The organism is Mycolicibacterium frederiksbergense, from assembly GCF_012223425.1.
Taxonomy (GTDB): Bacteria; Actinomycetota; Actinomycetes; order Mycobacteriales; family Mycobacteriaceae; genus Mycobacterium; species Mycobacterium frederiksbergense.
Map to the genome: position 1 here is coordinate 5481462 of NZ_CP038799.1, position 56797 is coordinate 5538258.

Consider the following 56797-nt stretch of genomic DNA (forward strand, 5'->3'; position numbering starts at 1 on the left):
CGCGGGAAATCCGCCGCATCGTCCAGCTGCGGCAACGCGGGCACCCGCGAGCGCGGATCGGTGGACCAGCGGGCCGCGGTGTCGGACGCGGGGGTGCTGACCTCGAGATCACCGGCCTCCCAGATGGCGTAGGAGGCGGGTGCGCCGGGCACCAGGGTGCCGGTGACGCCGTCACGCACGCCGCCGGCCCGCCAGGCGCCGCGGGTCGCCGCGGAGAACGCCGCCCGGGCCGACACACCGCTGCCCGGGGTGCGGTGCCGGATCGCCGCCCGCACGGTCGCCCACGGGTTGAGCCCGGTGACCGGACTGTCGGAGCCGAAGGCGAGGGGCACGCCTTGGGATGCTAACAGCGCAAACGGATTGAGCGTTGCCGCTCGGGAAACCCCGAGACGCTGGGCATACATCCCGTCCGGCCCACCCCAGTAGGCGTCGAAGTTGGGCTGCACGCTGCCGATCACGCCCCAGCTGCCCAGGCTGGTGGCCTGTTCGGCGGTCACCATCTCCAGATGCTCCAGGCGATGCCCGCAGCGCGCGACCGCGGGGCCGCCGAAGTGCTCGACGACGCGCCGCAACGCATCGGTGACGGCGGTGACGGCGGCATCACCGATGACGTGGAATCCCGCGGTGATCCCGGCCTCGGTGCAGGCGTGCAGATGCGCGGCGATCGCATCGGTGTCCAGGTAGGTGTTGCCGCAGGTGTGGGCGGCGTCGGAGTAGGGCTCGTGCAGCCAGGCGGTGTGTGACCCCAGCGCACCGTCGACGAACAGATCCCCCGCCAGGCCCGCGGCGCCGGTCGCGGCCATCAGGTCGCGGGCCTGGGCAGCGCTCTGGACGGCCTCGCCCCAGTAGCCGGTGACCTGCACGCCGTGCTCCAGTGCGTGCAGCGCATGCCAGTCGTCCAGGCCGCCGATATCGGGCCCGCCGCATTCGTGCACCGCGGCGATGCCGTGGCCCGCCGCCGCGTCCAGCGCGGCGAGTTGGGCTGCGCGTCGCTGATCCGGCGTCAGCAACTCGCGCGCGGCCGCGCGCGCCCGATGGTGCGCCTCGGCGGTCAGCGGTCGCTGCGGATCGAACCCGTCGGCGTCGGCGATACCGCCCGCGGCCGCCCGCAGCGCGCTCGACGCGGCGGCGGAGTGCACGTCGATCCGGCTCAGGTAGGCCGCTCTGGCGCCCAGCACCCCGTCCAGGTCGGCGGTGCTCGGCGGAGTCCGGTCCGGCCACGCCGACTCGTCCCAGCCCGACCCCCACACGATGCCGGTGGGATGACGTCGGGCATGCTCGGAGACCAGCGCCAGACAGTGCTCGCGGGAGGTCGCATCGCGCAGATCCAGGCCGGTGAGGCTGAGCCCGGTGGCGGTCAGATGCACGTGGCTGTCCACGAACGCCGGGGCCACGAACCCGCCGGCCAGATCGATGGTGTCGGCACCGGGGAACTCCGCACGGGCGGTGTCGTCGGCACCCAGCCACACCACCGCGCCGTCGGGGCCGTCGCTGAAGGCGATGGCCGTGGCGTCGGGGGCGGCCGGGCTGTGTACCCGTCCGTTGATCAGCAGAGTCGTCACGAAGGTGACAGGTTAATCGGGGGTGATGGTGCGGTGCTCCACTGAGGTCGGTTCGGTGGTGTGCTCGACATCGACCACGTCGATCACCTCACCCTCGACGTAGTCGGTCCGCGTGGGCCGCCGGTACCCGGGCTGACCGGCCGGGTAGGTCATCACCAGCGGGGTGGCCTTCGCGAGACTCCTGCCGATCACGGCCGTCGCGACGGGCCGGGCGATGCGCCGGGTGGGCGGCATCAGCAGCAGCGCGCCCAGCACCGAACTGGCCACGCCCGGGATGAAGACCAGCACGGCACCGAGCGCCACCAGGGCGCTGTCGGAGGCCAGCTCGTCGGAGGACGTACGCGAGTTCAGCGCCGACTGCAGGCGCGCCAGGTGCCGGGTGAGCTGTCGGCCCGCCAGCGCCAGACCGACCAGGAAGGTTCCCAGCACCGCCAGCACGGTCCAGCCGAACCCGATGGTCGAAACCAGGGCGACCAGCACCGCCAGCTCGACCAGCAGGTACACCAGGAACAACCGCTTAACCATGTGAGGACAACGCGCGAGGCACCGTTTGGGTTCCTACCGGTGCGACTCGACCGCTTCGATTTCTATCGCGGCGTGCACCTTGTCCACCCCGCCGCGGATCAGTGCCTGCGGTATCCACCACCAGGCGTGCCACCAGTAGCGCCGGGTCACCATGTCGAAGACTCGCCGGGTCTCGGATTTCGGCAGATTGCGGGCGACAGCTTCGACGGGCTCGCCCTTGACCTTTCCCAGCACACCGCACTTCTGGATGGTGACCCGCGGGGTGTTGTTGATCCGCTTGGTCTTCCAGGAACCGTCATCGGTGCTGATCAACAACTTGCCCTCGTGCGGCACGCCCCATACCGGGGTCGGCTTGGGCCGCCCGTCCTTGGTGAAGGTGGTCAGCAGCAGGTACTTCTCGCGATAGACATCATCGAACGTCGGTGACATGGCACCAGTTCACCACGTCAAATGACGATCTGCTCAGAAGACAACGGCCTCATTGTCGTGCTGGACGACGCGATCCTGGCAGTGCCACAGCACCGCCCGGGACAGCACCGCGCGTTCGACATCGGCGCCCAGGCGCACCAGGTCCTCGACGGTGTGGGTGTGGTCGATGCGGACCACGTCCTGTTCGATGATCGGGCCCTCGTCGAGGTTCTCGGTGACGTAGTGCGCCGTCGCCCCGACCAGCTTGACGCCACGCTCCCTGGCCCGCCGATAGGTGTTGGCACCGATGAAGGCGGGCAGGAACGAATGGTGGATGTTGATCAGCGGGGCGCCGACGGCGGCCAGGAAGTCGGGGGTGACGATCTGCATGTACCTGGCCAGCACCACCAGGTCGACGTTGCCGCGCAGCAGTTCGAGCTGGCGCGCCTCGGCTTCGGCGCGGGTCTCCCTGGTGGCCGGGATGTGCACGAAGGGAACGCCGAACGGGCGCACCTGATCTGCCAGATCCGGATGGTTGGCGATCACCATGACCACCGACATGTCCAGTTCGCCACGGCGGTTGCGCCACAGCAGATCCAGTAGGCAGTGATCGGCCCGCGACGCCAGGATCGCGACGCGCTTCGGCTTGGCGGCGTCGGTGAACCGGTAGTCGATCTCGAATTCCGGCGCGACGCGCGCGGCGAACTCCCGTTCCAGTTCGGTGCTCGCGGCCGCCAAGCCGGGCAGGTGAAAGACCGTGCGCTGCAGAAAGACTCCACCTTCGGGCTGGGTCGAGTGCTGGTCCAGGGAGATGATGTTGGCGCCGGCGGCGGTCAGGAACGTCGACACCGCGGCGACGATTCCGGAGCGGTCCGGGCAGCGCAGCAGCAAGCGTCCGATGTCCTGGTGGCGGCCCGCTGTCGGGGATCCCGCGGGATGGCTCATCTATGCGGCCGCACGCAGCTCCAGCGCAAGGTTGTTCTTCATGCCGCCGCGCAACTTCGAGAACAGATTGAAGACCTTGCCGATCAGTCCGTAGCGCTTGCCGATCCCGTCGTAGACCCGGGCGACCTCGGACTGCTCCAGGATGGCCGCCACGGCATCCACTGCCTCGCTCTTGGGGTTACCGCTGCGATCGCAGACGGCGACTGTGACGCGCGGGGTGTTGCGAATGCGCTTGACCTTCCAGGCTTTCGCCTGTGTGATGGCCAGCAGCCGGTCACCGTCGGGGACGGCCCAGATGGCGGTCGGCTTCGGCCGGCCGTCCTTGGTGAACGTGGTGAGCAGAACGTAGTCGGCCTTGGCGACGTCGGCGAAGGTGAGAGCCATGGCGCAATCCTATGTGCACCTCGCACGCGCCGGCAGCACGCGAGTCAGCCTTCCAGTTCCCCCTCGGTCTCCAGCATCACCTGCTTGAGGCCTTCGAGGGTGGCGGGGTCCGGTGCGGCCCACATTCCTCGCCCGGCCGCCTCCAGCAACCGCTCGGCCATCCCGTGCAGTGCCCAGGGGTTGGACTCGTTCATGAACTTGCGGTTCTCGTCGTCCAGCACGTAGCTCTGGCTGAGTTGCTCGTACATCCAGTCCGCCATCACATGTGCGGTCGCGTCGTAGCCGAACAGGTAGTCGACGGTGGCGGCCATCTCGAAGGCGCCCTTGTAGCCGTGCCTGCGCATGGCGTTGATCCAGCGCGGGTTGACCACGCGGGCGCGGAACACCCGGGTGGTCTCCTCGCTGAGGGTCCGGGTGCGCACCGCGTCGGGGCGGGTGTTGTCGCCGATGTAGGCGGCCGGGTCCTTGCCGGTGAGCGCGCGCACGGTGGCGATCATGCCGCCGTGGTACTGGAAATAGTCGTCGGAGTCGGCGATGTCGTGCTCGCGGGTGTCGGTGTTCTTCGCCGCCACGGCGATCCGCCGGTACGCCCGGTTCATCTCGTCGGTCGCCGGGGCACCGTCGAGGCCACGCCCGTAGGCGAAACCACCCCACGCGGTGTACACCTCGGCCAGGTCCTGATCGTCGCGCCAGTTGCGGCTGTCGATGAGCTGCAGCAGACCCGCACCGTAGGTTCCGGGCTTCGACCCGAAAATTCTTGTGGTGCTGCGGCGTTCGTCACCGTGCTCGGCCAGGTCGGCCAGCGAGTGGGCTCGCACGTAGTTGTCCTGCGGCCCTTCCTCCAGGCCGGCCACCAACGCGACGGCGTCGTCGAGCATGGTGACCACATGCGGGAAAGCGTCCCGGAAGAACCCGGAGATGCGGACCGTCACGTCGATGCGCGGCCGGCCCAGTTCTTCCAGCGATATTGCTTCCAGGTCCACCACCCGGCGCGACGCGTCATCCCAGATCGGCCGGACACCGAGCAGCGCCAGCACTTCGGCGATGTCGTCGCCGGAGGTGCGCATCGCCGAGGTCCCCCACACCGAGAGGCCGACCGACGGCGGCCAGATCCCGTGGTCTGCGCGGTACCGGGCCAGCAGCGAATCGGCCAGGCCGACACCGGTTTCCCAGGCCAGCCGGGACGGCACCGCCTTGGGATCCACGGAGTAGAAGTTGCGCCCGGTCGGCAGCACGTTGACCAGACCGCGTAACGGGGAACCGGACGGCCCCGCCGGGATGTAGTGACCGTCCACGGCCCGCAGCACCGCCTCGATCTCCCCGTCGGTGCCACGCAGCCTGGGCACCACCTCGGTGGCGGCGAAGCGCAGGATCTGCGCGATCACAGGGTCATCGGTGAGCCCGTCGACCGCCCCGGCATCCCAGCCGCTGTCCTGCAGGCCGGCCACCAGCTTGCGGGCGGCCGTCTCTGCGGCGTCGACGGCGGTGCGTTCGTCGGCGCCGTCCTCGGCGAGTCCGAGGGCCTGACGCAGGCCGGGCACGGTGTGCTCGCCGCCGAACAACTGGCGGGCGCGCAGGATGGCCAGCACCAGATCCAGTTCGGATTCCCCGACCGGCGCCTGTCCCAGGATGTGCAGGCCGTCGCGGATCTGTACGTCCTTGATCTCGCAGAGCCACCCGTCGACGTGCAGCAGCATGTCGTCGAAGGCGTCCTCGTCGGGGCGATCCTCCAGGCCGAGGTCGTGGTCCATCTTCGCCGCGCGCATCAACGTCCAGATCTGCTGACGGATGGCGGGCAGTTTCGACGGGTCGAGTGCCGAGAGATTCGAGTGCTCGTCGAGCAGCTGTTCGAGCCGGGCGATGTCACCGTAGGTCTCGGCGCGGGCCATCGGCGGGATGAGGTGGTCGACGAGTGTCGCGTGCGCGCGGCGTTTGGCCTGGGTGCCCTCGCCCGGGTCGTTGACGAGGAACGGGTAGATCAGCGGCAGGTCGCCCAGCGCCGCATCGGTCCCGCAGTCCGCGCTCATGCCCAGCGTCTTGCCCGGCAGCCATTCCAGGTTGCCGTGCTTTCCCAGATGGATGACGGCGTCGGCCTTGAATGCCCGCGAGTCACCGAACTGCCCGTCCAGCCAGCGGTAGGCGGCCAGATAGTGATGGCTCGGAGGCAGATCGGGGTCGTGGTAGATGGCCACCGGGTTCTCGCCGAACCCGCGCGGCGGCTGTACCAGGATCACCACGTTGCCGGACTTCATCCCGGCGATGACGATCTCGCCGTCGGGGTCGTGGCTGCGGTCGACGAACAGCTCACCCGGCGGCGGGCCCCAGTGCCGCACCACCGCGTCGGCCAGTTCGGTGGGCACCGTGGCGAACCAGCGCCGGTAGTCGGCGGCCGATACCCGGATCGGGTTGCGCGCCAGCGTTTCCTCGGTGAGCCAGTCGGGATCCTGGCCCCCGCGTTCGATCAGCGCATGGATGAGCGCGTCGCCGTCCTCGGCGTCGACACCGGGGACCTCGCCGATGTCGATACCGTGCTCGCGCATGGCCCGCAGCAGGGCCACCGCGGAGGCCGGGGTGTCCAGGCCGACGGCGTTGCCGATGCGCGCGTGTTTGGTCGGGTAGGCCGAGAACACCAGCGCGACCTGCTTGTCGGCGGCCGGGACGTGGCGCAGCCGGGCGTGCCGCACGGCCAGACCGGCCACCCGGGCGCAGCGTTCCGGGTCGGCGCTGTAGGTGATCAGCCCCTCGTCGTCGATCTCCTTGAACGAGAACGGGACGGTGATGATGCGGCCGTCGAACTCCGGCACCGCCACCTGGGTCGCGACATCCAGCGGGGACATGCCGTCGTCGTTCTGCGCCCAGGTGGCCCGGGAACTGGTCAGGCACAGCCCCTGCAGGATGGGGACATCCAGCGCGGCCAGATGCGCGACGTTCCAGCTGTCGTCGGTCCCGCCGGCGCCCACGGTCGCCGGGGTGGCGCCACCGGCGGCGAGCACCGTGGTGATCAACGCATCGGCGGTGCCCAGCAGCTCCAGCAGTTCGGGTTCGGCGGTCCGCAGCGAGGCGCAGTACACCGGCAGCGGCCGCCCACCGGCCGCTGCGATGGCGTCGCACAGCGCAGAGATGTAGCCGGTGTTGCCGGCCAGATGCTGGGCGCGGTAGTACAGCACCGCGACGGTCGGCCCGGTGACCTCGGTCTGCGGGTGTTCCAGCACGCCCCAGCCGGGAATGGAGACCGGCGGGTCGAAACCTTCGCCGGTCATGAGCAGGGTGTCGCTGAGGAAGGCGTGCAGGCCGCGCAGATTCTCGGTGCCGCCCTGCGCCAGATAGATGTGGGACTGCAGTGCCACGCCGGCCGGGACGGTCGAATGCCGCATCAGTTCGGCGTCGGGCGCCTGCTCCCCGGACAGCACCACGGTGGGCACGCCGAGGCCGACCAGTATGTCGATGCCGTCCTGCCAGGAGCGATACCCGCCGAGGATGCGGACGACGGCGATATCGACGCCGGCGACCAGCTCACCGAGCTCGCGGTCGAGTTCGTCCTGCAGCAGCCGGGCCGGATTGGCCCATCGATAGTCGGCACCGCTGGCGCGCGCGGTGATCAGGTCGGTATCGGACGTAGACAGCAGCAGCACGGTCGGCACCGCTCAATCCTGCCTCACCACGCGCGTCGCGTGGTCTGCCGGTCAGCGGTCGGAGCGGCTCCAGCGGCCGTACCAGGAGTCCTGGTACGGGACGGAGATGGCAGCGAACACCAGGGCCACGCCGGCGGCGATGGCGATGAGTGAGGCCATGTCATGGCCTCCTTCCTGAAGAGGTACCGGCGGTACCGGGTTGATGATCGAAACGTAGCCCCCGCAAGCGCCGGCAGCGGCATTCTGTGCCTGAGCAGACAGGCTCCCGAAAACTGTGACGTACGTCATAAAAGCCCGGGCCGAGCCGCCGCCAGCTGCGCGTTCTGGAGTTCGAATCCCGGCGGAGAACGCGTGGTGAGTACCGTGGTCACGTGAGCCGCGCCCGTGATCAGGACGCCTGCCCCGGCGCCCTGCAGTTCCACCAGGCGGCCGACGGCGCGCTGATGCGGGTGCGGCTGCCCGGTGGCGTCATCTCAGCCCGCGGTCTGGAGACCCTGGCCCACCTCGCCGCCGACCACGGCGGCGGGGCGCTGGAACTGACATCGCGCGGCAGCCTGCAGATCCGCGGCATCACCGATCCGGGACGGGTGGCCGACGGACTCACCGGCGCCGGCCTGCTGCCGTCGCCCACCCATGAACGGGTTCGCAACATCGTGTCCTCGCCGCTGTCGGGCCGCAGCGGCGGTCTGGCCGACGTGCGCGACTGGGTGGACGCCCTGGACCGGGCGCTGCAGCGCGACGAGGCGCTGGCCGCCCTGCCGGGCCGATTCTGGTTCTCCATCGACGACGGCCGCGGCGATGTCTCCGGGCTGCGCGCCGACGTCGGCGTACAGATCGGTGACACGGGTGTCGCCCTGCTGCTCGCCGGAACGGACACCGGCGTCCGGCTGTCCCCCAACGACGCGGTGAACACCATGGTCGAGATCGCCCGGCGATTCCAGGCCGTACGCGGGAAGCGTTGGCGTGTCACCGAACTCGACAACCCCAGCGAACTGATCGGCGATTTCGCCGTCACCGTGCCGGACCCGGCCGGCCGGTACCCGCACGACGCCGGCCGGCCTCCGGTGGGCTGGATAGCGCAGACGCGCGACCCGGTCCCGGACCGGGTGGCGCTCGGCGCGGCGGTACCGCTGGGCGTGCTACCGGCCCGCACGGCGGAGTTCCTCGCGGCCATCGAGTCGCCGATCGTGGTGACACCCTGGCGTTCGATCCTCGTCTGCGATCTCACCGAGGAGGTCGCCGACACCTCGCTGCGGGTGCTGGCCCCGCTGGGCCTCGTCTTCGACGAGAACTCCCCGTGGCTGACCGTGAGTGCCTGCACAGGAAGTCCGGGGTGTGACAAATCTCTCTCCGATGTGCGCGCCGACGCGCGGGCCGCACTGACCGAGGGCGCCGCGGGGGTCCATCGCCATTTTGTTGGCTGCACACGGGCGTGCGGCAGCCCGCTGGGTGCCGAGGTGCTGGTGGCCACCGGACACGGGTACCAGAGGCGTCACCCGTAGGGTGATCGGGTGCTCGAATACACCCGCGACGCTGCGGAAATATACCGGCAATCCTTCGCCACCATCCGGGATGAAGCGGACCTGACCCCCTTCCCCGATGACGTCTCACGCGTCGTGGTCCGGCTCATTCACACCTGCGGTCAGGTCGACGTCACCGGCCACGTCGCCTTCACCCCCGATGTGGTCGCCCGCACGCATGCGGCGCTGGCCGCGGGTGCACCGGTGCTCTGTGATTCGTCGATGGTCGCCGCCGGCATCACCCGCTCCCGACTGCCCGCCGACAACGAGGTCGTCTCGCTGGTCGCCGACCCGCGCGCCGCCGAGCTGGCGTCCACCTTGGGCAGCACTCGCTCCGCAGCAGGCGTCGACCTGTGGGCCGACCGGTTGGGTGGAGCCGTGCTCGCGATCGGCAATGCCCCCACCGCGCTGTTCCGGCTGCTGGAACTGCTCGACGAGGGCGCGCCGGTGCCCGCGGCGGTGCTGGGTGGACCCGTCGGCTTCGTGGGCTCCGCACAGTCCAAGGATGAACTGATCGCCCGGCCACGCGGCATGTCATACCTGGTGGTGAAGGGCAGGCGCGGGGGCAGCGCGATGGCCGCCGCCGCCGTGAATGCGATTGCGAGCGAACGCGAATGACTCTCACGACAAAAGGCACCCTCTACGGCGTCGGCCTCGGCCCCGGTGATCCCGAACTGGTGACGGTCAAGGCCGCCCGACTCATCGGCGAGGCCGATGTCGTCGCGTACCACAGCGCACGCCACGGCCGCAGTATCGCGCGCCGGATCGCCGCGCAATATCTGCGCGAAGGTCAGATCGAGGAGCATCTGGTGTATCCGGTCACCACCGAGACCACCGAGCATCCCGGTGGCTACGCCGGTGCGATGGAGGATTTCTATGCCGAATCCGCCGATCGCATCGCCGTACACCTGGAAGCCGGGCGCAATGTGGCGCTGCTGGCCGAGGGTGATCCGCTGTTCTACAGCTCCTACATGCACATGCACACCCGGCTGACCGCGCGGTTCGACGCCGTCATCGTGCCCGGTGTGACATCGGTGAGTGCCGCCTCGGCGGCCACCGGCACCCCGCTGGTGCAGGGCGACGAGGTCCTGACGATCCTGCCCGGCACGCTGCCCACCGCCGAGCTGACCCGCCGCCTCGCCGATACCGACGCCGCCGTCATCATGAAACTGGGTAAGTCGTATCCGGAGGTGCGGCAGGCACTTTCGGAGACCCATCGGCTGGACCGGGCGTTCTACGTGGAGCGGGCCAGCACCGATCAGCAGCGCGTACTCGCGGCAAGCGAGGTCGACGAAAGCTCGGTCCCCTACTTCTCCATCGTGATGGTGCCCGGGGAGGCGGCCGTGCCGCGCACCGGCGGCAGCGTCGCGGTGGTCGGGCTCGGCCCCGGTGACCTGGACTGGATCACCCCGCAGGCGCGTCGCGAACTGGCCGCCGCCACCGACCTGATCGGCTACTTCCCGTATCTCGACCGGGTCGGGGCCCGCGCCGGACAGACCCGGCATGCCAGTGACAACACCGATGAACCGGCGCGAGCCCGGCTGGCCTGCGAACTGGCCCGGCAGGGCCGCGCGGTGGTGGTGGTGTCCTCCGGTGACCCCGGCATATTCGCGATGGCCACGGCCGTCCTCGAGGAGGCCGTCGACTGGCCCGATGTCGAGGTCCGGGTGATTCCGGCGATGACCGCGGCGCAGGCGGTGGCCAGCCGGGTCGGCGCGCCACTGGGCCACGACTACGCCGTCATCTCGCTGTCTGACCGGCTCAAGCCATGGGAGATCATCGCCGCCCGGGTCAGTGCGGCGGCAGCCGCAGACATGGTCATCGCGGTGTACAACCCGGCGTCGAAAACGCGGACCTGGCAGGTCGGCGAGATGCAGAAGCTGCTGCTGGAACACCGCGATGCCGCCACTCCGGTCGTGATCGGGCGCGATGTCGCGGGCCCGAACGAGACGGTGCGGGTGGTGGCCCTCGGCGATCTGGATCCCGGCGAGGTGGACATGCGCTGCCTGCTGATCATCGGGTCCTCGCAGACCCGGTGGCACGGCGACACGGTGTTCACCCCCCGCAACTACCCGGGCTGACAACCGTCGAGTTTCATTGACAGTTGTCAGAAGCAGGGCTACTGTCCCGCTGGTGCAGCGGGGCAACGATGTCGTCGAGCCGCCGGTGTCGGCTGCGCGCTCGGTGACCGACCGGCGCCAGCCGCAGCGCAGCGATCAGCGTCGCAGCGCCATCCTGACCGCCTTCGACGAAGCCCTTCGGGCCCGGGGGTTCGAGGCGGTCAACATCGCCGATGTCGCCGCCGCTGCCGGTGTCGGCCGGTCGGCGTTCTATTTCTACTTCGAGAACAAGGCCGCGGCCGTGGCAGCCCTGCTGGAGTCGATGTACGACGACGTCTTCGCCGCCAGTGACATCGTGACCGCGTCCAGCGGTTCGCCGCGGTGGCGGATCCACGCCATGCTCGAAGCGCTCATGGAAACCGGTGCGGCGCATCGATACCTGTTCACCGCCATGCTGGATGCGCGCGCGGCGAGCAGCGCGATCCGCGAGATCTGGGACAGTTCCCGGGAGGCGTTCGTCCCGGCCATCGCGGCAATGATCGAGACCGAGCGCGCCGCCGGTCGCGCGCCCGCCGGTCCCGCCGCCGACGTGCTGGCCGGCCTGCTGCTGGAACTCAACGACCGCATTCTGGAGCGCTTCACCCTCGGTGGACCCCGGTCCCGTGATGAACTCGTCATCGGCGCGGAAACCATTTGGCTGCACACCATTTACGGCACGGCGATCGGAGTAGATGACATGCGAGAGACCTCATGACCACGCCGATCCCACGTAGCCCCGAGGACGTCACGCCGGCCTGGCTGGGCGGTGTGCTCGGCGCCGATGTGCGCAGCGTCGACACCGCACCCATCGGCACGGGCCAGACCGGCGCCACCTACCGGCTGACCGTGCAGTACGGCACCGAGACCGACCTGCCGGCCAGCTTCGCGATCAAGTTGCCGTCTCAGGACGACACGGTCCGCGACCGGGTCGCCATCGGCTACCGGTCCGAGCACGCGTTCTACCGCGATGTCGCCGACCTGGTGCAGGTTCCCATCCCGCGGAACTTCCACTGTGAGATCGGCGGTGAGGGAGCCGAATTCGTGCTGCTGCTGGCGGATATGGCGCCCGCCGAACAGGGTGACCAGATCGCCGGGTGCAGCGCCGAAGAGGCTCAGCTGGCCGTGCGCGCCCTTGCCGGGCTGCACGCTCCCAGTTGGTGTGATCCGAAACTGACCGACTTTCCCGGTATCGCCATGCCCAAGCCGGACGCCGCAATGGCCTCCGGCATGGGCGATGTGGCCAAGATGGCCACCGACATCACCCTGGAGAAACTCGGCGACCGGATGACCGCCGAGGACCGGGCCACCCTGTCGGCGTCCATGGCGATGGTGACGCCCTGGCTGCTGACCGAGCCCGACCGGTTCGCGCTGCTGCACGGTGACTACCGGCTGGACAACATGCTGTTCGATCCGGACCGCACCCGGGTCACCGTCGTGGACTGGCAGACACTGGGATCCGGCCTTCCGGCACGTGATCTCGCGTACTTCACCGCAACCAGTCTGGACCCGGTGACCCGCGCGGCCGCCGAACGGGACCTGGTGGCCGAATACCATGCCGGCCTGGTGGCGCTCGGTGTCACCGGCTACGACGAACAGACCTGCTGGCGTGACTACCGACTGGGCATGCTGCAGGCACCGCTGATCATCGTGTTCGGGGTGGCTTTCGCCAACGCCACCGAGCGCGGTGACGAGATGATGCTCGTGATGGCCGAACGTTCGTGCCGGGCGATCCGCGAGCTGGACACCCTCGCGCTCATCTGAGGCCGGTCAGCCAATCGACGGCCGCGTCCACGGTGTGCACGATGCGCACACCGCCGGGTAGTGCGGGCCTGCTGACCATGATGACGGGCACCCCCACCTCGGCGGCGGCCTCGAGTTTCGCGTGCGTCATGGCGCCACCGCTGTTCTTGGTCACCAGCGCATCGATACCGAACTCCCGCAACAGATCACGCTCGCCCTCGACGCGGTAGGGGCCACGCGAGAGCAGCACCTCATGGTGGGCGGGCATCAACTGGTCCTCCGGGGCGGTCACCGCACGGATCAGGAACCACGCATCGGAGTCTTTGAAGGCCGCGGTGCCCGAACGCCCGGTGGTCAGGAACACCCGCCGATAGCCATGGCGCGCGACCACCTCGGCGGCCTCGGTGTCCGAGCCCACCACGGCGGCGTCACCGTCCGGCCAGGGCGGGCGGGCCAGCACCAGATGTGGCAGACCTTCCCCTGCGGCAGCCTGTGCGGCGTTGGCGGTGATGGTCGCAGCGAACGGGTGGGTGGCATCCACCACGGCGCTGATGTCGTTGCCGCGCAACCACTGTGCCAGGCCCTGGGCACCGCCGAAACCGCCGATACGCACCTCGCCGACCGGTAGCGCCGGGTCGGGCACCCGTCCGGCCAGTGAGCTGATCACCGGGACATCGGGGTGCAGCCGGGCGGCCAGCGCCCGCGCCTCTCCGGTGCCGCCGAGGAGCAGGACCCGCACTAGTGCCGGCTTCCGCGCCGGCGGCCCGACGAATACAGGTAGCTGTCGGTGAAGCCCTCGGCCGCCAGCACGTCGCCGACGATGATGACCGCGGTGCGGGTGATCCCGGCCGCATGCATCTGCCCGGCGATCTCGCCCAGCGAGCAACGCAGCACCTGTTCCTTGGGCCAGCTCGCGAAGGCGACCACCGCACAAGGGGTGTCGGCGGTGTAGCCGCCGACGGTGAGCTGCTCGACGATGGTGTCGATCTGTGCCGCCGCCAGATGCAGCACCAGGGTGTTCCCGGGCGTGGACAACACGGCCAGGGTTTCCTTTTCAGGCATCGCGGTGGACAGGGTGGCCACCCGGCTCAGCGTCACGGTCTGCGACACCCCCGGCACGGTCAGCTCACGGCCCACCGCGGCGGCCGCCGCCGCGAACGCCGGCACACCGGGCACGATCTCCCAGGCGACGCCCAGGGCGTCGAGCCTGCGGCACTGTTCGGCGAGCGCGCTGTAGATCGACGGGTCCCCGGAATGCAGGCGCGCCACATCCAGCCCGGCGGCGTCGGCGGCTGCCAATTCGTCGATGATCTGTTCCAGGTTCAGCGGCCCGGTGTCGACGATCCTGGCGCCGTCCGGGCACTCGGCGAGCAGGTCCTCGGGCATGATCGAGCCGGCGTACAGGCACACCTGGCAACGGTTCAGCAGCCGCTGGCCGCGCACGGTGATCAGGTCGGCCGCACCGGGGCCCGCGCCGATGAAATAGATGGTCACTGCTTGCTCACCGCCCATTGGGTGACGGGGTAGGCCGGCCGGAATCCGGTGAATCCGCCGATCGGTTCACCGTGGTAGTGCTGGAACCGGCGCAACTGGCCTCCTAGCGTCGAGTAGCGAGCGATGACTGCGGCTTCCGATTCTGCCGTGACGACATTGGCCACCAATCGGCCCCCGGCCGGTAACCGCTCGAAGCAGGCGTCGAGCAGACCCGGCTCGGTGATGCCGCCACCGATGAAGATCACCGCGGGCTCCGCGGCGCCGTCGAAGTCGGTCGGGGCCGGGCCGCGCACCTCGACGTTCACCCCGAACGCGACGGTATTGGCGGCGATACGCGACCGCCGTTGCTCGGAACGCTCGAAAGCCACGGCGGTACAACCCGGTGCGCTGCGGCACCATTCGATGGCGATGCTCCCCGAGCCCGAGCCCACATCCCACAGCCGTTCACCAGGGCGTGGCCCCAGCGCGGCCAGTGTCACCGCGCGGATGCTCTGCTTGGTGATCTGCCCGTCATGGAGAAACCTGTCATCGGGCAGCGTGTGGTAGCGGCGCTCATCGGGCAGGTACTGCACCGCAACGACATTCAGGTCATCGATATCGTCCGCACCGGCGGCGGCCCAGTCCCTGGCCAGAGCCGCACGGCGCCGCTCCCCCGGCCCGCCCAGCTGCTCGAGCACGGTCAGCTCGGATTCGCCGCGGCCGGTCTCGGTCAGCAGCGCAGCCAGGGCAGCCGGGCCGGTGGCGTCGCGGCTGAGCACCACCGCGCGCCCACCGCGGCGCACCGCGGTGTGCACCGGTGCGGTCACGAGGCTGACGACCTCGGTGTCCTGCACCGTCCAGCCCATCCGGGCGCACGCCAGCGTCACCGAGGACACATGCGGCAGCACCCGCACCGAGTCGGCGCCGAATCGGCGGATCAGGGTCGCGCCGATACCGTGCAACATCGGGTCACCGCTGGCCACCACGTGCACATCACCGCCATCGGTGCGGATGAGTTCGTCGAGTGCGGGCAGCAGCGGCGACGGCCACGTCCGGCGCTGCGCACCGACGGTGCCGTCGAGCAGATCCAGCTGCCGGGGCGATCCGAAAATGACGGTGGCCGTGGCGAGTTCGGCCCGCGACGACGCACCCAGACCCGGCATACCGTCGGCTCCGATGCCGATCACGATGATCATCTGTGTCCTCTGCTCTTCGCGCAGGCGCTCATCGCCGTCCTCTGCTCTTCGCGCAGGCGCTCATCGCGGCAGCCTCCGCCAGATCGGGCCGGGCAGGATCCGGAACACCGCGGCGATGACCCCGACCTGCCACGGCACCCACACCGTACGCCGCCGCCCGGCCAGTGCCTTTGCCGCTGCGGTGGCGACCTGGGCGGGCGTGCTGGAGAACGGCGCCGGAGCCATGCCCTCGGTCATCCGGCCGATCACGAAACCGGGTCGCACCACCAGCAGACGCACCCCGCAACCGTGCAGCGCATCGGCGAGCCCGCTGCAGAAACCGTCCAGCCCCGCCTTGGCCGACCCGTAGACGTAGTTGGCCCGGCGCACCCGCACCCCGGCAATCGAGGAGAAGGTCACCAGGTCCCCGCCGCCGCGCCGGCGCATCGAGTCCGCCAGCACGGTCAGCAGACTCACCTGGGCCACGTAGTCGGTGTGCACGACGGTGACCGCGTGACCGGCATCGGTCTCGGCGCGCGCCTGATCACCGAGCACCCCGAAGCTCAGCACCGCGGTGGCGATCGGCCCGTGCGCATTTTCGATGTCCTGGACCAGGCCCCGGTGGGATGCGGTGTCGTCGGCATCGAACTCGTGTACGTGCACCGCGGTCGCGCCGGCGGACCGGACCGCCTCGACGTGCTCGGTCAGTTCATGGGCGCGGCGCGCGGCCAGGACGACGGAGCGCCCACCGGCGATACGCCGCGCCAATTCGACACCGATCTCGCTGCGCCCGCCGAATATGACGACGAGCCCCGTGTCCTCCATGGCTGTGATTATGTCCTGCGCTAGGTTGGACCCCGATGGCCAAGGCAACAACCCGACTCACCAACGACGCGCTGGCATTTCTGACAGAGCGTCATCTGGCGATGCTGACCACGCTGCGGGGTGACAATTCGCCGCACGTCGTGGCGGTGGGTTTCACCTTCGATCCGACCACGCACATCGCCCGGGTGATCACCACCGGCGGTTCGCAGAAGGCCGTCAATGCCAAGGAGCGTGGTGTCGCGGTGCTCAGCCAGGTCGACGGCGCCCGCTGGCTGTCGCTGGAAGGTGCGGCCACCGTCAGCGGCGACGCCGATGACGTGCGCGATGCCGAGCTGCGGTATGCCCAGCGCTACCGCACGCCGCGGGCGAACCCGCGGCGCGTGGTGATCGAGGTGCGGATCGAGCGGGTGCTCGGATCCTCGACGCTGTTGGACCGCAGCGAAGCCTGAGCGGTCAGACCGGCACCACGACCAAATCGTGCGGGCGCTGGTTGACCGATTCCACACCGTCCTCGGTGACGATGACGATGTCCTCGATCCGGGCGCCCCACTGGCCCGGGAAGTAGATGCCGGGCTCCACCGAGAACGCCATGCCCGGCTCAAGGGTGATCTCGTTACCGGCGATGATGTAGGGCTCTTCGTGCACCGACAGCCCGATTCCGTGCCCGGTGCGGTGCACGAACACCTCGGCCAGCCCCTCGGCGGCCAGCACGTCGCGGGCGACCGCGTCGACCGAGCCGGCGGTGATACCGGGGCGCACCGCCCCGACCGCTTCGGCCTGGGCGCGCTGCAGCACCGCGTACCGGCGGGCGACCTCGGTGTCGGGCTCGCCGATGCTGTACGTGCGGGTCGAGTCGGAGTTGTAGCCCGGCGCATAGGGGCCGCCGATGTCGACGACGACGATATCGCCAACGCGTAGCTCGCGGTCCGAGCATTCGTGGTGCGGGTCGGCACCGTTGGGTCCGGACCCGACGATGATGAACGCCACCTCAGAATGGCCTTCGGCGACAATGGCTTCGGCGATGTCGGCGGCGACGTCGGCTTCGGTGCGACCGGGCACCAGGAACTCCGGAACCCTGGCGTGCACCCGGTCGATCGCCGCGCCGGCCTTGCGCAGCGCGTCGATTTCGGCCGGGTCCTTGATCATCCGCAGCCTGCGCAGCACGTCGGTGGCCAGCACCGGCACCGCGCCGAGCACCTCGGCCAGCGGTAGCAGGTGCAGGGCCGTCATCGAATCGGTGACCGCCACGGTCACCGGTGCCGCGGCCGATCCGCGCAGTGCCTGCGCGACCAGCGCATAGGGATTCTCACCGTCCACCCAATCCTGAACCGTCGCACCGATTTCGGTGACCGCGGACTCACGCAGCGCGGCCAGCTCCAGGCGCGGGACCACCACGGTGGGGGCCGACCCGTCGACGGGAAGTACCAGCGCGGTGAGCCGCTCGAAGGTCTGCGCCCGCGAGCCCACCAGATAGCGCAGGTCGTAGCCGGGGGTGATCACCAGCCCTGCCAGCCCGGCGCTCGCCGCGCCTTCGGCGGCCGCCCGGACGCGCTGCGCGTAGACCTCGGTACTGAAACGACTGCCGTCCATGGGGACGAGGCTAGTGGGTGACCCGATAGGTGGCGACCTCGACCAGGTTGCCCTCGGGGTCGCGGCAGTAGTGCGAGGTCATCGGCCCCAGCGCACCGGTCTTGGCGACCGGCCCTTCGATGATCTGCACCCCGGCGCCGAACTCCTCACGGCGCATGTTGAGCACCCGGACGTACCAGTCGATGGTGGCTTCCGTATCACGGCAATTCAGCACGACGTGGTCGATGCGATCCACAGCGAAGGTCATACCCCACGCTACTGTCAGGCGATGCGCAGGGATATCCGGGAGCTGACATGACAGAGAATCCGCCGGTGCTGCTGCTCGACGGCGCCAGCATGTGGTTCCGCTCGTTCTTCGGGGTGCCATCCTCCATCACCGCCCCGGACGGCCGGCCGGTCAACGCGCTGCGCGGTTTCCTCGACGCCATCTCCACACTGGTCACCCAGCACCGGCCGTCCCGGCTCGTGGTGTGCCGCGACGACGACTGGCGACCGCAGTGGCGGGTGGACCGCATTCCGTCCTACAAGGCCCACCGCGTCGAGGAGACGCGTCCCGGCGGCGCCCCCGATGTGGAGGAGGTGCCCGACGAGCTGACCCCGCAGGTCGACATGATCATGGCGATCCTCGACGCGTTCGGCATCGCCACCGCAGGCGCCGCGGGCTTCGAGGCCGACGATGTGCTGGGCACGCTGGCCGCCGCCGAGCAGCGCGACCCCGTCATCGTGGTCAGCGGGGACCGCGATTTGCTGCAACTGGTCGGCGACGACCCGGTCGCGGTACGGGTGTTCTACATCGGGCGGGGCTTGAGCAAGGCCATCCTGTTCGGGCCCACCGAGGTCGCCGACACCTACGGGGTGCCGGTGGACCGTGCCGGACCGGCCTACGCCGAATTGGCGCTGCTGCGCGGTGATCCCTCGGACGGTCTGCCCGGCGTGGCGGGCATCGGTGAGAAGACCGCGGCGACCCTGATGGGACAGCACGGATCCTTGGCCGCGATCGTCGCGGCTGCCGCCGACCCGTCGTCGAAAATGCCTGCCGCTCAGCGCAAGAAGCTGCTGGCCGCCGATGAGTACATCATCGCCGCCGAACCGGTGGTCCGGGTCGCCACCGACGCACCCGTGACGCTGTCACGGCCAGACGACGTGCTGCCGCTGTCCGCGGCGGACCCGGCCCGGGTTGCGGCGCTGGCCGAGGAGTACGGCGTGGTGTCCTCGATCGGACGACTGCAGAAGGCATTGGACAAGCTGCCCTAGCCGGCGAGCAGACGCATAGGGCCCTGAAACCGGTGTTTCAGGGGCCCTATGCGTCTGCTCGGAAGGAAAAGCGGGTGCTACTTGGGGCGGCCGACCTCGTAGGTGCCGTTGTCGTCCTGGAACGTCACGGTGACCTGGCGTTTGGTGCCGTCGATGCTGACCTGGCAGGTGAAGGTATCGCCCTTCTTCACCACGGGGCTGACGCCGTTATTGCACTGGACGTCCCTGACGTTCGTGGCACCGTATCCGTTGGCCTCGTCGGTCAGGATCTGCTGCACACCGGTCTGCGCGGCATCGACATCCAGGGTGGTGGTGACGAAGAAGCCGGGCTTCCAGAATCCGAGGACCAGCACCACCGCGACGATCACCGCGACCAGCAAGCCGACCACGGTGCCGATCACGGCCAGCGATTTCTTCGAACCCTCTTCGGTGCCGGTGGGTCCGTAGGGAGAGTATTGCTGCTGGTCGTACTGACCGGGCTGGCCGTAGGGCTGTTGGGGCTGGCCGTAGGGGGGTTGCCCGTAGGGCTGACCCGGCTGCTGCTGACCGTACTGCGGGTATCCCTGCGGCGCGTACGCCGTGGGCTGTTGGCCGTACTGGTCACCCTGCGGCGGCGGGTTGTACGCCGGCTGCTGGTACTGCGGATACTGCTGTGGCGCCTGCGGCTGCTGGTAGGCGGGTTGCTGCCAGGCGGGTGCATCGCCCGCGGGCTGCTCGGGCGTGGGCGGCGGCTGCCAGGCGGGCTGTTCACCCGGCGACGGGGCACCGCCGGACTGCGGCGGCTGACCTGACCACGCCTGCGTGGGGTCAGATCCCTGCGGTCCGCTCATCGTGTCTCCTTGATCCGGGCTCGTTCTACGCCGCCACACTACCCTGCATCAACTGCTACGACGCCTCGTCGAATGTCGGTGATGGCGCGTTTCGCGGCGGCCCGCAGAGCCGGTGTGGGCGCGGCGTTGCGGACCTGGTCCAGCAGATCGAGGACCTGGCGGCACCAGCGCACGAAATCTCCCGCCGACAGCGGGGATCCGCTGCCGCTGACATCCGATGCCGCCAGCGAGGACGCCAGGTCACCGGTGGTGGTCCATTGGTGGATGGCGGCGACGAAGCCGTCATCGGGTTCGCGGCTGTGCGCAATGCGTTGCCGCTGTTCATCACTGCGGATCTGGGCCCACAGCCGGCGGGTGTCCGCCAGTGCGCGCCGGATGCCTCCGGTGGGGATCTGCAGGCCCTGCGGGCCGGTCCCGTCGCCGCGCGATTCGAACTGCACCGCCGAGACGACGGCTGCCAGCTCGGCCGGTGCCAGGCCCTCCCAAACCCCCTGGCGAAGGCATTCGGCGACCAAAAGGTCACTCTCGCTGTAGATCCGCGCGAGAAGCCGGCCGTCCTCGGTGACCTTCGGCGTGTCGCCCGCTCGATCGATGAAGCCTCGCTCGGTGAGCAGCACCAGAATCTTGTCGAAGGTGCGCGCCAAGGAATTGGTGGCGGCGGCGACCTTCTGGCGGATCTGCTCATTGTCCCGTTCGATGCGCAGATAGCGCTCGGCGGCGCGGACCTGCGCCTCGCGGTCGGCCGCGCCGTGGGCCCGATGGCGGCGCAGTTGGTCGCGCAGGCCCGCCAGTTCCGGGTCCACATCGCGGTCACCGCCCTGCTCCCGGCGCCGGGACGGCACATCCAGGCCGGCGGCCGCGGACCGCAGGGCCGACGCCAGGTCGCGGCGTACCCGCGGCTGGCGGTGCTCGACCCGTTTGGGCAGGGTCATCGCCCCCAGCCGGGCGGACGCCCCGGAGTAGTCCGCCGACGAGATGCGCCCGGCCCAGCGGTGTTCGGTGAGGATCAGCGGCCGTGGATCGTCGCTGTCCTGGGCGGGTTCGAGCACCACCGCCAGACCACCGCGGCGGCCCTGGCTGATGGTGATGATGTCGCCACGGCGCAACCCGGCCAGCGCTTCGTCGGCCGCTCGGCGCCGGTGCAGCCGCGACGCCCGCGACTGACTGCGTTCCCGGGCGCTGATATCGGCCCGCAGCCGGGCATATTCGAGCATTTCGGGCTCAAGCCCGGCGGCGATCTCGGCGAGCATCCGCTCGCCGCGCTCGATCCCGCGCACCAGTCCCACCACCGAGCGGTCGGCCTGGAACTGCGCGAAGGACCGCTCCAGCAGTTGGCGTGCCAGGTCGGGCCCCATCTGCTGGACCAGATTGATCGTCATGTTGTACGACGGAGCGAAAGAACTCTTCAGCGGGAAGGTGCGGGTGGAGGCAAGCCCGGCCACCTCTGCCGGTTCGGCGGCATTGTCGTCGGCATGCCACAGCACCACTGCGTGGCCCTCGATGTCGATCCCGCGGCGGCCCGCTCGCCCGGTCAGCTGGGTGTACTCCCCCGGTGTCAGCGGGGCGTGCTGCTCACCGTTGTATTTGACCAGCCGCTCCAGCACCACGGTGCGGGCCGGCATATTGATGCCCAACGCCAGTGTCTCGGTGGCGAACACCGCCTTCACCAGCCCCGCGGTGAAGAGTTCCTCGACGGTGTGCCGGAACACCGGCAGCATGCCGGCGTGATGGGCCGCCAGCCCACGCAACAGACCTTCGCGCCACTCGTAGTAGCCGAGCACGCCCAGATCGGACTGGGCAAGGTCGGCGCACCGCCGATCGATCACCTCGGTGATGCGGGCCCGCTCGTCGTCGTTCGTCAGACGCAGGGGCGCGCGCAGGCACTGCTTCACCGCCGCATCGCAGCCGGCCCGGGAGAAGACGAAAGTGATTGCCGGAAGCAGCCCTTCGGCGTCGAGGGTGGCGATGACATCGGGTCGAGACGGCCCACGGTTGCCGCCCGGACGGCCCTGCCTGCCCCGGTTGCGGCCGCGCGGCTGCCAGTCCGCCAGCCGGTCGGCCTCCCGGCGGTGCGCGATGTGACGCAGCAGGTTCGGGTCGACCAGCGTGGTCTGCCCGCCGCCCTCGAACAGGTCGAAAAGCCGTTTGCCGACCATCATGTGCTGGGACAGCGGCACCGGGCGGTGCTCGTCGACCACCACCGTGGTGTCCCCGCGGACGGTCTGGATCCAGCCGCCGAACTCCTCGGCGTTGCTCACCGTCGCGGAGAGGCTGACCAGTCGTACCTCTTCGGGCAGATGCAGGATCACCTCCTCCCACACTGCGCCGCGCATCCGGTCGGCCAGGAAATGCACCTCGTCCATCACCACGTGCGAAAGTCCCTGCAGTGCCGGTGAGTCGGCGTAGAGCATGTTGCGCAGCACCTCGGTGGTCATGATGACCACCGGGGCGTCGGCGTTGATCGACTGGTCTCCGGTGAGCAAGCCGACCCGGTCGGCGCCGTAGCGGCGCACCAGGTCGAGGTGCTTCTGGTTGCTCAGCGCCTTGATCGGGGTGGTGTAGAAGCACTTGCGGCCGGCCGCCAGCGCCAGGTGCACCGCGAACTCACCCACGACGGTCTTGCCCGCGCCGGTCGGCGCGCAGACCAGCACCCCATGGCCGGACTCCAGCGCGGCGCAGGCACGTATCTGGAAGGGATCGAGGCCGAACGGAAGTTGCGCGGAGAATCCGAGCAGTTCCGGCCCGGACTCGGGTGGCCCGGATTCAGGTGACATCGTCGTCGGACAATCCCTGGGAGGCCACCGCGGTCGGCGGGGCGATCGGTTCGGCCGCCGGGATCGGCGCCGCCTCGTCCTCGGGGACCTCGGCCAGCGCTTCCCGCCTGGCCTTTCGTCTGTCGTGTATCCGGGTGATCTGGATGGCGAACTCGAGCAGCAACGTCAGTGCCAGCGCCAGCGCCAGCATCGAGAAGGGGTCGGAGCCCGGGGTGGCGAACGCGGCGAACACGAACAACGCGAAGATCAGGCCCCGGCGCCATTCCTTGAGCTTCGCGTACGGCAGCACGCCGATCACATTGAGCATGATGATCAGCAATGGGAACTCGAAGCTGATCCCGAACACCAACAGCAGGTTGATCAGGAAGCCGAAGTATTGATCACCCGACAGCGCGGTCACCTGGACGTCGCTGCCGACGGTGAGCAGGAAGCTCAACGCGGTGGACAACACCACGTAGGCCAGGACCGCGCCGCCGATGAACAGCACCGCACCGACACCGACGAACGCCATCCCGAAGCGGCGTTCCTTGCGGTACAGCCCGGGGGTGATGAACGCCCAGAGCTGATACAGCCATACCGGGCAGGCCAGCACGATGCCGGCGGTGAGCGCGACCTTGAGCCGCAACATGAACTGGTCGAACGGGCCGGTGGCCAGCAACCGGCACTGTCCGTCGGGGGCGATGGTGGCCCGCGCCGACTCCGGGAGCGAACAATACGGACCACGCAGCCAATCGCCGAGGCTGTTCATGCCGAAGATGCCGTGGGTGTACCAGAGGAACCCGACGATGGTGGTGAGCACGACTGCCGCGGTGGCGATCAGCAGCCGGTTACGCAGTTCGGCGAGGTGATCGACCAACGACATGGTGCCGTCGGGATTCGCCCGGCCACGGCGTTGACGCGGATCGAATCTCTTCAAAATTCCAGGGGTGTGCACGGGCAGCCTTAACGTCGATGCAGGCAGGCGCGCGCTATCGACGCGACATCACACCGCGATGGGACGGACTGGGCAGCTATCAGGCCGACCGCTTGTCGCCGGTCTGCTCGGGCGCCGAGGTCTCCACGCGCTCCGAGGTGACCGGGGTGGCGGGAAGCGGTGCGGCTTCCGGCTTGTCGGCGCCGTCGGACTGCATCTCCTTGATCTCGGACTTGAAGATGCGCATCGATTTACCCAGCGAACGCGCTGCGTCCGGGAGCTTCTTGGCGCCGAACAACAGAATGAAAGCCGCGATAACGATCAGCCAGTGCCACGGTTGAAGACCGCCCAATTCAAACACCTCCGCAAGTTGTGGTCGAGTCTACTCGTCTTCGTAAGCGCGTAACGCAGCCGCGGCAGTCTCGCGGACCTTCTCGGCCAACGAGTGCGGAGTCAACACCCGCACCGCCGACCCGAAGCCCAACACGAACCGCGCCATCCACTCATCGGAAGCGTAGGTCATGGCCGCTTCGCACGCACCGTCGTCGAGTTCGGCGATCACCCGCAACGGGTAGTAATCGAACATCCATTCCGCGGAGCGATCGATGAGCAACGTCGCCGACGGTAGCGAGGGGTCTGCATCGAACAGGGCGGTGTCGGGGCCTGCCTGCACCGCCGGCGCCGGTGGCCGGGCGGGCTCGTCGAGCACCCGGGCATCCACGATGCGGTCGAACCGGAACAACCGCACCCCTTCGGCCGTGCGGCACCAGGCTTCCAGGTAGCTGCGATCGCTGACGAGAACCACCCGGATGGGGTCGACGACGCGGCTGGACACCGTGTCGTGGGAGGCCGAGTGGTACTCCAGCGAGAGTGCCTTGCCCGTGCGGGCGGCGTCGCGCACAGCCGCCGCCGAAGCACTCTCGGGTTCATCGCCGTCGAGTTCGTCCAGATCGGCGTTGCCGACCGCCGCGACGGTGCCCGCGGCCGATTCGATCTTGGCGATGGCCGAGCGCGCCGCCCGAGGATCGACCATGCCCGGCACGTCGAGCAGCGCGCGCAGCGCGACCAGGATCCCGGTGGCCTCGGTCGAGGTCAGCCGAAGCGGGTGGTCCACCCCGGCGGCGAAGGTCACCTCGATGGTGTCACCGGTGAAATCGAAGTCGATGAGATCACCGGGGCCGTATCCGGGCAGCCCGCAGAGCCACAGCTGCTCGAGATCGGCATCCAGTTGCTTGCGCGTGACACCGAGGGCCGCGGCCGCCTCATCGCGGGTCACCCGGGGATTGGCCTTGAAGTACGGGACCATGTTGAGCAGCCGGACCAGCCGGCTCGAGACCTGACTCATCGAATCTCGGCCTGCCCGCGCAACCGCGCCACCACGTCGTCGCGCAACTGCGGTGGATCGAGTGCGACGGCATCGGTTCCGTAGCTGGCGATCTCCCGGGCCAGCCGGTCGTACATGCCGATGTCGACGGTGATCTCCTCCCCGGCGCGCCCGCGCCAGACGCTCGGGGTGGCCGAGGCGGCCTGGCGGCGCAGTGCGGTGGCCCGCCCCTCGGCGATCCACACCCGTGCGCGCTCGCCGGTGGGCACATCGGCGACCACGCGCTGCACGATCTGTCGCAGGTTGACGCCGTCGGGCGGGGTCACCGCCCCCGCCGGGCCGACCGGTGTGGCGCCCACGATGCGGGAGAGCCGGAAGGTGCGGGTGTCCGCACGGTCGCGGTCGTGCCCGACCAGATACCAGCGGCCACGATGGGTGACCACACCCCACGGTTCCACCGTGCGGGTGCGGTACGGATCGTTGCGGGACGGGCGGTGCTCGAACTGCACCACCCGGCCGGAGTTGCTGGCGGCCAACAGGACTCCGAGCACCTCCTCGGAGCCGCGCAGGCCGGGCAGCGCGGCGGTCGAGGTGAACGCCACTCCGGCGTCTTCGGAATCGACGTCGACGCCGGCGGCACGCAGCTTGAGCAGGGCGCTCTGGGCGGCGGTGACCATTTCCGGGGACTGCCACAGTTGAGTCGCCACTGCGACGGAGGCCGATTCCTCGGCGGTCAGCTCGACCGGCGGCAGCGCGTAGGCCTTCTGGTTGATGCGGTAGCCCTCGGTGGCATCGAAGGAGGACATCTTGCCGGTTTCCAGCGGGATCCCCAGATCGCGCAGTTCGTTCTTGTCCCGCTCGAACATGCGCGAGAACGCCTCGTCACTGGCGCTGTCGGAGTATCCGGCCACGTTCTTGCGGATTTTCTCCGCGGTCAGGTACGAACTGGTGGACAGCAGTGCGATCACCAGGTTCATCAGTCTTTCGACCTTGGATGTCGGCACCAGAGCAGCTTAGGGCGTGCGACCGCCGCGATCCCGGCGCGACCCGCTCACATGCTCGCGATCAGCCGCTTCACCCGCTCGTCCACCGAGCGGAACGGGTCCTTGCACAGCACGGTGCGCTGGGCCTGGTCGTTGAGCTTGAGGTGCACCCAGTCGACGGTGAAGTCCCGGCCCGCTTCCTGTGCGGCGCTGATGAACTCGCCACGCAGCTTGGCCCTGGTGGTCTGGGGTGGCGTGTTGACCGCCGCTTCGATCTCCTCGTCGGTGGTGATCCGCGCCGCCAGCCCCTTGCGCTGCAGCAGATCGAACACGCCGCGGCCGCGCTTGATGTCGTGGTAGGCGAGATCGAGCTGGGCGATCTTCGGATCGGCGAGTTCCATGCTGTAGCGATCCTGGTAGCGCTGGAACAGCTTGCGTTTGATCACCCAGTCGATCTCGGTGTCGACCTTCGCGAAGTCCTGGCTTTCGACCGCGTCGAGCTGGCGCCCCCACAGGTCGACCACCTGCTCGATCTGGGTGTTCGGCTCGCGGGTCTGCAGGTATTCCACGGCGCGGCCGTAATATTCACGCTGAATGTCGAGCGCGCTGGCCTGCCGCCCGCCCGCCAACCGCACCGGGCGGCGCCCGGTCAGATCGTGGCTCACCTCGCGGATCGCCCGGATCGGGTTGTCCAGGGAGAAGTCCCGGAACGCCACGCCGGCCTCGATCATCTCCAGCACCAGCGAGGCCGTGCCCACCTTGAGCATGGTGGTGGGCTCGCTCATGTTGGAATCGCCGACGATGACATGCAGCCGGCGGTACTTCTCGGCGTCAGCATGCGGCTCGTCACGGGTGTTGATGATCGGGCGCGAACGGGTCGTCGCACTCGAGACGCCCTCCCAGATGTGCTCGGCGCGCTGACTCAGGCAGAAGGTGGCCGACTTGGGGGTCTGCAGCACTTTCCCGGCGCCGCAGATCAGCTGGCGGGTCACCAGGAACGGCAGCAGGACATCCGAGATCCGGGAGAATTCGCCGGCCCGCACGATCAGGTAGTTCTCGTGGCAGCCGTAGGAGTTGCCCGCGGAGTCGGTGTTGTTCTTGAACAGGTAGATGTCGCCGCCGATGCCCTCATCGGCCAGGCGCTGCTCGGCATCGATGAGCAGATCCTCCAGTACCCGCTCGCCGGCGCGGTCATGGGTGACCAACTGGGCGAGGCTGTCGCACTCGGCCGTCGCGTACTCCGGATGCGAGCCCACGTCGAGGTACAACCGGGCCCCGTTGCGGAGAAAGACATTGGAGCTGCGCCCCCAGGACACCACCCGCCGGAACAGATAGCGGGCAACCTCGTCCGGACTGAGACGCCGGTGACCATGAAACGTGCAGGTCACACCGAATTCAGTCTCAATCCCCATGATCCGTCGCTGCACATGTTCGAGCTTACGGGTTGGGTATCGGTAACGGTGCGCAAGGTTGGTCGGCGGTTCGTTTCGTGCCGATTTGTTACGCGCTACTCCGCAGCGGGCTGATCCGGTTCCGCATCGTCTTCCCCGTCGCTGCGCCCGCCCCCGGCGGGCACCAGGGCCTCCAGCGCGGCACCGGTGATGCGCCGGAACGCACGACGGGGCCGGCTCGCGTCCAGGATGGCCACCTCCATGGTGGACGGTTCCAGGACACGAGGTTCGCTGCCGTTGCCACCGGCGCGCAGGGCGTTCACCGCGATCTTCACCGCGTCGGCCAAACTGGCGTTCTCGGTGAAGGACTCCCCCAGCGCCTTCGCGATGGGCTCGGTGGTGCCACCCATCACCACGAAATGCGGCTCATCTGCGATCGAACCGTCGTAGGTGATGCGGTACAGCTCAGGGGCTTTCGACTCCCCGTGATGCGCCACCTCGGCAACGCACAATTCGACCTCGAACGGTTTGGCCTGTTCGGTGAAGATGGTGCCGAGCGCCTGGGCGTACACGTTCGCCAGTTGCCGCCCGGTGACGTCCCGGCGGTCATAGGCATAGCCGCGGGTGTCGGCGAACTGGATTCCGGCCACCCGTAGCTTGTCGAACTCGTTGAAGCGGCCGACGGCGGCGAAGCCGACCCGATCATAGAGCTCGCTGACCTTCTGCAAGGAGCGTGACGGGTTCTCGGCCACGAACAGCACACCGCTGTCATAGGCCAACACCACGACACTGCGCCCGCGCGAAATGCCTTTGCGCGCAAGCTCGGAACGCTCACGCATCGCCTGCTCGGGCGAGATGAAGTACGGGAAGCTCATCAGCCGTTACCGTCCGTACGTGTCCGACGCTCGATGACCTCGCGGGCCAGTCCGGCGATCCTCGCCTCGGCCACTTCCTCGGCGCCGCCGGCCTCGATCAGCACGGCAGTCGGATAGATACCGCGCACCAGATCCGGTCCGCCGGTGGCCGAGTCGTCGTCGGCGGCGTCATACAGCGCCTCGATGGCGGTTTTGAGCGCCGTATCGGCGTCGGTCACCTGCGGATACAGCTTCTTGATCGACGACTTGGCGAACAACGATCCCGAACCCACTGCCTGGTAGCCCTCTTCCTCGATGTTCCAGCCACCGGCGGCGTCGAAGGACACGATGCGCCCGGCGTTGATCGGGTCGGCGGCGTCCACGTCGAAGGCGACCAGCAGCGGCAGCGCCACGAAACCCTGAAGGGCCGCACCGAGGTTGCCGCGCACCATGGTGGCCAACCGGTTCACCTTGCCGCGGAAGGTCAACGCGACACCCTCGACCTTTTCGTAGTGCTCGAGCTCCACGGCGTAGAGCCGGGCGAACTCGACGGCGATCGCCGCGGTGCCGGCGATGCCGGTGGCCGCATAGTCGTCGGCGATGTGCACCTTCTGCACGTCGCGACTGGCGATCATGTTGCCCTGGGTGGCGCGCCGGTCACCGGCGATCAGCACCCCACCGGGATATCGGAGCGCCACGATCGTCGTGCCGTGGGGCAGGTCGACACCACCGCTGGGAACGGCATGCGAGACGCCGCCCGGAAGCAACTCAGGGGCCTGCCTGCTCAGGAAGTCCGAGAAGGAGGACAGATTCAGATGTGATGACGTGAGATCGAGCGGATTGGTGAATGGCTTATTTGACCAGGCCGTCACTGGCCGCCCTTTTGGACATAGGCGCGCACGAAGTCCTCGGCGTTCTCTTCCAGGACATCATCGATCTCATCGAGCAGGTCGTCGGTCTCCTCGGCGAGCTTCTCGCGGCGCTCTTGCCCGCCTGCCGAAGGGCCGCCGGCGTCGTCGTCCTCGCCACCGCCGCCGCCACGCTTGGTCTGCTCCTGAGCCATCGCTGCCTCCTGATTGCTCGTTCGGTTCTTTCACCCTACCGGTCAACACCGGCAATGCCTGGGATAGCGCAGCTTATGTGGTGAGCTGCTCGACCAGTTCGGCGGCGCTGTCCACCGAGTCCAGCAGCGCACCGACGTGCGCCTTGCTGCCGCGAAGTGGTTCCAGCGTCGGAATCCGGACCAGTGAATCGCCGCCGAGATCGAAGATGACGGAGTCCCAGCTGGCCGCGGCGATGTCGGCGCCGAACCGGCGCAGGCATTCACCGCGGAAGTAGGCGCGGGTGTCGGTGGGCGGGTTGTCGACCGCGTCCAGGACCTGCTGTTCGGTGACCAGGCGCTGCATGGAACCCCGCGCGACCAGCCGGTTGTACAGACCCTTGTCGAGGCGCACATCGGAGTACTGCAGATCGACCAGATGAAGACGCGGGGCCGACCAGGTCAGGTTCTCGCGCTGCCGGAAACCCTCCAGCAGCCGCAGTTTGGCCGGCCAGTCCAGGATCTCGGCGCACTCCATCGGATCGCGTTCCAGCAGATCCAGCACATGCGCCCAGGTCTGGAGAACATGGTCGGCCCGCGGATCCGGATCTCGTGCGGCCACCAGTTTTGCCACCCGGTCCAGGTATATCCGTTGCAGCGCAAGCGCGGTCAGTTCACGTCCGTCGGCCAGCGCCACGGTCGCGCGCAGCGACGGGTCGCGGCTGACCACGTGCACGGCGTGCACCGGGCGGGCCAGCGCCAGATCGGACAGGTCGATACCGTGCGCGGGCCCCTCTTCGATCAGGTCCAGCACCAGCGAGCTGGTGCCGACCTTGAGATAGGTCGACGTCTCGGCGAGGTTCGCGTCACCGATGATGACGTGCAGCCGCCGGTACTTGTCGGCATCGGCGTGCGGTTCGTCGCGGGTGTTGATGATGCCGCGTTTGAGGGTGGTCTCCAGACCGACCTCGACCTCGATGTAGTCGGCGCGCTGGGACAGCTGGAAGCCGGGCTCGTCACCGGCCGGCCCGATACCGACGCGCCCCGACCCGGTGAAGACCTGACGGGACACCAGGAACGGGGTGAATCCGGCGATGACGGCGGAGAACGGCGTCTGGCGGGACATCAGGTAGTTCTCGTGCGTGCCGTAGGACGCACCCTTGCCGTCGACATTGTTCTTGTAGAGCTGCAACTTGACCGCACCGGGCACGCTGGCGACGTGCCGGGCGGCGGCCTCCATGACGCGTTCTCCGGCTTTGTCCCAGATGACTGCGTCCATCGGGTCGGTGACCTCGGGCGCCGAGTACTCCGGGTGCGCGTGGTCGACGTAGAGCCGGGCCCCGTTGGTCAGGATCATGTTCGCGGCGCCGACCTCGTCGGCGTCGATGATCGGCGCCGGCCCGGAGGTCCGGGACAGGTCGAAACCGCGGGCATCGCGCAGCGGGGACTCGACCTCGTAGTCCCAGCGGGTGCGTTTGGCCCGCTGCAGTCCGGCGGCGGCCGCATAGGCCAGCACCGCCTGCGTGGAGGTGAGGATCGGATTGGCCGTCGGGTCCGACGGCGAGGAGATGCCGTATTCGACCTCGGTGCCGATGATCCGTTGCATAGGGCCACCCTAGGGGACGTGCCGACGGCGGCTATCGGCAGCTCATGAGGACGGGGCGGGCAGCCCGAGTGAACGGGTCTGCCGGGCCGCCAGGTACTCCGGCCGGATCCCGTCCGCCGCGTACGGCGCGGTGAGCGTGTTGTCGACGGAGTTGAACACCAGGAACACGTTCGAGCGCGGTAGCGGCGTGATGTTCGAGCCCGACCCGTGCAGCAGGTTGCAGTCGAACCAGAGCGCCGATCCGGCCGCGCCGGTGAACTGATCGATACCGTCCCCGTCCACCGCCTTGGTCAGGGTGTTCTCGTCGGGCACCCCGAACTGCTGAGCGACCAGAGATGAACGGTGGTGGTTGTCCGGTGTGGCGCCCACACACGGATAGAAGGTCCGGTGCGATCCCGGAATCACCATCAGCGACCCGTTGTACGGATAGTTGCGGGTCAGCGCGATCGAGCAGGACACCGCCCGCATCTGCGGCATGCCGTCCTCGGCATGCCAGGTCTCGAAATCCGAGTGCCAGTAGAACCCGGTGCCGGTGAACGCCGGCATCAGGTTGATCCGGGCCTGGTGGATGTAGACGTCACTGCCGAGGAGCTGGCGCGCCACCGGCAGCACCGTGTCGGACCGCACCACATCGGCAACGAGTTCGCTGAGCAGGTGCGGCTGAAAGATCGACCGGATCGAGCCGCCGGGTTCGCGGATCACCCTCGGGTCGTCATCGCCCAGTTCGGCTGCCAGCCGCTCGAGTTCGTGTCCGAGCGGCGGCCGCGCGTCCTCGCCGACGGTGTCGGGCCGGATCAGATATCCCTGCGCGGCAAAGGCTTCCAGGTCCTGGGCCGGCAGTGGACCACTGCCGGCATCGCCCCAGACTGCGGGCTCGAGGCGTTCGATCGGTGCGATCGCATGGTCAAGCCGGGTCGGGTACGGGTCATGCAGATCCTGCTGTGGCGCGTCGCTCATGCGACCACCTCGCAGGCTCGGGCGTCGCATGATGGCTGTCGATTCGCTCCGCAAGCGTCGCTCATGCAACCTCCTGCGGGGCCGGGTAGGCGCCGGACTCGTCGTGGACCTCCTTGCCCGTCACCGGCGGATTGAACACGCACAACATGCGCAGCTGCTCATCACAGGTGACCCGATGGCGCTCGTGCCCATTCAGCAGATACATGGTGCCCGGTGCAAGCGGGTGGACCTCACCGGTCTCCAGATTGGTCAGCGTGCCACTTCCCTCGACGATCCACACCGCCTCGACGTGATGCTGGTAGTGGAAGTCGTGGACCGAGGACGCGTCGATGGTCGTCTCGTGGAACGAGAATCCGACGCCGTCACCGGCCAGGATGATCCGCTTGGAGCGCCAGGATTCGGCGGCCACGTCTCGGTCGGTCCCGGTGATCTCGGCGGTGGTACGAACAATCATGGTTACCCCTCTCCTCTTCGGCCGGTCGGCATCTAAACGGTGGCGGCGACGGACTCGGCCAAAGTCTCCAGGCCGGACTCCAGATCGCTGCGCGATGTGGTGAGCGGCGGAAGCAGCTTCACGACCTCGTCGGATGGACCGCTGGTCTCCATCAGCGTGCCACGATCGAACGCGGCGCGACACACGTCGGCGGCCAGATCTGCATCGTCGAACTTCAGGCCCTGGGCCATGCCCCTGCCGCGGGCGGCGACGCCGTCGTACGACAGCGCGATCCGGTCCAGCCCGTCGCGCAGCAGCGTGCCTTTCGCGGCGATCTCGGCCGAAAATTCCGGATCTTGCCAATATGTTTCGAGGGCCTTCGTGGCGGTGATGAAGGCCGGATTATGTCCACGGAAGGTCCCGTTGTGCTCACCGGGGGTCCAGACGTCGAGTTCCGGGCGGAACAGCGTCAGCGCCATCGGCAGGCCGTAGCCGCTGATCGACTTCGACAGCGTGACGATGTCCGGCACGATGCCCGCAGCTTCGAAGCTGAAGAACTCACCGGTGCGCCCACAACCCATCTGGACATCGTCGACGATCAGCAGAATCTCGCGCTTCTGGCACAGGTCCGCGAGTGCCTGCAGCCATTCCAGCCGCGCGACGTTGAGACCGCCCTCGCCCTGCACGGTTTCGACGATCACCGCCGCGGGACGGTTCAGTCCGCTGCCCGAATCATCGAGCACACGCTCGAACCAGTGGAAGTCCTCGGTGACGCCTCCGAAGTAATTGTCATAGGGCATCGGAGTCGCGTGCACCAACGGGATTCCGGCTCCGGCCCGTTTCATCGAGTTCCCGGTCACCGACAGCGCACCCAACGTCATACCGTGGAATGCGTTGGTAAAGCTGATGATCGACTCACGGCCGGTCACCTTGCGTGCCAGTTTGAGCGCCGATTCCACCGCGTTCGCTCCCGTCGGCCCGGGGAACTGAACCTTGTAGTCCAGCTTTCGGGGCTTCAGGATGACCCGGTCGAAGGTCTCCAGGAAGTTCTGTTTGGCCGTGGTCGCGATGTCCAGGGAATGCACGATGCCGTCCCCGCTCAGGTACTCCAGCAGTGCCCCTTTGAGCTGAGCATTGTTGTGCCCGTAGTTCAGCGCACCCGCGCCGGCGAAGAAATCGAGATAGCGGCGGCCCGCCGTATCGGTCACCCAGGAGTCCTTGGCGGTCTCCAGGACGGTGGGCCAACTCCGGCAGTAGCTACGCACCTCCGACTCCACGGTGGCGAATACCGACGGCAGATCGGCCTCGGTGAGTGATGGTGCGGTTTCCTGCGCGGTGTCGAGCAGCAAGGTATTGTCCTCCAATAGGTTTCAGTAAATTTGCGGTGATGCGAACATGGACTTCACGCCACTTCTCAGCCGGCCGGCGGAGCGCCGATGGGCCCGATCCTCAGCAGCGGTTCGTCCTCATGGGCACCGTCGGGATCGAGCTGATCGGCGGTGAAGTGCGCATGCTCGCTCAGCGGTACGCCGTGACGGCGCGCGAAGGCGCCGAAGAACGCCCGCGAGCGTGCATTGCCCGGCGACACGGTCGCCTCGACGGTGATCGGTCCGCCGCCCTCGGAGCGCACCCGGTGCACGAGCGCGTCCAGCATGGCGCCGGCGAGGCCACCGCGCTGGGCGGTCGAGGCCACGGCGACCTGCCATACGAACAGCACGTCCGGCCGGGATGGCGGTTGATATCCGGTGATGAAGCCCTGGAGTCGACCATCGACGTCCGCGACGATGGATGTATCGGCGAAATCGGTACTCAGCAGCAGGTACGCATAGGTGGAATTGAGGTCCAGCACACCGGTTTCGGCCACCAGCTCGCGTATCGCGAGGGCATCGGATCCTCGGGGGGGCCGCAATGCCGCGGCCCAATTATGTGTTCCAGCAATGGTTTCCGGAACAGTTTGGATGTCGTTCATCGTGAGTAAAAGTCACCACCGAGCAGTCATCGATCACAATTGGTTTCAAATCTTCGGTGTCTCGACGGTAGACACAGCTTCAGAATCTGATCAAGCCGCGACAGCCGGCGTGTGCGATGGGGCAACTCCGCTCGCCGCGCGCTCACCAGCACGAACACCGGACCCACGGAGCCGGCCCCGCTCACAGCAACGTTATCAAATCGTTACCCATACGGTGACGTGGATCACGCCGAATGTCGGCATCGGGTGGGCTGGCGCATCGCGCGGGCGGTTTCGGTGAATGCGCCACCAACCGGTCAGGCGCGGGCTAGCGTCACTGGATACGCAGGACCAACAGACCGTCGGCGCGCCACGCACCAGCGCTTTTTGCCTTCATGCTCATCGTTGACTCCCTGGCATGTGGGTCCCACGCGCAGTGTGGCGTGCCGACCTCTGCGGGGAGGCGGTAGACATAGAGACGTTATGAGAGTTCTGATCGTCGAGGACGAACCCCGGTTGAGCTCCACTCTGGCAATCGGCCTGCGCGCCGAAGGGTTCGCCGTCGTGGAGGCCGCCAACGGCATCGACGGACTCTGGCAGGCCACCGAGAACGATTTCGACGTCGTGGTGCTGGACATCATGCTGCCCGGGCTCAACGGCTATGAGGTGCTGCGCCGGATGCGGGCGCGTTCGGTGTGGACGCCGGTGCTGATGTTGACTGCCAAGGACGGTGAATACGACCAGACCGACGCGTTCGATCTCGGCGCCGACGATTACCTGACGAAGCCGTTCTCCTTCATCGTGCTGGTGGCCCGGCTCCGCGCCCTGGTACGCCGGGCGGCACCGCACAAGCCGCCGATGCTGACCGCGGGCACCTTGACGGTGGATCCGGGTCGGCGCCTCGTGCAGCGCGGCGACAAGGCGCTGTCGCTGACCCCGCGCGAGTACGGCGTGCTGGAGTACCTGATGCGCAACAAGAACATCGCCGTTACCAAGGCCGATATCCTGCACAACGTCTGGGACGCGCACTATGACGGCCCGGACAACGTCGTCGAGGTGTATGTCGGTTACGTCCGCCGCAAGATCGACATCCCGTTCGGCACCAACACCATCGAGACCATCCGGGGTGTCGGCTACCGGCTGGCCGCCGACAACTGAACCACCGCCCGCGTACCGCCGCCGGGGCGATCCTCGATGCGCACCTGCCCGTGATGGGCGGCGACGATCTCGGAAACGATCGCCAGACCCAGGCCGGTGCCGCCTGCACCCCGGGACCGTCCCTCGTCCAGCCGAACGAACCGGTCGAAGACCCTGAGCCGGTCCCCCACAGGTATCCCCGGTCCGTCATCGCCGATGGTCAGCACCGCGCGCCCGTCGCTGCGCCGGACATCGACCTCGACCACCGAGCACGCGTGCCGGGCGGCATTGTCGAGCAGGTTGCGTAGCACCCTGGCCAGCGCCGCCGGGTCGCCGGTGACCCGTACCGGCTCGATGCTCGCGGTCACCTCCAGGTCACTGTCCCGCCGCAGGCGCTCGATCTCGCCGTTGGCAAGGTCATCGAGATCCACGTCGTCACGACGGATGTTCCAGCCACGTTCATCGGCGCGCGCGAGCAGCAGCAGATCCTCGATCAATGAGCGCATCCGCTGCGCCTCGGGCATCAGGGTGTGTTGGGCCAGTTCGGTGTTCAGCAGATCCGGATGTGCCTGCGCGACTTCGAGGGCCGAGATGATGGTGGCCAGCGGGCTACGCAACTCGTGCGAAGCGTCGCCGACGAACCGCTGTTGCGCGGCATGGCCGGCCTCGATGCGGGCCAGCATCTCGTTCATCGTCACCGCGAGCGCGGCGATCTCGTCGCGGCTGTCCGGAACCGGCACCCGCTCCGTCAGATCCGAGGTGCTGATATCGGCGACCCGGGAGCGGATGTCGTCCACCGATCGCATCGAGCGGCGCACCAGCAGGTAGGTCGCGGCCGCCGATACCGCGATCACCACGGGTGCGGCGACCGCCAGGGCGGTGACCACGGTTCCCACCGTCGAGACCACCAGCGGGCTGCCCTCGCCGACGACGACGGTGTAGCGCGCCTCATCGGGGCCGATGACGGTCTGCGCACTGAAGCGGATCTCGCCGAACGGTGAATCATGCTCGGGCATACCGATCCGCAGGCCCGGCCCGACGTCACCGACCGGAATCAACGGCGTGGACGGCGCCCCCGGGGAGCGCTGCAGTACCGTCCCCTCGGCGTCGATGACCTGCACGGCCAACACCCGCGTGTCGGTGGCGAGTAATTCGTCGCTCAGTGCCGCAGGGCCCCCGGCGGCGATCACCGCAGCAGCCCGGGCGACCCGCGCCGCCGCGGCGTTGTCGACCTCACTGAGCATCGAGCGGTACAGCACGCCCGCAAGCACCATCCCGGTGACCCCGAGTGCGACGAAGACGACGCTGGCCGCGACGAACGCGGACCGGGCCGAGATCCCCCAGTCGCCGGGCCGGGCCAGTCCACGTCGCATCCGTCCACTGTGCCTCATGCCGCCGATTGGGCGTGTGGCACACCATTTGCCCGCCGAACGCGCACAATGTGGCGGTGCCCGACAGCAGCCCGACCAGGAACGACGAGCAGGTGCACGAGTGGTTCCTGCACCGCGGTCTGCCGCTGGTGCTGACCCGCCGGGTGCGCTCCCGTGGGCTGATCGAGCGCTCGGCGCCGATGATCAGTTCGGTCGGCGCCCTGACCGCGTTGACGATGCTGTTGGCCGAGGTCACCGGTGATGGCCCGAATTACGCCTATGCGTTGCGGCTCGGGATCATCACGGCCGTGCTGCTGGCCGCCCCGTTCGTGCTCGTCGCGCTGCACCGCCGGTCCACCGTGCTGGGAGAGGCTGCCCGGCGCTGGGGCGCCTGGGGCGTCATGGCGATCTTCGTGGTGGTGATGCCGGTGACGGTGAGCGGTTGGTCGGGCGCGGCTGCCGCCGAGGCGCCGCTGTTCGTGCTGATCTCACTGCTGGCGATCTGGCTGACCTACCTGGGTTTCGGGTCGATCGCGGCGTGGGCCTTCCGGTTCGCCTGGGTCCAGTTGGGGGCACTCGGCACCCTGATGAGCAGGGCGCTGCCCCTGCTCATGCTGACGGTGGTGGTGTATTTCACCGGCGAGCTCTGGCAGCTTTCTGCCCGTATGACGCGTCAACGGCTGTGGGAGACAGTCGGTTTCCTTGCGCTGGTGGCGCTGGTGTTCATGGTGACCACCATTCGTGACGAGGTACAGGCCCTGCGGGACGACCGCGCCGAACAGACCGATGCCGGCCGGCTGCTCGTCGATACGCCCTTCACCGAACCGGCGAGCACTCGTACACCGCTCTCGCGCGCCGAGCAGATCAATGTTGTCGCCGTGATGGTGGTGTCCCAGGCCATTCAGGTGGTGCTGTTCACTGCCGGGCTGTTCGCTTTCTTCCTGGCGCTGGGCATCATCGCCATCCCCTATGACGTCACCGTGCTGTGGGCCGGCGAGCAGACCTGTCAGGTCGGCCAACCGCCCTGTGCGGGAACATGGTTCGGCGTACACATCCCCATTCCGCAGACAGTGGTGCACACCTCGTTGTTCGTCGCCGTGCTGTCCGGGCTCTACTTCACCGTCAGCACCAGCGTCGACCCGCTGTACCGGCAGCGCTTCTTCGATCCGCTGATCGCCGATGTCGCGGTGAGCCTCGCCGGACGCGACGCCTACCTGGAGATGGAAGCCAAGGCCTGAGTCTGTTCGATCGCCGTGCACGCGCTGTGAGGTGGCTTTACACTTCCTACGCTGCGCATCACCAGCGAATGTCCGGCGACTGGCATCCACCTGCGCAACACGGGATGAAGGGATGACCACCATGAGGAAGATGTTGCTTCCGGTTCTCGCGGCGACGTTCGCCGCGGGACTTGCGGTCGCGGCTCCGGCCAGCGCCGACGAAACAGGCTATTTCACCGAACTGACCGATTACGGATACGGGGACACCTCCCAGGAGGTCGCCCTGAATCTCGGTTATTCGGTCTGCGAAGATCTCGCCAACGGTGTGCCCCAACAGGTTACGCTCGACGCGATCTACGAGAACACCAACGAGAACGTCGACGCCGCCGACGCGACGTTCCTATACAAGGCTGCGATCCTGCACCTCTGCTGACCGCTCTGCCCCAGTTCGTGCCCGTCACGATCAGCACGGCGCCGAGTGCACCCAGCGCGGTGACCGGGTCCCCGGCCAGCCCCACCCCGATGGCCGCCGCCCACAGCGGTTCGGTACCCAGCAGCAGGCTCATGCGCGCCGGCGTGCTGGACGGCGCCGCCCACGTCTGGATGCCGAATGCGAAGACCGTGCACGCCAGCGCCAGATAGCCGGTCAGAGCCCAGTCGCGGCCCGACATCTGGGGCACCGCGGAGAACTGTCCGAGCGCACCCGCGGGCATCGCCGTCAGAACTGTCACGGTGGCCAGCTGCACCAGCGTCACCGCCGCCGGATCCAGCCGGTGCGCTGTCGAGGTCCGTGACAGCACGGTGACGTGCACGGCCCGCAACACCGCCGCGACCACGATCAGGACGTCCCCGGCGCCAGGCAGCGCGAACCCACCCGACTGGGTCAGCGCGATACAGCCGAGGACCACGATCGCAGCCGGTGCGTAGAACAGCGGCGCGACGCCGCCCGGACCACCCAGCAGTGGGGTGATGACCACCGTCAGCGCCATGATGAGCCCCGCGTTGGACGCCGATGTCATTGTCACCCCGTATGTTTCACATCCGCAGATGGCGGTCAGGATGGCGCCGAACAGCGATCCGGCGATCAGTTCGTCGCGGCGGATGCGGGCGATCCGGCGCCTGAGCAACACCGTGAGTACGCCGACGGCAAGGCCGAACCGTAGGGTCAGGAAGGCGAGAGCGCCGTCCGCGTGCACGACCTCCTTGGTGGCGAGATAGCTCGATCCCCAGACCGCCGCGACCGCGAGCAGGGCGAGGTCGGCGCGGTAGCGAGTCACGCGGGTAAGCCTGCCGCGGTAGCAACCATTCAGTCCAGCTACTTTTTCTACTTCTGAGAAGTAGTATTACTACATGGATGCCTTGCGGTTGCGCATGCTGCGCGAGCTTGCCGACCACGGCACCGTCGCCGCCGTGGCCGATGTGCTCGCGATGACTCCGTCGGCGGTCTCCCAGCAGCTCAAGACCCTGCAGCGAGAGGCCGGGGTGGCGCTGCTGGAACCGGCGGGCCGGCGGGTACGGCTGACCGACGCCGGGCAGGTGTTGGTCGGTCATGCCGAACGGGTGCTCGCCGCGCTGGACCGGGCGCAGGCCGACATGGACAGCTACCGGACCACCGCCTGCGGTCAGGTGACGGTGTCGTTCTTCCCGTCCGGTGCCGCAATGTTGTTGGCGCCCTTGATCATCAACACCCGCCGGCAGGGAGTCGAGGTGATCGGGCGGGATGTCGACGTGCCGGCCGCCCGAGCTCCCCAGCAACTCACCGACGTCGACGTGGTGGTCGTCCATCGCGATGAGCGTGACACCGCCTCCTGGGGGCCGAGATTCACGTCGATCGAATTGCTTCGCGAACCGCTGGACGTACTGCTGCCGCCGGACCACCCGCTGGCCGGCAAGGCGCGCCTAGAACTTTCCGAGCTCGCCGATCAGGACTGGATCGGCGTCGAAGGTGGGCTCATGGTCGATGACGTGTTCAAGTCGATCGCCACCATCACCGGGGTGACACCCCGAATCACCCAACGGGTCAATGACTTCCGGGTCCTCGAGGAGCTGGTGCAGGCCGGTATCGGGATAGCGCTGCTGCCCCGCTACGTGGTGCTCGCACGCGACCTGGTGCGCCGTCCAATCAGCGATATCAAGCTTGCCCGGCGTATCGAGGCGGTGACGCGCACCGGCGCCGAGGCCCGTCCGGCGATCGCGCTGGTGCTCGAGGAACTGCGCGCGATCGGAGGCATGGTAGCCGGTCAGTCGATGAGTGAATAGCTGTTCGCGAGGTCGTCCTGGAGCACGCTCGCGGGCCGCGTGGTGGTGTCGACGACAATCGGTGACGACGGCACACACGTCTCGTAACGCCAACCCGGCGGCACCGACAACCGGTCGGCGAGGCCGGACAGATCCTGCAGGCCGAGTGTCGGGTCGACAGTGTGGCTGTAGGTCTGCATGATCCACCGCCGGCCGTCCGGATCGACCAGCTGATAGACGGGGCGGCCCGCATCGAAGGTGAAGATCGCTTTTCGGTCCACCTTGTTCTCGGTGTAGGCAGCCGGATTCATCGACGCAAGTTTTACCGTGGCCTGGCGATTCATCTCGAGGCCACCGAACGTCGTGCGCTGCATCGATTCTCCGTCGGCTTTTCCGATGCCGCTCATCAGCCAGTACCGGGGGCCGTTCAGGATCGCAGCCATCGCCCCGACCTCCGCAGCAATCGCCGTGGCGTCGAGCCGGTCCCACAGCTCACTGGGACAGTCGTTGAGCGGGAAGGTGTTGCAGACCGTCGCCTCCGGACCGGAGTCCGTGACGCGGACCAACAGCACCTCGCCGTACCGCAGGCCGAACACACCGTCGCGCACCGAGACGTCGGACACCTGATCCCCTACAGGTACTGCCCCAAATTGGATTCGGTGTCGATGGCGCGACTGGCCGACGAGCTCTTGCCGGTGACGAGCGTGCGGATGTAGACGATCCGCTCGCCCTTCTTGCCCGAGATGCGGGCCCAGTCATCGGGGTTCGTCGTGTTCGGCAGGTCCTCGTTCTCGGCGAACTCGTCGACGATCGAATCCAGCAGGTGCTGGATGCGCAGACCCCTCGAACCGGTCTCCAGCACCGACTTGATCGCGTACTTCTTGGCCCGGTCCACCACGTTCTGGATCATCGCCCCGGAGTTGAAGTCCTTGAAGTACATGACTTCCTTGTCACCGTTGGCGTAGGTGACCTCGAGGAACCGGTTGTCGTCGATCTCGGCGTACATCCGGTCGACGACCTTCTCGATCATCGTCTTGATGGTCAGTCCGCGGTCGCCGGCGAACTCGTCCAGGTCGTCGGTGTTCACCGGCAGGTTCTCCGTCAGGTACTTGGAGAAGATGTCCTGCGCGGCTTCGGCGTCCGGCCGCTCGATCTTGATCTTCACGTCCAGGCGGCCGGGCCGCAGGATGGCCGGGTCGATCATGTCCTCGCGGTTGGAGGCACCGATGACGATGACGTTCTCCAGGCCCTCGACACCGTCGATCTCCGAGAGCAGCTGCGGGACGACGGTGGTCTCCACGTCCGAGCTCACCCCCGTGCCGCGGGTACGGAAGATCGAGTCCATCTCGTCGAAGAACACGATCACCGGGGTGCCCTCGGAGGCCTTCTCGCGGGCCCGCTGGAAGATCAGCCGGATGTGGCGCTCCGTCTCACCGACGAATTTGTTGAGCAGCTCGGGACCCTTGATGTTGAGGAAGTAGCTCTTGGCTTCCCGAGAGTCCTCGCCGCGCAACTCCGCCATCTTCTTGGCCAGCGAATTCGCGACGGCCTTGGCGATCAGCGTCTTACCGCATCCGGGCGGACCGTAGAGCAGCACGCCCTTGGGCGGCCGCAGCGAGTATTCGCGGTAGAGGTCCTTGTGCAGGAACGGCAGTTCGACCGCATCGCGGATCTGCTCGATCTGGCGGGTGAGGCCACCGATGTCGCCGTAGCTGACATCGGGCACCTCTTCGAGCACCAGATCCTCGACCTCGGCCTTGGGAATCCGCTCGAAGGCGTAGCCGGCCTTGGTGTCGACCAGCAGCGAGTCACCGGGGCGCAGCTTGCGCGGCGGCTCACCGTCGATATCGAGCGGGATCTCCACCCCTTCGGGCAGGTACTCCACGCCGACCAGCGGTTCGGCCAGCCACACGATGCGTTCCTCGTCGGCATGGCCGACGACCAGCGCGCGATGTCCGTCGTCCAGGATCTCCCGCAGCGTGCTGATCTCGCCGACCGCCTCGAAGGCACCGGCCTCCACGACCGTCAGGGCCTCGTTCAGGCGCACCGTCTGGCCCTGCTTGAGTCCGCTGGTCTCGATGTTGGGCGACAGCGTCAGACGCATCTTGCGGCCGGAGGTGAAGACGTCGACGGTCTCGTCCTCGTAGGTCGCGAGCAGCACCCCGTAACCACTGGGCGGCTGCCCGAGCCGATCGACCTCTTCGCGCAGCGCCAGCAGTTGCTGGCGGGCCTCCTTGAGGGTGTCCATCAGCTTGGCGTTGCGCGCCGACAGCGAGTCGATGCGCGCCTCGAGCTGCTGGACATCGCGGGCCGTGCGCAATCCACTGCCGGCGCCCACCGTGCCCTCCAGTTGTTCACGCAGGGCGGCCGCTTCGCGGCGCAGCCTCTCCAGTTCGGCGGCGTCCTCTGCGGACATGCTGGATTCGTGGGGTGTTCCGAAATTCTCAGAACGCTCGGACTCACTCATGCTGCGCTCCCTCCCGCACCGAATGTTGGTGCAGTAACAACTTCAACGCTACCGGCGATTCAGCCTTTGTGTGCGGTCTAGGAATTCGACACACCAGCAACGCTGTTAACCTCCTTGCTTAGCTTGCCCCATTGAAAGGACCACTGTGATCCTCAAAACCCTCGCAATCGGCTTCGTCACCAGCGCCGCGGCAGCCGGCCTGGTAACCGCTGCGGCGACGGGCGTGTCGTCGATTGCCGCCGGCAGTGCCCCGGCGATCACCGCCGTGGTGTGGGACACACCGATGCCGCAGGCACCGGCGCCCGAGTTGCAGGCACCGTTGACACAGACCCTGACCGTGCTCGCCGGACCCGGCTCGTTCTCCGGAAAGGCCGCCTACATCCAGGGCGGGATCGGCCGTATCGAGTCCATCGCCGCCGACCGCGCGTACAGCAACGCCGCGAGGGAAGGCAAGTTCCCGCTGACCTTCAACGTGCTCGACATCGACGTCAACGGCCCCGTCGCGACTGCCAACGTCACGGCCACCGCGGCCACCGGTGGCACCGCCACACAACCCGTGACCTTCACGGCCGGACCGAGCCCCACCGGCTGGCAGGTGTCCAGGCAGTCCGCTCTGGCGCTGCTCTCGGCGGCCGGCTGACTCACGCGCCGATGCGCCGCACGTCCGTAGCGGTCCTGAGCGCCACCGCGTTGGTGGTGGCGCTCGGGTTCGCGGGCTGCGGCGCCGAGCCGATCCCACCCGCCCCGCAAGCCTCGGTGTCCGCGCCCGCCGTCACGGGCGCCCAGACCGCGCCGCAGGCACCCCTGCCGGCACCGCAGGCCATCACCGATGTCCTGGCCAAGCTGGCGGACCCGGCGATCCCCGGTGAGCAGAAGGTCGCCCTGGTGCAGTACGCCACTCCGGAGGACGGCGCCGCGCTCGATCGTTTCGCCCAGGCCACCGTCGACGGTGGGCTTGCGCCGCTGACATTCCAGGCGGCCGACCTCACCTGGTCACCGGCCGACTATGGCGATGTGGTCGCCACCGTCACGGTCGGCTCCGCCAACCCGGCCCCGGAAGCGCGGCCGTTCACCTTCCCCATGCAGTTCACGCTCAACGAGGGTGCCTGGCAATTGACGCGGGTGACCGCCGACCAGTTGCTCGAGCTCGGGCCGGTGCCCAGCGCCTCGTCGGTGGCGCCTCCCCCGGCTGATCCGCCGCGATAGCCCGCTCAGACCTGCGGGCGTTTGCGGCGCAGCGGGGTCGGGGTCACCGTGCCCGGCGCCAACTTGCGGGCGCTGATGAGAAAAGCGGTATGCCCACGCATGTTGTGCTGCGGCCGTACCGCCAGCCCGACGACATTCCAGCCGCGCTGCATGGTCTCCCAGGCCCTGGGCTCGGTCCAGCACTGCTGCTCCCGCAGCGCCTCCACGGTGCGCGACAACTGGGTGACGGTCGCGACGTAGACGATCAGCACGCCGCCGGCCACCAGCGCCGTCGACACGCTGTCCAGAACATCCCACGGGGCCAGCATGTCCAGCACCACGCGGTCGACTTCCGTCTCCCCCGTCGCTTCGCTCGCCCCCGGACGGCCCCCGGCCGGGTACTCGTTGAGATCAGCGATCCGCAGATCCCAGTTGGCCGGGCGCTCCCCGAAGAAGGTCTCGACATTGCGGATCGCGTGCACGGCGTGGTCGTCGCGTACCTCATAGGAGATGACCTGTCCGGTCGGCCCGACCGCGCGCAGCAGGGAACAGGTCAGTGCGCCCGAGCCGGCACCGGCCTCCAGCACCCGCGCACCCGGGAAGATGTCGCCCTCGTGCACGATCTGCGCGGCGTCCTTGGGATAGATGACCTGCGCGCCACGCGGCATGGACAGGACGTAGTCGATCAGCAGGGGCCGCAGCACCAGGAACGGGTCGCCGTTGGTGGACTTCACGACGCTGCCCTCGGGCTGGCCGATCACGGTGTCGTGGCCGATGGCGCCGCGGTGGGTGTGGAACTCGCCACCCGGACTGAGCACCATTGTGTAGTGCCGCCCCTTGGGATCGGTGAGTTGCACGCGATCGCCGATGACGAACGGACCAGTGATTTGCACGGGGTCAGCCTGCCAGACGCGCCGCCGCGGCTACGAATTGTTGTCGGTCCGCAGGCCTAGGCTTGCCCTATGAGCGCCCCAGCACCCGCCCGAACCGGTTGGCGCCCGGCCCTGTCACCGTCACGGGCCAGTGACTTCAAACAGTGCCCGTTGCTGTACCGCTTCCGTGCCATCGACCGGCTGCCCGAGCCGGTCTCGCCGGCGCAGCTGCGCGGTTCGGTGGTGCATGCCGCGCTCGAGGAGCTCTACGCGTTGCCCGCCGCCGAACGCCTCCACGACACCGCCCTGACGTTGGTCGATCCTGCCCTGGACCGGGTGGTCGCCGAGGGCAGCAAAACAGGACTCACGGTGGATCCCGATCTGCGGGCCGAACTTCTGCGCGACGCCCGCAAGCTGCTGTCGGGCTATTACCGCCTGGAAGATCCGACCCGCTTCGACCCGCACAGTTGTGAGCAGCGCGTCGAGGTGGAGTTGGAGGACGGCACGCTGCTGCGCGGTTTCGTCGACCGGATCGATATCGCTGCGACCGGTGAGATGCGGGTGGTCGACTACAAAACCGGGAAATCACCGTCGGAACTGTGGGCCCTGGCCGAGGCCAAGGCGCTGTTCCAGATGAAGTTCTATGCGGTCGCGCTGTGGCGATCGCGCGGTGTGTTGCCTGCCAAGTTGCGCTTGCTCTATCTGGCCGACGGACAGGTGCTGGACTACTCCCCCGATGTGGATGAGCTGGTGCGCTTCGAGCGGACCCTGACCGCAATCTGGCGAGCGATCCAGTCCGCGGGTAGTACAGGCGATTTTCGGTCCAAGCGGTCGAAGCTGTGTAGCTGGTGCGCACACCAACAGCTCTGCCCGGAGTTCGGGGGTACACCGCCGGCGTACCCGGGTTGGCCGCAGGAACCGTCACCTGACGGCAGGAGCGAAGCAGCGACGGCGGTCGAGTGAGCGACTGCCACTACCGGCGGCTGGCCGAGTCCGAGGGATTTCAGGTCTTCGAGTCGACGCCGGGTACCGCGAGCAACTGGGACGCCGCGATCCAGCACGGGTCACCGCCACTGGCGCTGTTGACCAGAGCAATCGAGGAGCTCTATCCCGAGCGTCCCGAACTGCGGGTGGGACGGCTCGTGCTCGACATCCTGGGAGCCATCCCGGTCGCCCCGGTGAAGGTGCGCGCCTGGGTGGACCGGCCGGGCGCCCGAATCACCATGGCGGTCGCCGAGATGCGCACCGTAGGCGGCAAGGACCGGGTTCTGGCCCGGGTGAGTGCCTGGCTGCTGGCCACCAGCGACACCGCCGACGCCGTCACCGACCGTCATCCCCCGTTGGTGGAGGGCGCGGCGATGGACAATCCGCACGGGTGGATGGGGGCACCCGGGTATCTGGAGACCGTCAGTTGGCGCAAGCAGCGGACCGACCCGGGCAAGCCGGCGGTGGTGTGGATGAGTCCGCTTGTGCCACTGGTGGCTTCCGAACCGGTGACCGATCTGCAGCGGCTGGCGATGGTCGTCGATTCCGCCAATGGCGTCGGCGCCGCGCTCGATCCCGACGTGTTCGTGTTCATGAACACCGACACCGCGGTCCATCTGCACCGCGCGCCCATCGGCAATGACTTCGCGCTGCGCGCCCGCGGCTCGATCGGCCCGGACGGCATCGGGGTGACGACCGCCGATATCTTCGATCGGCAGGGATTCATCGGAACATCGGCGCAGACGCTCCTCGTACAGCGGAGGTAGGCGGTGATCGAGTCGCTGCAGCGGCAGTTCGATCTCGCGTGGGCGCTGACAGACCTACATCTGTCGGCGCTGTCCGTCGAGGACTTCCGCTGGGAACCGACGAGTCTGGTGTGGACGATGCGCAAAGACGCCGCGGGGCGCTGGTGTCCGGACTGGGCCGAGACGGAACCGGAACCCATCCCGGTGCCCACCATCGGGTGGATCAGCTGGCACATCGTCTTCTGGTGGTCGTCGGCAATGGATGCACTGGCCGGACGGCCGGCGCGACCGCCCACCGCGATCGCGTGGCCGGGCCCCGCGGATGCGGTAGAGGTGATCAGAGCGCTGCACGCACAGTGGCGGGAGGTCCTGGCGGGGCTGAGCCCGGCCGATCTGGACGCGCCATGTGCCTTCCCGTGGGGCCCCGACGCGGATCGGACCGTTGCCGACACCGTGCTGTGGTTGAACATCGAACTGACCAAGAACGGATCCGAGATCGGCCTGCTGCGGATGATGCGCGTCGCGAACTAGCTATATCTACTTGCATCTATATAGATGCGCTGCAATACTTCTGGCATGGACGTGTTCGAAGCCGTCGCCGAACCCAGTCGGCGCACCCTGCTCGACGCGCTGCGACACGGCGAGCGCACCGCGGGCGAACTGGTGGACACCTTGCCCGGGCTGACCCAGCCGACGGTGTCCCGTCATCTCCGGGTGCTGCGTGAGGTCGGCCTGGTCGAAGTCCGTTCCGACGCCCAGCGGCGCATCTACGCCCTGCGTGCCGACGGTCTCGTCGAGATGGACACCTGGATCGAGTCCTACCGTCACTTCTGGGCTGGTCACCTCGACGCACTCGAAGGGCATCTACAGAAGACGTTCGGGGAACCGTCATGACCGCTCATGACGGCCGAGTGGTCGTCGACGGTGAGCGTGCGGCGCTGCACTTCGAACGACGACTGCCCTACCCGATCGAACAGGTGTGGATCGCGATCACCGATCCGGTGCATCGCGGAAAATGGATGGGCCGCACCGTGATCGACCCCCGCGAGGGCGGCACCATCGAGACCGTGGCCTCCGGGCCGCCGTTGCCGCCCGAACGCAAGCGGATGACCGGTCGGATCCTGGTGTGGGATCCACCGCACGTGTTCGAACACGAATGGCTGCAGCCCATCGTCGAGCCCGGCGTGGTGCGCTATGAACTCACCTCCGATGGCACCGGCACGTTGTTGCGGCTCAGCCATCGAGGACTGAGCGTCCCGAACGCGAACGGCTTCCGGACCGGGACGCATGCCTACCTCGACCGGCTTGCCGCACTGCTCGCCGGTGAATCGCTACCCAACTGGGCTCAACGCGTGCAAGCCATCTCGGGCTTCGCGCCGACAGGTGAGGAGTTCTCATGACCGACAACGCCTTCGGGAACCGGCCGGCGATCGTCATCGCCTATCACTCCGGATTCGGGCACACCGCGACGCTGGCGTCCGCGGTCGCCGACGGGGCGCACACCGAGGGAGCCGACGTCACCACGGTGGCCGTCGACACGATGACCGATGCGGACTGGGTGACACTGGACAGCGCCGACGCGATCATCTTCGGGACCGCGACCTACATGGGTAACGTGTCGGCCGGGTTCCAGGCCTTCGCGGAGCAGACCGGCCGGCGTTGCATCACCGGCGCGTGGCGGGACAAGGTAGCGGCCGGATTCGCCAATTCCGGCGCCAAGAGCGGGGACAAGCTGACCGCCCTGATCTCACTGACGGTGTTCGCCGCCCAGCACCATATGCACTGGGTCAGTTTGGGTCTGGGGCCGGGCTGGAATTCCGCCGCGGGCAGTGAACACGACCTGAACCGGCTCGGATTCTGGCTCGGCGCCGGCGCGCAGACCGACGTCGACGCCGGACCCGAGGACGTCCACCCCGCCGACATCGCGACCTGCCGGCATCTCGGGCAACGCGTCGCCGCGGTGAGCGCCCAACTGATCGCCGGCCGGGCGGCTAGTTCAGCGGCTTGAGATCCTGCAGCAGGGTGGGCACCAGTTCGCTGACGGTGGGATGGATGTGCATGGTGCGTGAGATCGCGGTGTAGGGCAGCTTGGCGGTCATCACATCCAGGATCGCGTGCACCACCTCGTCGCCGCCGACCCCCAGGATCGAGGCGCCCAGGATCTCCTCGGTGTCGGCATCGACCACGACCTTCATGAAGCCCTGGGTCTCGCCCTTTTCCACCGCGCGGCCGACACGGGTCATCGGGCGCGTGCCCACCAGTGCTTTCCGGCCGCTGCGGCGCACTTCATCTGCGGTCATCCCGGCGCGGCCCAACGGTGGGTCGATGTAGAGCGCGTAGGTGGGTACACGGTCACTGACCCGGCGCGGATCATCGTCGAGCAGATTTGCCGCCACGATCTCGAAATCGTTGTACGAGGTGTGGGTGAAGGCACCCTTGCCGTTGCAGTCCCCCATCGCCCAGATGTGCTCGGCGCTGGTGCGCAGGGTGTCGTCGACCTCGATGTAGCCTCGGCGGTCGGTGCGCACACCGGCGTTCTCCAGGCCGAGGTCGTCGGTATTGGGTACCCGCCCGACGGCGATCAGGGCATGGCTACCGACAATCGGGGCGGCATCGGATCGGGTGGTCACCTCGAATCCGTCCTGCAACTTGGTGAACCGGATATCGTCGGCGTCGGTGTGAATCTCGATGCCCTCGGCTTCCAGGATGCCGCGGATGGCCGCCGACACATCCTCGTCCTCGCGGGAGGTCAGCCGGGGCCCACGTTCGATCACCGTCACCCGCGCCCCGAACCGCCGGTACATCTGGGCGAACTCCAGGGCGATGTAGCTGCCGCCGATGACGACGAGGTGTTCGGGCACCGAATCGAGTTCCAGCACCGACACATTGGTCAGATAGTCGATATCGGACAAGCCCGGCATGTCCGGCACCACGGCACGGCCACCGACATTGAGGAAGATGCGTTCGGCGCGCAGCAGCCGGCCGTCGAGATCGATGGTGTGTGGGTCGGTGAACCGGGCATGCCCGCGCAACAGGGTGGCGCCGTCCATCCCCTCGAGCCAGTTCTCGACACCGTTGCGGTCTGCCCGCACGATCTGATCCTTGCGTGCCTTCACCTTCGCCATGTCGACGGTCACCTCGCCGGTGCCGATGCCGAATTCGGCTCCGCGGCGGGCGATGTGGGCGGCGTGCGCGCTGGCGACCAGCGTCTTGGTGGGGATACATCCGTAGTTGACGCAGGTGCCGCCGACCAGTTGTCGTTCGATGACCGCGACCCGCTGCCCGGCTCCGGTCAGCCTGCCGGCCAGCGGCGGTCCCGCCTGACCCGCGCCGATGATGATGGCGTCGAAGTCGGTCACCGGCCCTGCCATCAGACGAGGCTGACGAGGAACGCGACGAGGAATCCACCGCCCACGGCAATGGCATCTTCGATGAACGCTCCGGGCCGGTCGTTACCGTCGTTGGATGCCGACAATCTGCTGCGCAATTCGGCACCTGCCAAGGTGCCGAGCACCGCGCCGACCATTCCGGCACCCGTTGCCGAGAAGGTGTGGAAGAACGCGCTGCCGATGACCGCGCCGGCGAAGCCGCCTGTGATCAGCCGGGCGATGAACTGCGGGGGTACCTTGCGGCTCGGCGTCTTCGGGAGCTGATCGGTGATCAGTTCGCCGACGAGCAGAATGCTCAGCACGGTGACGGTGATCGGGTGCCCGACCCATTCCGACCACTTGTCGGTGACATCGATCCAGCCGAGCATCGCACCCCACGCGACCACCGCCGGTGCCGTCATCGCGCGCAGTCCCGCGATCACACCGATCAGTAAGGCCAGCACCAGAACGAGCACCTGCGTCATCGGACCTCCATGCGGTGGATGGACATCCGGACGCTAACACGCGCGACGGCATCGCGCGTCACGATCAGAACCGGCAGAACCTGATGTCGGAGGCCAAAATTGCCTTCGCGCCGATGGCGGCGAGCTCGTCCATGATGGCGTTGACATCGCGGCGCGGCACCAGTGCGCGCACCGCCACCCAGTCCGGATCGGCCAGCGGTGCGATGGTGGGCGATTCGAGCCCGGGGGTGACCGCGCTGGCCTCCTCGAGCACGCTGCGTGGGCAGTCGTAGTCGAGCATCAGATACTGCTGGCCGAACACCACACCCTGTACCCGGGCGGTGAGTTGATCACGCGCCGGATCCGCCTCGGTGTCCGCGCGCTCGATCAGGACCGCCTCGGAATCGCACAGCGACTCACCGAAGGCCACCAGATTGTGCAGTCCCAGGGTGCGACCGGATCCGACGATATCGGCGATGACATCGGCGACACCGAGCTGGATGGAGATCTCCACGGCGCCGTCCAGGCGGATGACGGTGGCCTCGATGCCCTTGTCCGCCAGATTCTTACGCACCAGGTTCGGATACGCGGTGGCGATCCGCTTACCGGCCAGCGTGTCCACCGTCCAGTCCTGTCCCCTGGGCGCGGCGTACCGGAACGTCGACGAACCGAAGCCGAGCGCCAGCCGCTCGCGGACGGGGGCTTCGGACTCGGCCGCCAGGTCACGGCCGGTGATGCCGAGATCGAGTTCCCCGGAGCCCACGTAGATCGCGATGTCCTTGGGCCGTAGGAAGAAGAACTCCACATTGTTGGCGGGGTCGACGACGGTCAGATCCTTGGGATCGGTCCGCCGCCGGTAACCGGCCTCGGACAGGATCTCGGCGGCCGATTCGCTCAGCGCCCCCTTGTTGGGCACCGCGACGCGCAGTGTTGACATCACAGGTTCCGGTACACGTCGTCGAGGCTCAGGCCGCGCGAGAGCATCAGCACCTGGGTCCAATACAGCAGCTGGCTGATCTCGTCGGCGAGCGCTTCATCGCTCTCGTGCTCGGCGGCCAGCCAGACCTCCCCGGCCTCTTCGAGGATCTTCTTGCCCAGGCCGTGCACGCCGGCGTCCAGCGCGGCCACGGTGCCGCTCCCGGCGGGCCGGGACTGCGCTTTCTCGCTGAGTTCGGCGAACAGGCCTTCGAAGGTCTTCACGGGCAGCGATTGTTTCACGTGTGCGGGGGAACACCCAAGACGCGGTGACCATCACGCCGAACCGGAGGCGCCCAGCCTGCTGAGCAAGGCGGGCACCTCGGCGGGTGTGACCGGGGTGCTGAAGAAGAAGCCCTGGCCGGTGTCACAGCCGTGCTGGATCAGCCAGCCGGCGGTATCGGCATCCTCGACACCTTCGGCGACCACCGAGATCCCGAGGCTGTGGGTCAGGTTGATGACGGCGCCGACGACCGCCGCGGCCCGTGCGTCGGTGGTGACGTCGGCGACGAACTGGCGGTCGAGCTTCACTTCGTCGATGGCGAGGTCCCGCAGGTAGGACAGCGCCGAGTAGCCGCTGCCGAAGTCGTCGATGGCCACCCGCACGCCCCGTTCCCGCAGCTCGCGGAGCACCGCCTTGACCGTGCCTACCTCGGTCAGGACGATGTCCTCGGTGATCTCGACGGTCAGCACGTCATGCTCGAGGTGACGGCGGTCTAGTTCCTGACAGAGGCGGTCGGGTAGTCGTGTGTCCCGCAGCATCGGCGCGAAGAAGTTGATCGCGACGGCGATGTCCAGATCCTGCGAGTGCCAGGCGGCGGCGTCGTCGAGCACCTTGCGGACCACGATGTCGGATACCGGGCCCATCAGGCCGTGTTGGCGCACCAGGGACAGGAAAGCATCGGGACGCAGCGTGCCCAGCCGGGGATGTGGCCAGCGCAGCAGCGCTTCGACACCGGTGACCCGTCCGCTGCTCAGAGTCACCTTGGGTTGATAGGCCACCTCGATGGTGCCGCGATCGACCGCGTCGCGAAGCTCGCCCAGCAGGCGGATGCGCTCGGCTCCCCCGCCCGGGCCCCGACGGCGACGGTGCTTGAGATCGACGGGGTCGACATGCGCGGTGGGCAGGTCGGCGGCGAACGTCCGGACGTCTGCCGCCGACCGTTTGACGGCGTACATCGCGAGGTCGGCGCGCCTCATCAGGATCTCCGCAGTCAGGTCCGGCTCCTTCTCCGAGGCCGTCGCCACACCGAGACTCGGTCGCAGGAACACCTCATGGCCGTCGACATCGAACGGCCGCTCGAAGGCCTCGACCACCCGTTGCGCGACCATCTGGTGGTCATCGGCACCGCCCTCCAGCAGCATCATGAACTCGTCACCGCCCAGTCGCGCGACGGTGTCGCCGGTACGGACACAGTCCAGGAAGCGCTGTCCGGCCCCGACCAGCAGGCGATCCGCAACCGGGTGACCCAGGCTGTCGTTGACGAGCTTGAAGTCGTCGAGATCAATCGAGATCACCGTGATGGGCCGGGAATCACGGACGCGCAACAGCATCGCGTGGTCCAGACGTTCGTTGAACAATGTCCGATTTGCCAAGCCGGTCAAAGGATCTCGTAGCGCCTGGTCGGCCGCTCAGCAGCTGCCGGTTGTCCCATGCCGAGAGGATCTGCCGTCCGCACACGACGCACACGATCAGCTGCACCAGCACGCTCTCCAACCCACGCATCACCACCGGCGGGCCGAGGACGCCCGCGAAGAACAACGGCACGTAGGGCAGCCACAGCGAAGAATGGGACGGCACCGGCGCCGGGCGGTCGGGTGCCGGCGGCGGGAGTCGGCTCAGCACCGCCGCGGCGGCGAACAGGGCCATCGCGGACGCCCACAGCAGATCGATGACATGCCCGGTGCGGTAGCTGCCGTCGACGATCAGGAACGTCAGGGTGACGTCGGCGACGGTGATCAAGGTGATGGCGACGGTGATCACCGCCAGCGCCACGGGCCTCCGGCGGCGCGAGCGTGCAAGGGCGAGAACCGCGATCGAGAGCACCACCACATCGGCCAGTGGAGTGACCATTGCCAGCGTCAACTCGAGGTTGTGGTGACGCAGCGTGTCGAAGACGCGGTTCAGGCTGAAGATCCACACCAGCAGAAACAGGCACAAGGAGACCGTCAGTGCGTCGAGTGCCAGATGCACCCGGGAGACCAGGGTCCCCGTCGCGAGCAGTTGAGACAACCCCACTGCGACGAGCACGTTGAACAGCAGATAGAACAAATCGGCCGGTGACGGCGAGGGCGGCTCGCGCAGGACGATGTCGTAGACCAACCAGATCACGTCACCGATCGCCCAGGTCGCCAGCGCCGCGGCCAGGAAGATCCAGGCCAGACGCGCAGGTCCGTCGGCGGCGGCGCGGGCGGCCAGTGCGGCACGCGCGGCCGCGAAAGCCGCCAGCACCAGCGAGATGGCGTCATTGGCGACGGCGAGGTGAGCGCCGTCGCGTGCCAGCACCATCACCAGTGCCAGCGCTGCCACCAGCACCCACGGCACCGCGATCGCGGCGATATCGCGCGCAGGCAACCGGCCGGAGTCCAACTGCTCACCCCCCACTGACCATGGCGCTCCCGGCACTCAAGGTAACGGTGGCACGCACCTGTCGCAGATCACTGCGGGCACATCCCGAGGTCAGTTCGTGACGGGCTTGTCTTCGTGCAGCACCTCGGCGTGCATGTCCTCCAGGGATACTCCCTTGGTTTCGCGGACCCACCTCATCACGAACAGGAACGACAGCACCGCGCACAGCGCATAGAACCCGTAGGCCAGACCCAGGTTGTTCCGCAGCTCCGGGAAGGTCACCGTGATCAGCCAGTTGGCCGCCCACTGACCGGCCGCGGCCAGGCCGAGCGCGGCAGCGCGGATGCGGTTGGGGAACATCTCACCGAGCAGCACCCACACCACCGGGCCCCAGGACATGCCGAAGGCCACCACGAACAGGTTGGCGGCGATCAGCGCGATCACGCCGGACGCGCCCGGCAGGCTCGGTGTCCCATCGGGATTCACGCTGGCGTTGGCGAAGATGACCGCCATGGTGGCCAGTGTGACCCCCATGCCGGCCGAGCCGATCAGCAGCAGCGGCTTGCGACCGATCTTGTCGATCAGCGCGATCGCGATCAGGGTGGTGAGCACGTTGATCACCGAGGTGATCACCGTGTAGACGGCCGACTCGTCGGCGCTGAACCCGACCGCCTGCCACAGCACGTTGGAGTAGTAGAAGATGACGTTGATACCGACGAACTGCTGGAAGATCGACAGCCCCAGGCCCACCCAGACGATGCTGTAGATACCCCCGGTCGGCTTCTTGAGGTCGCGCCAGGACGGCTTGTCCTCGCGCTCCAGGGTGTCCCGGATCCTGGTGATCGTGATCTCCAGGTTCTTCTGCCCGAGCAACATGCTCAACACCCGGCGCGCTTCCGGAATCTTGTGGCTGGCAACGAGATAGCGTGGCGACTCCGGGATGGTGAAGGCCAGCACGCCGTACAGCACGGCGGGGATTGCCATGGCCAGGAACATCCAGCGCCAGGCGTCCAGGCCCAGCCACAGCACCTCGTTGGGCCCGCCCGCCGCCCACTGCAGCAGCCAGTTGACGACGAAGGAGGCGAAGATGCCCAGCACGATGGCCAGTTGCTGCAGGGAGCCCAGCCGTCCGCGGATCTGCGGGGGCGAGGTCTCGGCGATATAGGCCGGTGCGATGACCGACGCCACGCCGACGCCGACACCGCCGACGATGCGGAAGAGCACCACCGTCCAGACCTCGTGCGCCAGGCCGGTGCCGAAGGCACTGATCAGGAACAACACGGCCGCGATCTTCATCACCGCGATGCGGCCGATCTTGTCCGCGATCCGGCCCGCCGTCATGGCCCCCGCCGCGGCGCCCAGCAGCGCCGAGGCCACCGCGAAGCCCAGCTCGGCGTTGCCGATACCGAAGTCTTCCTGGATCGAGGACACCGCGCCGTTGATCACCGCGCTGTCGTAGCCGAACAGCAGACCGCCGAGCGCGGCGACGGCCGCAATCCGCACCGCCGTGCGACCGGAACTGAAACCGGAATCGTCGTCGAGGAACGAGGCTTCGTCGCCTCCGACCGGACCGTGCGTCATGGATCGTCCTTCCACCCCGTGCCGTGATGCGTGTCACATCACAATCGCACAGTCGCGACCCGAAATGGTCTGGATCAGGCGGTGCGTTCGTCCAATTCGGTGCCCAGTTCGGCGTGCACATCGCGCAGGTGGTGCACCGTCAGATCGGCCAGTGACTCCGCGTGGCGGCGCCGGGGACCCGCCGGCACCTCGATTTCGTTGGGAATCACCAGCACTGCGCATCCTGCGGCCTCGGCGGCCGTGGTGCCGGTGACCGAATCCTCGATCGCCAGGCAATGCTGCGGGTCCAGGTCCAGCAGCGCGGCGGCCCGTAGGTACGGGTCCGGAGACGGCTTGCCCGCGGGCACCTCGTCCCCGCACACCGTGACGCTGAAGTAGTGGCGGCCGATGCTGTTGAGGGCCTTCTCCGTGAGCCCCCGGCGGGTGTTGGTCACCAGCGCCATGGTGACCCCGGCGGCGGACAGGTCATCGAGCAGCTCGCGTGCGCCCGCACACCACGGCAGTCCGGTCTCGAAAAGCTCACCGACATAGTCGTGTAACCAATCGGCTGTCTGTGCGAGGTCCACCGGGTCGGGTTCCAGGCCCAGGTCGGCGTACACGATCCGCATCACGATCTCGCTGGAGCCGCCGATCGTGGTGGCGCGGACCTCTTCACTGAGCTCCCGCCCGTGCCGGCGGTAGAACTCCTGGAGGCCGATATCCCATAGCTTTTCGGAGTCGACGAGGGTGCCGTCCATATCCCACAGCACTGCACGCATGTCCCCGATTGTCGCATCGATCGCGGTGGGCCCGAAAATCTGAGCCTGTCGGCAGGCCGGGCTAGCGTGGTCGCCATGACGGTTCTTGTGACGGGTGCCACCGGCAATATCGGCCGCCGGGTCGTGGATCGACTTCTGGACCTGGGTGTCTCGGATATCCGTGCCCTGACCTCGGACCCGGCCAAGGCGAATCTGCCCGCGGGTGTGGAAGTGGTCACAGGATTTCTGGGTAGGCCCGAGACCTTGTCGCCCGCACTCGCCGACGTCGACCAGATCTACCTGGCGCCGTTCCCGCGCACCATCGGCATCACCTGCGAGATGATCGCCGCGGCGCGGGTCAGCTATGTGGTGGCGCTGTCCGGTGCCGCGCACTGGCAGGAACACGCCGACAGGATCGCCGCCACCCCGGTGCCCAGCACACAACTCGGGCCCGGCGAGTTCTGCGAGAACTTCGCCATGTGGGCGCCGCAGATCAGCACGGGCGTGGTGCGTGACGTGGCGCCCGAGGCCGTCCAGTCACCGGTGTCCATGGACGATATCGCCCGGGTGGCCGCGCACCTGCTGGCCGACCCGACGGACGCGCACCTGGGCCAGATGTACGAGTTGACGGGACCGGAGGCGATCACCCGTGCGGAGATCGCGCGCCAGATCGGCGCCGGCCTCGGCACCCCCGTGCAGATGC

The 56797-nt window shown here is 68.0% G+C and carries 59 protein-coding genes and 1 pseudogene (2 of these 60 only partly in view); 20 read left to right on the forward strand and 40 right to left on the reverse strand.

Features of this window, described 5'->3' with window-relative positions:
- From EXE63_RS29535 to cobN, 6 genes and pseudogenes are all read right to left on the reverse strand, one after another.
- On the reverse strand, positions 1-1562 hold the 5' portion of the coding sequence (locus EXE63_RS29535) for an amidohydrolase (protein ID WP_168144887.1). It extends 43 nt beyond the left edge of the window; only the first 1562 of its 1605 coding nucleotides appear in the window; its start codon is at positions 1560-1562; its stop codon lies beyond the left edge, outside the window.
- 12 nt (positions 1563-1574) lie between these two features.
- Positions 1575-2087, reverse strand: a complete 513-nt coding sequence (locus EXE63_RS29540) for an FxsA family protein (RefSeq protein ID WP_168144888.1) — start codon at positions 2085-2087, stop codon at positions 1575-1577.
- A gap of 33 nt (positions 2088-2120) precedes the next feature.
- Positions 2121-2516, reverse strand: coding sequence for a PPOX class F420-dependent oxidoreductase (locus EXE63_RS29545; protein WP_168144889.1), 396 nt, complete (start codon positions 2514-2516; stop codon positions 2121-2123).
- 33 nt (positions 2517-2549) lie between these two features.
- Positions 2550-3444, reverse strand: a pseudogene (gene purU / locus EXE63_RS29550) (formyltetrahydrofolate deformylase).
- On the reverse strand, positions 3441-3824 hold the full coding sequence (locus tag EXE63_RS29555) for a PPOX class F420-dependent oxidoreductase (RefSeq protein ID WP_168144891.1): 384 nt from the start codon (positions 3822-3824) through the stop codon (positions 3441-3443). The pseudogene purU and the gene EXE63_RS29555 overlap by 4 nt, the downstream one beginning before the upstream one ends.
- Positions 3825-3868: 44 nt before the next feature.
- A complete protein-coding gene (gene cobN, locus EXE63_RS29560; protein WP_168144892.1) occupies positions 3869-7465 on the reverse strand; it encodes a cobaltochelatase subunit CobN in 3597 nt (1198 codons plus the stop codon).
- Between the two features lie 362 nt (positions 7466-7827).
- On the opposite strand from cobN, the gene cobG reads away from it, so the two are divergent.
- From cobG to EXE63_RS29585, 5 genes are read left to right on the forward strand one after another with little or no spacing between them, the layout of a single operon-like run.
- Positions 7828-8958, forward strand: coding sequence for a precorrin-3B synthase (gene cobG / locus EXE63_RS29565; RefSeq protein ID WP_168144893.1), 1131 nt, complete (start codon positions 7828-7830; stop codon positions 8956-8958).
- Between the two features lie 9 nt (positions 8959-8967).
- Positions 8968-9594 carry a precorrin-8X methylmutase gene (locus EXE63_RS29570; RefSeq protein ID WP_168144894.1) on the forward strand — a complete coding sequence of 209 codons (627 nt, stop codon included), beginning with the start codon at positions 8968-8970 and terminating at the stop codon, positions 9592-9594.
- Positions 9591-11057, forward strand: a complete 1467-nt coding sequence (locus tag EXE63_RS29575) for a precorrin-2 C(20)-methyltransferase (RefSeq protein WP_168144895.1) — start codon at positions 9591-9593, stop codon at positions 11055-11057. The genes EXE63_RS29570 and EXE63_RS29575 overlap by 4 nt, the downstream gene beginning before the upstream one ends.
- A gap of 52 nt (positions 11058-11109) precedes the next feature.
- A complete protein-coding gene (locus EXE63_RS29580; protein WP_234904316.1) occupies positions 11110-11790 on the forward strand; it encodes a TetR/AcrR family transcriptional regulator in 681 nt (226 codons plus the stop codon).
- A complete protein-coding gene (locus EXE63_RS29585; RefSeq protein ID WP_168144896.1) occupies positions 11787-12836 on the forward strand; it encodes a phosphotransferase family protein in 1050 nt (349 codons plus the stop codon). The genes EXE63_RS29580 and EXE63_RS29585 overlap by 4 nt, the downstream gene beginning before the upstream one ends.
- Here EXE63_RS29585 and EXE63_RS29590 read toward each other — a convergent pair.
- From EXE63_RS29590 to dprE2, 4 genes are read right to left on the reverse strand one after another with little or no spacing between them, the layout of a single operon-like run.
- Positions 12829-13554, reverse strand: coding sequence for a cobalt-precorrin-6A reductase (locus EXE63_RS29590; RefSeq protein WP_168144897.1), 726 nt, complete (start codon positions 13552-13554; stop codon positions 12829-12831). The genes EXE63_RS29585 and EXE63_RS29590 overlap by 8 nt on opposite strands.
- The gene (cobM, locus tag EXE63_RS29595; protein WP_168144898.1) at positions 13554-14309 is read right to left on the reverse strand and encodes a precorrin-4 C(11)-methyltransferase; all 756 of its coding nucleotides are present in this window, start codon (positions 14307-14309) and stop codon (positions 13554-13556) included. The genes EXE63_RS29590 and cobM overlap by 1 nt, the downstream gene beginning before the upstream one ends.
- Positions 14306-15484, reverse strand: coding sequence for a precorrin-6y C5,15-methyltransferase (decarboxylating) subunit CbiE (gene cbiE / locus EXE63_RS29600; RefSeq protein WP_168144899.1), 1179 nt, complete (start codon positions 15482-15484; stop codon positions 14306-14308). The genes cobM and cbiE overlap by 4 nt, the downstream gene beginning before the upstream one ends.
- A 60-nt stretch (positions 15485-15544) precedes the next feature.
- Positions 15545-16288, reverse strand: a complete 744-nt coding sequence (dprE2, locus tag EXE63_RS29605; protein ID WP_168144900.1) for a decaprenylphospho-beta-D-erythro-pentofuranosid-2-ulose 2-reductase — start codon at positions 16286-16288, stop codon at positions 15545-15547.
- Positions 16289-16323: 35 nt separating this feature from the next.
- Here dprE2 and EXE63_RS29610 point away from each other — a divergent pair, with 35 nt between their 5' ends.
- Positions 16324-16737: a F420-dependent biliverdin reductase gene (locus EXE63_RS29610; RefSeq protein WP_105366331.1), complete on the forward strand. Its 414-nt coding sequence runs from the start codon at positions 16324-16326 to the stop codon at positions 16735-16737.
- A 4-nt stretch (positions 16738-16741) separates the two neighbouring features.
- Here EXE63_RS29610 and EXE63_RS29615 read toward each other — a convergent pair whose 3' ends face one another.
- Positions 16742-17878: a M24 family metallopeptidase gene (locus EXE63_RS29615; protein ID WP_168144901.1), complete on the reverse strand. Its 1137-nt coding sequence runs from the start codon at positions 17876-17878 to the stop codon at positions 16742-16744.
- A gap of 10 nt (positions 17879-17888) precedes the next feature.
- On the reverse strand, positions 17889-18125 hold the full coding sequence (locus EXE63_RS29620; protein ID WP_168144902.1) for a VOC family protein: 237 nt from the start codon (positions 18123-18125) through the stop codon (positions 17889-17891).
- A gap of 47 nt (positions 18126-18172) precedes the next feature.
- Between EXE63_RS29620 and EXE63_RS29625 the strand changes: the two genes are divergently transcribed.
- On the forward strand, positions 18173-19132 hold the full coding sequence (locus EXE63_RS29625; RefSeq protein ID WP_168144903.1) for a 5'-3' exonuclease: 960 nt from the start codon (positions 18173-18175) through the stop codon (positions 19130-19132).
- A 77-nt stretch (positions 19133-19209) separates the two neighbouring features.
- Here the strand turns inward: EXE63_RS29625 and EXE63_RS29630 are convergent, their stop codons facing one another.
- The 15 genes from EXE63_RS29630 to ectA all read right to left on the reverse strand — a co-directional run bounded on the left by EXE63_RS29630 (position 19210) and on the right by ectA (position 34205).
- Complete coding sequence (locus tag EXE63_RS29630; RefSeq protein ID WP_168144904.1) at positions 19210-19962, reverse strand: DUF4333 domain-containing protein; 753 nt, start codon at positions 19960-19962, stop codon at positions 19210-19212.
- A 38-nt stretch (positions 19963-20000) separates the two neighbouring features.
- A complete protein-coding gene (locus tag EXE63_RS29635) occupies positions 20001-22736 on the reverse strand; it encodes a DEAD/DEAH box helicase (protein WP_168144905.1) in 2736 nt (911 codons plus the stop codon).
- Positions 22726-23670: a twin-arginine translocase subunit TatC gene (tatC, locus tag EXE63_RS29640; RefSeq protein WP_168144906.1), complete on the reverse strand. Its 945-nt coding sequence runs from the start codon at positions 23668-23670 to the stop codon at positions 22726-22728. Before tatC ends, EXE63_RS29635 begins: the two co-directional genes overlap by 11 nt.
- Before the next feature lie 79 nt (positions 23671-23749).
- Positions 23750-24001 (reverse strand): Sec-independent protein translocase subunit TatA, encoded by a 252-nt coding sequence (tatA, locus tag EXE63_RS29645; protein WP_168144907.1) that lies wholly within the window; start codon positions 23999-24001, stop codon positions 23750-23752.
- A gap of 30 nt (positions 24002-24031) precedes the next feature.
- Entirely contained in the window at positions 24032-24994 is a 963-nt protein-coding gene (locus EXE63_RS29650) for a helix-turn-helix transcriptional regulator (RefSeq protein ID WP_168144908.1), read from the reverse strand.
- Positions 24991-25977: a helix-turn-helix transcriptional regulator gene (locus EXE63_RS29655; protein ID WP_168144909.1), complete on the reverse strand. Its 987-nt coding sequence runs from the start codon at positions 25975-25977 to the stop codon at positions 24991-24993. Before EXE63_RS29655 ends, EXE63_RS29650 begins: the two co-directional genes overlap by 4 nt.
- 47 nt (positions 25978-26024) lie before the next feature.
- Positions 26025-27383, reverse strand: coding sequence for a Pup--protein ligase (gene pafA / locus EXE63_RS29660; RefSeq protein ID WP_210000110.1), 1359 nt, complete (start codon positions 27381-27383; stop codon positions 26025-26027).
- Positions 27384-27463: 80 nt separating this feature from the next.
- On the reverse strand, positions 27464-28222 hold the full coding sequence (prcA, locus tag EXE63_RS29665) for a proteasome subunit alpha (RefSeq protein WP_168144911.1): 759 nt from the start codon (positions 28220-28222) through the stop codon (positions 27464-27466).
- On the reverse strand, positions 28222-29073 hold the full coding sequence (gene prcB, locus EXE63_RS29670) for a proteasome subunit beta (RefSeq protein WP_234904317.1): 852 nt from the start codon (positions 29071-29073) through the stop codon (positions 28222-28224). Before prcB ends, prcA begins: the two co-directional genes overlap by 1 nt.
- Positions 29070-29264 (reverse strand): ubiquitin-like protein Pup, encoded by a 195-nt coding sequence (locus tag EXE63_RS29675; RefSeq protein WP_105366342.1) that lies wholly within the window; start codon positions 29262-29264, stop codon positions 29070-29072. The genes prcB and EXE63_RS29675 overlap by 4 nt, the downstream gene beginning before the upstream one ends.
- A gap of 73 nt (positions 29265-29337) precedes the next feature.
- Complete coding sequence (gene dop, locus EXE63_RS29680; protein ID WP_168144912.1) at positions 29338-30846, reverse strand: depupylase/deamidase Dop; 1509 nt, start codon at positions 30844-30846, stop codon at positions 29338-29340.
- 42 nt (positions 30847-30888) lie between these two features.
- Positions 30889-31803, reverse strand: a complete 915-nt coding sequence (thpD, locus tag EXE63_RS29685) for an ectoine hydroxylase (RefSeq protein ID WP_168144913.1) — start codon at positions 31801-31803, stop codon at positions 30889-30891.
- 61 nt (positions 31804-31864) lie between these two features.
- A complete protein-coding gene (locus EXE63_RS29690; protein ID WP_168144914.1) occupies positions 31865-32257 on the reverse strand; it encodes an ectoine synthase in 393 nt (130 codons plus the stop codon).
- A 32-nt stretch (positions 32258-32289) separates the two neighbouring features.
- Entirely contained in the window at positions 32290-33600 is a 1311-nt protein-coding gene (ectB, locus tag EXE63_RS29695) for a diaminobutyrate--2-oxoglutarate transaminase (protein WP_234904318.1), read from the reverse strand.
- A 50-nt stretch (positions 33601-33650) separates the two neighbouring features.
- A complete protein-coding gene (ectA, locus tag EXE63_RS29700) occupies positions 33651-34205 on the reverse strand; it encodes a diaminobutyrate acetyltransferase (RefSeq protein ID WP_168144915.1) in 555 nt (184 codons plus the stop codon).
- 462 nt (positions 34206-34667) lie between these two features.
- Between ectA and EXE63_RS29705 the strand changes: the two genes are divergently transcribed.
- Entirely contained in the window at positions 34668-35342 is a 675-nt protein-coding gene (locus EXE63_RS29705; protein WP_168144916.1) for a response regulator transcription factor, read from the forward strand.
- Here EXE63_RS29705 and EXE63_RS29710 read toward each other — a convergent pair.
- Complete coding sequence (locus tag EXE63_RS29710) at positions 35318-36694, reverse strand: sensor histidine kinase (protein WP_168144917.1); 1377 nt, start codon at positions 36692-36694, stop codon at positions 35318-35320. The genes EXE63_RS29705 and EXE63_RS29710 overlap by 25 nt on opposite strands.
- 68 nt (positions 36695-36762) lie before the next feature.
- Between EXE63_RS29710 and EXE63_RS29715 the strand changes: the two genes are divergently transcribed.
- A complete protein-coding gene (locus EXE63_RS29715) occupies positions 36763-37929 on the forward strand; it encodes a hypothetical protein (protein WP_210000938.1) in 1167 nt (388 codons plus the stop codon).
- A gap of 121 nt (positions 37930-38050) precedes the next feature.
- On the forward strand, positions 38051-38341 hold the full coding sequence (locus tag EXE63_RS29720) for a DUF732 domain-containing protein (RefSeq protein ID WP_168144918.1): 291 nt from the start codon (positions 38051-38053) through the stop codon (positions 38339-38341).
- Here EXE63_RS29720 and EXE63_RS29725 read toward each other — a convergent pair.
- The gene (locus EXE63_RS29725; protein WP_168144919.1) at positions 38247-39185 is read right to left on the reverse strand and encodes a DMT family transporter; all 939 of its coding nucleotides are present in this window, start codon (positions 39183-39185) and stop codon (positions 38247-38249) included. The two genes, EXE63_RS29720 and EXE63_RS29725, sit on opposite strands and share 95 nt — an antisense overlap.
- A gap of 73 nt (positions 39186-39258) precedes the next feature.
- Here EXE63_RS29725 and EXE63_RS29730 point away from each other — a divergent pair, with 73 nt between their 5' ends.
- Positions 39259-40167, forward strand: coding sequence for a LysR family transcriptional regulator (locus EXE63_RS29730; RefSeq protein WP_168144920.1), 909 nt, complete (start codon positions 39259-39261; stop codon positions 40165-40167).
- On the opposite strand, the gene EXE63_RS29735 is transcribed toward EXE63_RS29730, so the two are convergent.
- Positions 40149-40769: a hypothetical protein gene (locus EXE63_RS29735; protein ID WP_234904319.1), complete on the reverse strand. Its 621-nt coding sequence runs from the start codon at positions 40767-40769 to the stop codon at positions 40149-40151. The two genes, EXE63_RS29730 and EXE63_RS29735, sit on opposite strands and share 19 nt — an antisense overlap.
- Positions 40770-40777: 8 nt before the next feature.
- Positions 40778-42613, reverse strand: coding sequence for a proteasome ATPase (gene arc / locus EXE63_RS29740; RefSeq protein WP_168144921.1), 1836 nt, complete (start codon positions 42611-42613; stop codon positions 40778-40780).
- 145 nt (positions 42614-42758) lie between these two features.
- On the opposite strand from arc, the gene EXE63_RS29745 reads away from it, so the two are divergent.
- A complete protein-coding gene (locus EXE63_RS29745; RefSeq protein WP_168144922.1) occupies positions 42759-43253 on the forward strand; it encodes an MTB12 family secreted protein in 495 nt (164 codons plus the stop codon).
- A gap of 11 nt (positions 43254-43264) precedes the next feature.
- The gene (gene lppK / locus EXE63_RS29750; RefSeq protein ID WP_168144923.1) at positions 43265-43819 is read left to right on the forward strand and encodes a lipoprotein LppK; all 555 of its coding nucleotides are present in this window, start codon (positions 43265-43267) and stop codon (positions 43817-43819) included.
- A gap of 5 nt (positions 43820-43824) precedes the next feature.
- On the opposite strand, the gene EXE63_RS29755 is transcribed toward lppK, so the two are convergent.
- Entirely contained in the window at positions 43825-44691 is an 867-nt protein-coding gene (locus tag EXE63_RS29755) for a tRNA (adenine-N1)-methyltransferase (RefSeq protein ID WP_168144924.1), read from the reverse strand.
- Positions 44692-44760: 69 nt separating this feature from the next.
- Between EXE63_RS29755 and EXE63_RS29760 the strand changes: the two genes are divergently transcribed.
- Genes EXE63_RS29760 through EXE63_RS29785 form a run of 6 tightly spaced genes read left to right on the forward strand, consistent with a single transcriptional unit; the run spans position 44761 to position 48408 of the window.
- The gene (locus tag EXE63_RS29760) at positions 44761-45633 is read left to right on the forward strand and encodes a RecB family exonuclease (RefSeq protein ID WP_168144925.1); all 873 of its coding nucleotides are present in this window, start codon (positions 44761-44763) and stop codon (positions 45631-45633) included.
- Positions 45630-46421 (forward strand): thioesterase family protein, encoded by a 792-nt coding sequence (locus EXE63_RS29765; protein WP_168144926.1) that lies wholly within the window; start codon positions 45630-45632, stop codon positions 46419-46421. Before EXE63_RS29760 ends, EXE63_RS29765 begins: the two co-directional genes overlap by 4 nt.
- A gap of 3 nt (positions 46422-46424) precedes the next feature.
- Positions 46425-46931, forward strand: a complete 507-nt coding sequence (locus tag EXE63_RS29770) for a DinB family protein (RefSeq protein WP_168144927.1) — start codon at positions 46425-46427, stop codon at positions 46929-46931.
- 45 nt (positions 46932-46976) lie between these two features.
- Positions 46977-47294: an ArsR/SmtB family transcription factor gene (locus tag EXE63_RS29775; protein ID WP_168144928.1), complete on the forward strand. Its 318-nt coding sequence runs from the start codon at positions 46977-46979 to the stop codon at positions 47292-47294.
- On the forward strand, positions 47291-47800 hold the full coding sequence (locus EXE63_RS29780; RefSeq protein ID WP_168144929.1) for an SRPBCC family protein: 510 nt from the start codon (positions 47291-47293) through the stop codon (positions 47798-47800). Before EXE63_RS29775 ends, EXE63_RS29780 begins: the two co-directional genes overlap by 4 nt.
- Positions 47797-48408: a flavodoxin family protein gene (locus tag EXE63_RS29785; RefSeq protein ID WP_168144930.1), complete on the forward strand. Its 612-nt coding sequence runs from the start codon at positions 47797-47799 to the stop codon at positions 48406-48408. The genes EXE63_RS29780 and EXE63_RS29785 overlap by 4 nt, the downstream gene beginning before the upstream one ends.
- On the opposite strand, the gene EXE63_RS29790 is transcribed toward EXE63_RS29785, so the two are convergent.
- From EXE63_RS29790 to EXE63_RS29825, 8 genes are all read right to left on the reverse strand, one after another.
- Complete coding sequence (locus tag EXE63_RS29790; RefSeq protein ID WP_168144931.1) at positions 48392-49771, reverse strand: FAD-containing oxidoreductase; 1380 nt, start codon at positions 49769-49771, stop codon at positions 48392-48394. The genes EXE63_RS29785 and EXE63_RS29790 overlap by 17 nt on opposite strands.
- Positions 49771-50253: a DUF4126 family protein gene (locus tag EXE63_RS29795; protein ID WP_168144932.1), complete on the reverse strand. Its 483-nt coding sequence runs from the start codon at positions 50251-50253 to the stop codon at positions 49771-49773. The genes EXE63_RS29790 and EXE63_RS29795 overlap by 1 nt, the downstream gene beginning before the upstream one ends.
- A 64-nt stretch (positions 50254-50317) precedes the next feature.
- On the reverse strand, positions 50318-51169 hold the full coding sequence (gene hisG / locus EXE63_RS29800; protein WP_168144933.1) for an ATP phosphoribosyltransferase: 852 nt from the start codon (positions 51167-51169) through the stop codon (positions 50318-50320).
- On the reverse strand, positions 51169-51450 hold the full coding sequence (locus EXE63_RS29805) for a phosphoribosyl-ATP diphosphatase (RefSeq protein ID WP_105366367.1): 282 nt from the start codon (positions 51448-51450) through the stop codon (positions 51169-51171). The genes hisG and EXE63_RS29805 overlap by 1 nt, the downstream gene beginning before the upstream one ends.
- 33 nt (positions 51451-51483) lie before the next feature.
- Positions 51484-52803, reverse strand: coding sequence for a putative bifunctional diguanylate cyclase/phosphodiesterase (locus EXE63_RS29810; protein WP_168144934.1), 1320 nt, complete (start codon positions 52801-52803; stop codon positions 51484-51486).
- Positions 52742-53812 carry a hypothetical protein gene (locus tag EXE63_RS29815; protein WP_168144935.1) on the reverse strand — a complete coding sequence of 357 codons (1071 nt, stop codon included), beginning with the start codon at positions 53810-53812 and terminating at the stop codon, positions 52742-52744. The genes EXE63_RS29810 and EXE63_RS29815 overlap by 62 nt, the downstream gene beginning before the upstream one ends.
- 75 nt (positions 53813-53887) lie before the next feature.
- Positions 53888-55357 (reverse strand): sugar porter family MFS transporter, encoded by a 1470-nt coding sequence (locus EXE63_RS29820; protein ID WP_168144936.1) that lies wholly within the window; start codon positions 55355-55357, stop codon positions 53888-53890.
- Positions 55358-55431: 74 nt separating this feature from the next.
- Positions 55432-56115 (reverse strand): HAD family hydrolase, encoded by a 684-nt coding sequence (locus tag EXE63_RS29825; RefSeq protein ID WP_168144937.1) that lies wholly within the window; start codon positions 56113-56115, stop codon positions 55432-55434.
- 75 nt (positions 56116-56190) lie between these two features.
- Here EXE63_RS29825 and EXE63_RS29830 point away from each other — a divergent pair, with 75 nt between their 5' ends.
- On the forward strand, positions 56191-56797 hold the 5' portion of the coding sequence (locus EXE63_RS29830; RefSeq protein WP_168144938.1) for an SDR family oxidoreductase. 197 nt of this gene lie beyond the right edge of the window; only the first 607 of its 804 coding nucleotides appear in the window; its start codon is at positions 56191-56193; the stop codon falls past the right edge of the window.

Bases quoted from the DNA above. Each gene is read 5' to 3' on its own strand.
- EXE63_RS29635 (WP_168144905.1), bottom strand. From the start codon at position 22,736: ATGTCACCTGAATCCGGGCCACCCGAGTCCGGGCCGGAACTGCTCGGA.
- EXE63_RS29625 (WP_168144903.1), top strand. From the start codon at position 18,173: ATGACAGAGAATCCGCCGGTGCTGCTGCTCGACGGCGCCAGCATGTGG.
- EXE63_RS29795 (WP_168144932.1), bottom strand. From the start codon at position 50,253: ATGACGCAGGTGCTCGTTCTGGTGCTGGCCTTACTGATCGGTGTGATC.
- EXE63_RS29545 (WP_168144889.1), bottom strand. From the start codon at position 2,516: ATGTCACCGACGTTCGATGATGTCTATCGCGAGAAGTACCTGCTGCTG.
- EXE63_RS29760 (WP_168144925.1), top strand. From the start codon at position 44,761: ATGAGCGCCCCAGCACCCGCCCGAACCGGTTGGCGCCCGGCCCTGTCA.
- EXE63_RS29825 (WP_168144937.1), bottom strand. From the start codon at position 56,115: ATGCGTGCAGTGCTGTGGGATATGGACGGCACCCTCGTCGACTCCGAA.
- EXE63_RS29775 (WP_168144928.1), top strand. From the start codon at position 46,977: ATGGACGTGTTCGAAGCCGTCGCCGAACCCAGTCGGCGCACCCTGCTC.
- dop (WP_168144912.1), bottom strand. From the start codon at position 30,846: ATGCAACGGATCATCGGCACCGAGGTCGAATACGGCATCTCCTCGCCG.
- EXE63_RS29575 (WP_168144895.1), top strand. From the start codon at position 9,591: ATGACTCTCACGACAAAAGGCACCCTCTACGGCGTCGGCCTCGGCCCC.
- EXE63_RS29690 (WP_168144914.1), bottom strand. From the start codon at position 32,257: ATGATTGTTCGTACCACCGCCGAGATCACCGGGACCGACCGAGACGTG.
- EXE63_RS29630 (WP_168144904.1), bottom strand. From the start codon at position 19,962: ATGAGCGGACCGCAGGGATCTGACCCCACGCAGGCGTGGTCAGGTCAG.
- EXE63_RS29615 (WP_168144901.1), bottom strand. From the start codon at position 17,878: ATGGACGGCAGTCGTTTCAGTACCGAGGTCTACGCGCAGCGCGTCCGG.
- dprE2 (WP_168144900.1), bottom strand. From the start codon at position 16,288: ATGGAGGACACGGGGCTCGTCGTCATATTCGGCGGGCGCAGCGAGATC.
- EXE63_RS29705 (WP_168144916.1), top strand. From the start codon at position 34,668: ATGAGAGTTCTGATCGTCGAGGACGAACCCCGGTTGAGCTCCACTCTG.
- EXE63_RS29710 (WP_168144917.1), bottom strand. From the start codon at position 36,694: ATGCGACGTGGACTGGCCCGGCCCGGCGACTGGGGGATCTCGGCCCGG.
- EXE63_RS29650 (WP_168144908.1), bottom strand. From the start codon at position 24,994: ATGAGTCAGGTCTCGAGCCGGCTGGTCCGGCTGCTCAACATGGTCCCG.
- EXE63_RS29585 (WP_168144896.1), top strand. From the start codon at position 11,787: ATGACCACGCCGATCCCACGTAGCCCCGAGGACGTCACGCCGGCCTGG.
- hisG (WP_168144933.1), bottom strand. From the start codon at position 51,169: ATGTCAACACTGCGCGTCGCGGTGCCCAACAAGGGGGCGCTGAGCGAA.
- prcA (WP_168144911.1), bottom strand. From the start codon at position 28,222: ATGAGCTTCCCGTACTTCATCTCGCCCGAGCAGGCGATGCGTGAGCGT.
- cbiE (WP_168144899.1), bottom strand. From the start codon at position 15,484: ATGATCATCGTGATCGGCATCGGAGCCGACGGTATGCCGGGTCTGGGT.
- EXE63_RS29780 (WP_168144929.1), top strand. From the start codon at position 47,291: ATGACCGCTCATGACGGCCGAGTGGTCGTCGACGGTGAGCGTGCGGCG.
- EXE63_RS29785 (WP_168144930.1), top strand. From the start codon at position 47,797: ATGACCGACAACGCCTTCGGGAACCGGCCGGCGATCGTCATCGCCTAT.
- EXE63_RS29675 (WP_105366342.1), bottom strand. From the start codon at position 29,264: ATGGCTCAGGAGCAGACCAAGCGTGGCGGCGGCGGTGGCGAGGACGAC.
- EXE63_RS29610 (WP_105366331.1), top strand. From the start codon at position 16,324: ATGGCCAAGGCAACAACCCGACTCACCAACGACGCGCTGGCATTTCTG.
- EXE63_RS29730 (WP_168144920.1), top strand. From the start codon at position 39,259: ATGGATGCCTTGCGGTTGCGCATGCTGCGCGAGCTTGCCGACCACGGC.
- thpD (WP_168144913.1), bottom strand. From the start codon at position 31,803: ATGAGCGACGCGCCACAGCAGGATCTGCATGACCCGTACCCGACCCGG.
- EXE63_RS29720 (WP_168144918.1), top strand. From the start codon at position 38,051: ATGAGGAAGATGTTGCTTCCGGTTCTCGCGGCGACGTTCGCCGCGGGA.
- EXE63_RS29790 (WP_168144931.1), bottom strand. From the start codon at position 49,771: ATGGCAGGGCCGGTGACCGACTTCGACGCCATCATCATCGGCGCGGGT.
- lppK (WP_168144923.1), top strand. From the start codon at position 43,265: ATGCGCCGCACGTCCGTAGCGGTCCTGAGCGCCACCGCGTTGGTGGTG.
- arc (WP_168144921.1), bottom strand. From the start codon at position 42,613: ATGAGTGAGTCCGAGCGTTCTGAGAATTTCGGAACACCCCACGAATCC.
- EXE63_RS29620 (WP_168144902.1), bottom strand. From the start codon at position 18,125: ATGACCTTCGCTGTGGATCGCATCGACCACGTCGTGCTGAATTGCCGT.
- ectA (WP_168144915.1), bottom strand. From the start codon at position 34,205: ATGAACGACATCCAAACTGTTCCGGAAACCATTGCTGGAACACATAAT.
- EXE63_RS29555 (WP_168144891.1), bottom strand. From the start codon at position 3,824: ATGGCTCTCACCTTCGCCGACGTCGCCAAGGCCGACTACGTTCTGCTC.
- EXE63_RS29820 (WP_168144936.1), bottom strand. From the start codon at position 55,357: ATGACGCACGGTCCGGTCGGAGGCGACGAAGCCTCGTTCCTCGACGAC.
- EXE63_RS29540 (WP_168144888.1), bottom strand. From the start codon at position 2,087: ATGGTTAAGCGGTTGTTCCTGGTGTACCTGCTGGTCGAGCTGGCGGTG.